The organism is Prevotella micans F0438, assembly GCF_000243035.1.
GTDB classification, from domain to species: domain Bacteria; phylum Bacteroidota; class Bacteroidia; order Bacteroidales; family Bacteroidaceae; genus Prevotella; species Prevotella micans.
This window is the reverse complement of record NZ_JH594523.1, coordinates 213,167-263,624: the sequence shown is the minus strand read 5'-3', so window position 1 is coordinate 263,624 and position 50,458 is coordinate 213,167. Positions and strand designations below refer to the sequence as shown.

Annotated in this window: 34 protein-coding genes; 18 read left to right on the top strand and 16 right to left on the bottom strand. The window is 46.3% G+C overall.

From position 1 onward, the window contains the following. Nucleotides 1-226 precede the first annotated feature (226 nt). The 3 genes from HMPREF9140_RS08900 (at nucleotide 227) to HMPREF9140_RS08890 (ending at nucleotide 3,459) form a co-directional block, all read left to right on the top strand. Nucleotides 227-433, top strand: a complete 207-nt coding sequence (locus HMPREF9140_RS08900) for a hypothetical protein (protein WP_006953410.1) — start codon at nucleotides 227-229, stop codon at nucleotides 431-433. A 26-nt stretch (nucleotides 434-459) separates the two neighbouring features. After that, nucleotides 460-2,115 carry a fimbrillin family protein gene (locus HMPREF9140_RS08895; protein ID WP_006953409.1) on the top strand — a complete coding sequence of 552 codons (1,656 nt, stop codon included), beginning with the start codon at nucleotides 460-462 and terminating at the stop codon, nucleotides 2,113-2,115. A 324-nt stretch (nucleotides 2,116-2,439) separates the two neighbouring features. Then, the gene (locus HMPREF9140_RS08890; RefSeq protein ID WP_040556498.1) at nucleotides 2,440-3,459 is read left to right on the top strand and encodes a DUF6261 family protein; all 1,020 of its coding nucleotides are present in this window, start codon (nucleotides 2,440-2,442) and stop codon (nucleotides 3,457-3,459) included. Between the two features lie 438 nt (nucleotides 3,460-3,897). On the opposite strand, the gene HMPREF9140_RS08885 is transcribed toward HMPREF9140_RS08890, so the two are convergent. From HMPREF9140_RS08885 to HMPREF9140_RS08875, 3 genes are all read right to left on the bottom strand, one after another. Then, nucleotides 3,898-6,528 (bottom strand): substrate-binding domain-containing protein, encoded by a 2,631-nt coding sequence (locus tag HMPREF9140_RS08885; RefSeq protein WP_006953407.1) that lies wholly within the window; start codon nucleotides 6,526-6,528, stop codon nucleotides 3,898-3,900. Nucleotides 6,529-6,670: 142 nt separating this feature from the next. Continuing rightward, nucleotides 6,671-8,719, bottom strand: coding sequence for a protein-disulfide reductase DsbD family protein (locus tag HMPREF9140_RS08880; protein WP_006953406.1), 2,049 nt, complete (start codon nucleotides 8,717-8,719; stop codon nucleotides 6,671-6,673). 111 nt (nucleotides 8,720-8,830) lie between these two features. Further along, entirely contained in the window at nucleotides 8,831-9,280 is a 450-nt protein-coding gene (locus HMPREF9140_RS08875) for a hypothetical protein (RefSeq protein WP_006953405.1), read from the bottom strand. A 148-nt stretch (nucleotides 9,281-9,428) separates the two neighbouring features. Here HMPREF9140_RS08875 and HMPREF9140_RS08870 point away from each other — a divergent pair, with 148 nt between their 5' ends. Further along, nucleotides 9,429-11,114, top strand: a complete 1,686-nt coding sequence (locus HMPREF9140_RS08870) for a glycogen/starch synthase (protein ID WP_018572049.1) — start codon at nucleotides 9,429-9,431, stop codon at nucleotides 11,112-11,114. A gap of 145 nt (nucleotides 11,115-11,259) precedes the next feature. Next, nucleotides 11,260-13,818, top strand: a complete 2,559-nt coding sequence (glgP, locus tag HMPREF9140_RS08865; protein ID WP_006953403.1) for an alpha-glucan family phosphorylase — start codon at nucleotides 11,260-11,262, stop codon at nucleotides 13,816-13,818. Between the two features lie 205 nt (nucleotides 13,819-14,023). On the opposite strand, the gene recA is transcribed toward glgP, so the two are convergent. From recA to HMPREF9140_RS08830, 7 genes are all read right to left on the bottom strand, one after another. After that, complete coding sequence (recA, locus tag HMPREF9140_RS08860) at nucleotides 14,024-15,040, bottom strand: recombinase RecA (protein ID WP_006953402.1); 1,017 nt, start codon at nucleotides 15,038-15,040, stop codon at nucleotides 14,024-14,026. A 47-nt stretch (nucleotides 15,041-15,087) separates the two neighbouring features. Continuing rightward, nucleotides 15,088-16,326: a saccharopine dehydrogenase family protein gene (locus tag HMPREF9140_RS08855; RefSeq protein ID WP_006953401.1), complete on the bottom strand. Its 1,239-nt coding sequence runs from the start codon at nucleotides 16,324-16,326 to the stop codon at nucleotides 15,088-15,090. 15 nt (nucleotides 16,327-16,341) lie between these two features. Then, complete coding sequence (locus tag HMPREF9140_RS08850) at nucleotides 16,342-16,953, bottom strand: DUF6621 family protein (RefSeq protein WP_006953400.1); 612 nt, start codon at nucleotides 16,951-16,953, stop codon at nucleotides 16,342-16,344. Nucleotides 16,954-18,443: 1,490 nt separating this feature from the next. Continuing rightward, a complete protein-coding gene (locus HMPREF9140_RS08845) occupies nucleotides 18,444-20,012 on the bottom strand; it encodes a peptide chain release factor 3 (RefSeq protein ID WP_006953399.1) in 1,569 nt (522 codons plus the stop codon). After that, nucleotides 20,009-20,884, bottom strand: a complete 876-nt coding sequence (gene rfbD / locus HMPREF9140_RS08840; RefSeq protein ID WP_006953398.1) for a dTDP-4-dehydrorhamnose reductase — start codon at nucleotides 20,882-20,884, stop codon at nucleotides 20,009-20,011. The genes HMPREF9140_RS08845 and rfbD overlap by 4 nt, the downstream gene beginning before the upstream one ends. A gap of 13 nt (nucleotides 20,885-20,897) precedes the next feature. Then, the gene (locus tag HMPREF9140_RS08835) at nucleotides 20,898-21,506 is read right to left on the bottom strand and encodes a DUF4924 family protein (protein WP_006953397.1); all 609 of its coding nucleotides are present in this window, start codon (nucleotides 21,504-21,506) and stop codon (nucleotides 20,898-20,900) included. Between the two features lie 10 nt (nucleotides 21,507-21,516). After that, nucleotides 21,517-22,191, bottom strand: coding sequence for a LysE family translocator (locus HMPREF9140_RS08830; RefSeq protein WP_025073410.1), 675 nt, complete (start codon nucleotides 22,189-22,191; stop codon nucleotides 21,517-21,519). A 166-nt stretch (nucleotides 22,192-22,357) separates the two neighbouring features. Between HMPREF9140_RS08830 and HMPREF9140_RS08825 the strand changes: the two genes are divergently transcribed. Continuing rightward, complete coding sequence (locus HMPREF9140_RS08825; protein WP_006953395.1) at nucleotides 22,358-23,335, top strand: ROK family protein; 978 nt, start codon at nucleotides 22,358-22,360, stop codon at nucleotides 23,333-23,335. A gap of 276 nt (nucleotides 23,336-23,611) precedes the next feature. Continuing rightward, entirely contained in the window at nucleotides 23,612-26,089 is a 2,478-nt protein-coding gene (locus HMPREF9140_RS08820; protein ID WP_018572053.1) for an outer membrane beta-barrel family protein, read from the top strand. 147 nt (nucleotides 26,090-26,236) lie between these two features. On the opposite strand, the gene HMPREF9140_RS08815 is transcribed toward HMPREF9140_RS08820, so the two are convergent. After that, nucleotides 26,237-27,007: a sugar phosphate nucleotidyltransferase gene (locus HMPREF9140_RS08815; RefSeq protein ID WP_006953393.1), complete on the bottom strand. Its 771-nt coding sequence runs from the start codon at nucleotides 27,005-27,007 to the stop codon at nucleotides 26,237-26,239. A gap of 1,052 nt (nucleotides 27,008-28,059) precedes the next feature. On the opposite strand from HMPREF9140_RS08815, the gene dgt reads away from it, so the two are divergent. The 6 genes from dgt (at nucleotide 28,060) to HMPREF9140_RS08785 (ending at nucleotide 39,796) form a co-directional block, all read left to right on the top strand. Next, the gene (gene dgt / locus HMPREF9140_RS08810) at nucleotides 28,060-29,385 is read left to right on the top strand and encodes a dGTP triphosphohydrolase (RefSeq protein WP_006953391.1); all 1,326 of its coding nucleotides are present in this window, start codon (nucleotides 28,060-28,062) and stop codon (nucleotides 29,383-29,385) included. 7 nt (nucleotides 29,386-29,392) lie between these two features. Next, entirely contained in the window at nucleotides 29,393-32,671 is a 3,279-nt protein-coding gene (locus tag HMPREF9140_RS08805) for a UvrD-helicase domain-containing protein (RefSeq protein ID WP_006953390.1), read from the top strand. Between the two features lie 68 nt (nucleotides 32,672-32,739). After that, nucleotides 32,740-35,670 (top strand): PD-(D/E)XK nuclease family protein, encoded by a 2,931-nt coding sequence (locus tag HMPREF9140_RS08800; protein ID WP_006953386.1) that lies wholly within the window; start codon nucleotides 32,740-32,742, stop codon nucleotides 35,668-35,670. A 558-nt stretch (nucleotides 35,671-36,228) separates the two neighbouring features. Continuing rightward, entirely contained in the window at nucleotides 36,229-36,831 is a 603-nt protein-coding gene (locus tag HMPREF9140_RS08795) for an HU family DNA-binding protein (RefSeq protein WP_006953385.1), read from the top strand. Between the two features lie 32 nt (nucleotides 36,832-36,863). Further along, on the top strand, nucleotides 36,864-38,546 hold the full coding sequence (locus HMPREF9140_RS08790; RefSeq protein WP_006953384.1) for an McrB family protein: 1,683 nt from the start codon (nucleotides 36,864-36,866) through the stop codon (nucleotides 38,544-38,546). Continuing rightward, nucleotides 38,543-39,796: a 5-methylcytosine restriction system specificity protein McrC gene (locus HMPREF9140_RS08785; protein ID WP_006953383.1), complete on the top strand. Its 1,254-nt coding sequence runs from the start codon at nucleotides 38,543-38,545 to the stop codon at nucleotides 39,794-39,796. Before HMPREF9140_RS08790 ends, HMPREF9140_RS08785 begins: the two co-directional genes overlap by 4 nt. Nucleotides 39,797-39,882: 86 nt before the next feature. On the opposite strand, the gene HMPREF9140_RS08780 is transcribed toward HMPREF9140_RS08785, so the two are convergent. After that, nucleotides 39,883-40,395 carry a DUF6646 family protein gene (locus HMPREF9140_RS08780; protein ID WP_006953382.1) on the bottom strand — a complete coding sequence of 171 codons (513 nt, stop codon included), beginning with the start codon at nucleotides 40,393-40,395 and terminating at the stop codon, nucleotides 39,883-39,885. 9 nt (nucleotides 40,396-40,404) lie between these two features. Then, complete coding sequence (locus HMPREF9140_RS08775) at nucleotides 40,405-41,037, bottom strand: hypothetical protein (RefSeq protein WP_306302092.1); 633 nt, start codon at nucleotides 41,035-41,037, stop codon at nucleotides 40,405-40,407. Between the two features lie 184 nt (nucleotides 41,038-41,221). On the opposite strand from HMPREF9140_RS08775, the gene HMPREF9140_RS08770 reads away from it, so the two are divergent. Genes HMPREF9140_RS08770 through HMPREF9140_RS08755 form a run of 4 tightly spaced genes read left to right on the top strand, consistent with a single transcriptional unit; the run spans nucleotide 41,222 to nucleotide 44,561 of the window. Next, the gene (locus HMPREF9140_RS08770; RefSeq protein ID WP_006953380.1) at nucleotides 41,222-41,674 is read left to right on the top strand and encodes a hypothetical protein; all 453 of its coding nucleotides are present in this window, start codon (nucleotides 41,222-41,224) and stop codon (nucleotides 41,672-41,674) included. 17 nt (nucleotides 41,675-41,691) lie between these two features. Next, nucleotides 41,692-42,216, top strand: coding sequence for a DUF4251 domain-containing protein (locus HMPREF9140_RS08765; protein WP_006953379.1), 525 nt, complete (start codon nucleotides 41,692-41,694; stop codon nucleotides 42,214-42,216). Nucleotides 42,217-42,234: 18 nt separating this feature from the next. Continuing rightward, a complete protein-coding gene (locus HMPREF9140_RS08760; RefSeq protein ID WP_006953378.1) occupies nucleotides 42,235-43,425 on the top strand; it encodes an FprA family A-type flavoprotein in 1,191 nt (396 codons plus the stop codon). A gap of 8 nt (nucleotides 43,426-43,433) precedes the next feature. Beyond that, nucleotides 43,434-44,561 (top strand): acyltransferase family protein, encoded by a 1,128-nt coding sequence (locus HMPREF9140_RS08755; RefSeq protein WP_006953377.1) that lies wholly within the window; start codon nucleotides 43,434-43,436, stop codon nucleotides 44,559-44,561. A gap of 103 nt (nucleotides 44,562-44,664) precedes the next feature. Here the strand turns inward: HMPREF9140_RS08755 and HMPREF9140_RS08750 are convergent, their stop codons facing one another. The 3 genes from HMPREF9140_RS08750 to hemW all read right to left on the bottom strand — a co-directional run bounded on the left by HMPREF9140_RS08750 (nucleotide 44,665) and on the right by hemW (nucleotide 47,724). Then, the gene (locus HMPREF9140_RS08750; protein ID WP_006953376.1) at nucleotides 44,665-45,534 is read right to left on the bottom strand and encodes a DUF6261 family protein; all 870 of its coding nucleotides are present in this window, start codon (nucleotides 45,532-45,534) and stop codon (nucleotides 44,665-44,667) included. A 709-nt stretch (nucleotides 45,535-46,243) separates the two neighbouring features. After that, nucleotides 46,244-46,567, bottom strand: coding sequence for a hypothetical protein (locus HMPREF9140_RS08745; RefSeq protein WP_006953375.1), 324 nt, complete (start codon nucleotides 46,565-46,567; stop codon nucleotides 46,244-46,246). Nucleotides 46,568-46,581: 14 nt separating this feature from the next. Then, complete coding sequence (gene hemW / locus HMPREF9140_RS08740; RefSeq protein ID WP_006953374.1) at nucleotides 46,582-47,724, bottom strand: radical SAM family heme chaperone HemW; 1,143 nt, start codon at nucleotides 47,722-47,724, stop codon at nucleotides 46,582-46,584. A 199-nt stretch (nucleotides 47,725-47,923) separates the two neighbouring features. On the opposite strand from hemW, the gene HMPREF9140_RS08735 reads away from it, so the two are divergent. Further along, nucleotides 47,924-50,086, top strand: coding sequence for an elongation factor G (locus HMPREF9140_RS08735; RefSeq protein WP_006953373.1), 2,163 nt, complete (start codon nucleotides 47,924-47,926; stop codon nucleotides 50,084-50,086). The last annotated feature ends 372 nt before the right edge of the window (nucleotides 50,087-50,458 follow it).

Genomic DNA, 50,458 nt, shown 5'->3' with positions numbered 1-50,458 from the left:
CACACACACACACACACACACACACACACACACACACACACACACACACACACACCTAGCCTCTAATTATATTTTTTTACGCGCGCGTAGAAGTTACGCAAATCCTTTAAACAATGAAACTCCGGCGAGTTTTATTGTTCCATTTGTCGTGCCCTTTTCCGAGCCGCGTAAGGAAGAAATAACGAAGAAATAATCAATGTTTTTCAAAGGATAAAAAGAAAGAATTATGGAAACAAAATCACTGACGATGGCTGAAACGCCACAAAGACAAAAGCTATATTACGTAGCTCCCCAATGCCGGATTATAAAAACAGAGTACGAGGGTTTTATTTGTACTACTGTGACCCCAAACGCAGCATCTTCTAACGAACCAGAAGAAGACACTGGATGGGAAATGGAGAACTGGGGACTCTCAGGAGAAATGGAAGTTTAAAATATAGATTGATAAAAACAAATTAAATGAAAAAGACAATATTCATCTTAATTGCAGGACTAACAATAGGTTTTTCATCTTGTGGTAATGAGCCTGTAGATAATCCCAAACATGATAATAAATCGGTAGGACTTAACTTTGATATCGTAGAGGAAGAGTTCGACAGTATTGACTGGAATAAAACCCGCACACTGTCTAAACCTGTTTCACATGAGTATGTTGATTTGGGAAATGGAATAGAAGGAGAGGTGCAGATTTTTGAGGCAGGCTCTCATCCCAAACCACGCACCCGTGCCATTGTAAACAAGCATTATTCTATACGTGCCTATCAAGGTGGTGTATTGAAGGGTTCAATGAAAGGAACTTTCAATGGCTCAACGTTTACTCCCGATGCCAGTTCGGCCACCAAAATGATTTTAGAGCCGGGCACGTACGACTTTGTTTGCTACAACGACAAGTTCCAAGAGGTAGGCAACAATTTGGAATTAAACGTCAATGACGCAAAAGACGCTTTCTTTGGGCAAACCTCTCAATCTATCTATGGTACACAGAGCAAAGTAGCTTTCCAGATGAGACATGCGTGCTCGCGTTTAAGCATCCAATTACAGACTTATGGGAAACTACTTCCCGGTGCAACAGCATCTATCTATCCAGTAAACTCTAATGGGCCAACAAAATTAGTTTATGTTGCATCAACTAATTCTTTTAGCCAAACTTCAGGTACAATATCTCCAAGTACCATTTCTTATTCAGGAGCAGAAATCACTGGTAGCAACATGCAAGGTTGGGCAACTCCCGATAAATACATATATTATACACCTGGAGTAGATATATCAAATCTGCGTATGAAATTCACGAGCGGAACCTTTGGAGATGGGCGTAATTTAAGCGATGCAAAACCAATAGGTTTTAAATCAGGAGATCCGTCATATGGTAATATAATGGGGCTCAATAAAAACTATCAAATGACAATTCTCTTATGGGCAAAATTGAAATATCTATTTAGCGACGGCACCAGCGGGTATCTCACAGACAATCCAACAAAGTCGCGTATCGGCTTAGTTATACGCGATAAAACAGCCTCGTCAAAAGGACTGGCAATGGCATTGCAAAACACTACCAAATACAATAATAACGAATATCCCGACCAGAACCCACCCGGAGGTAAATACAACTCTACAACATACTCGACTGTAGCTAGTTTAGTTAATGATATGGATGGCGAGAAATGGACATGGGAACCATCTGGTAATACGGATGGTATATTCAGAGCGAATGATCAAACTAATTTCAACATATATTATGAGGCAGCTCATTACAACCCTGGTGTCCCTGTAGCATCGAATATCAGGTGGTTTCTACCAAGTGCTGGGCAATGGATAGAAGCCTATACTGTAATGTCAAAACAATGTGGCTACCCCATAGACTGGAGTGGTATAACAAATTGGGGAACAAGGATAACTTTTTCAATGGCAATCCACCAATATTTCACAAGATATTTTCCTATAAACACTTATAATGCAATTGGACGAATGATATTTGGCAATTATGCAACAAGTACTCAATATGCTCCAGGCATTTATGCGACTTTAGAGATAGAGCCTTATGATAGAAATCGTCTTACTTTTAAGAGTTATTATTGGCCAGCTTATGCTGCAATTCGCCCATTTACTCACTTCTAAACATTATCGGATGTTGGAAAATAATGCAATACAAATCTTTCAACTGCTTGGAAGAGGAGAAAAAATCTCGGGCACGTCATTCAACTAGTTGGAAGAGCCCAAACAAATTGTGGCACATCATCCAACTAGTTGGAAGAGTCCAAATAAATTGTGGCACGTCATCCAACTAGTTGGAAGAGTCCAAATAAATTGTGACACGTCGTCCAACTAGTTGGAAGAGCAGAAAAATTCCCGGGCGCATCGTCCAACTAATTGGAAGACGTAAAACAAATAAAAGTCAGCTATTCAAAGCCATTCTATTACAAATTTCAAAACTCAAACAACATGAAAAAATTCATGAGAAGTCAGCTACGACACATTGAGCACCTGGAGTTCGCCAACACAATTTTACGACTATGCAAAGAGGCGAACGTTGAGAAGTTAACCGCGGTACTTAAACCGCTTAGCGATGCTATCGAGGCCGAAGATAAGGCACTAAACCAGTCGAAAGTTCTGTTCGGAACCGAAGACCTCGTGAAACTCGACGACGCGCGCGACAAGGCTTATCAGGCACTTCGGTTGTTGGTTAAGATGTATTTGCAGTCGGACGACGAAGAGACCCTTAAAGCCGCCAAACGCCTCCGCGAGGTTATGTCGCGCTATCCGCAAGCCGATATTCAGGGCTACGTTCAGGAAACGGGAATGATTAAAAATCTTATCGCCGACACCAAGGAGGGTGATATGCCCGCCATGCTCGCCCGACTGGGTGCCATGCCTGCCGTTACACGACTGGAAAATGCTAACAGAGCTTTCGACGAAGTTTACCACAATCGCGCTCAAGTTAGCAAGTCGCACGGTCAATTCGATGTTCGCGCTTTGCGAGGGGCCGTAGATAAGGCGCTCGACACGATTCTAACACGAATCATCGCGCTTGCCGACCTCGACCCTACACCGCCCATCGAAAAACTGGTGGAACAATACAACTTCCAGGCCGACAATTGGCAAGCTCATCTTGCGCAGCGCAAATCGTCTAACAAATCGTCCCACGAGCGCGACATGGATAAATACGCTGCTCAGCTCGAGCCGCTCTTCGCCGAACTGGAGCGAGAACGCGGCCTCTCGAGCGGTGCCCTCTCGTTCGCCCGCGAGTTCCGCGGAACAGGCCGTAAGCGCGCGTATCTACTGAACGTCGCCGGCAAGAGCCCCATCTGGGTCGTAATCTCTAAAGGCAAACTCGTCGTCGTTCCCGAGCCGAGCGGAAAATCAACCGGCACCGGCTCCGGTGGAAATAAGCCTGGCGGAGGAACCGGTGGCGGCTCCCCCAAACCCGGACGAGAAGAAGACCCCGGAGAAGATAAAGTATAAGGGGGAAAATAATTTCCCCTCCCTCCCCGAATCCGGGGAAGAAAGATAAATCGTTTATATAATCATTAAGACCTGCATCCGTCATGACGACGCGTGCAGGTCGCTCGTTTTTATAAGCCCCGAAATCTTTATATAAGCCCAACAAAATCCTCCTTTGATATGTTTGTTCTACCCAACAGATGCCAATTCGGGCGGAACGCCCGCACGTAGGGACAGACCCCGTGTCTGTCCGACACACCACCTGTCCATCCACCAAGACAGGATAAATATTCGTGCAGAACAGGGCAGAAAAAATCTCATGCGGTCGGCAGACCGAATTGGCATGGGTATCGGACAGACACGGGGTCTGTCCCTACATGCGGCCTATCGGCCGAGTTGGCATTTGTTGGGTTGATGGGGGCTGCTTATGTAGGAAGACTTCAGGGGAGTGTAGGGGGATTAGATTGATTGTCGTTTATTCGGAGTGTGCCCAAAATATTCGCGATAGCATTTTGTGAAATAGGATGGCGATGAAAATCCTACTTCATAGGCTATTTCAGCTATGTTCTTGTCTGTTGTTTGAAGATATCTTTCGGCGCGTTTCAGTCGGGCTTCGCGCAGTATGTCGGCAGGCGATGTGCCTGTCAGGGCTTTGATTTTTCGATAGAGTTGGGCTTTGCTCAGAGCCATTTCGTTACTGATGCGGTCGACATTGAGTTCGGGGTCGGAGAGTTTTGTTTGGATTATCTGGCGGAACTTGTCTACGAAAATGGTTTCGGCGCTTTTCGGTATCGATGGCATGGGAGAGTCGGCCGAGAAAGCTATCTTCATTAATCGGCGGTTGTCGATAAGGCTTTGCAGTCGGGATTTGAGTAATTCGGCTGTAAAAGGTTTTGTGATGTATGCGTCGGCTCCGCAGTTGTATCCTTCGGTACGTTGTTCGTCGAGCGAGCGGGCTGTTAGTAGTACAACGGGTATATGGCTGGTTATGATGTCTTGTTTTATTCTTCGGCAGAATTCCATTCCATCCATCACTGGCATCATTACGTCGCATAGAATTATGTCGGGCACATCGCGGAGTGCTTTATTGAGAGCTTCGCGTCCGTCGGCGGCTAGGGTTATGTTGTAGTTTGGGTCAAGGATTTCGGCTATGTAGGCACATATATCGGCGTTGTCGTCGACCACGAGCAGGTGTGGCTTTTCGTTGTTGGCTGTATTGGTGATTTTTCCGGTTATAACATTTGCGGGCATTTCGTAGGGTTGTGCCATGGTGTGCTCTGTTGACGATGTTTTTGCTTTGATATCTTGGACAGTAAGCGGGAGGGTTGCAGTGAATGCGGCTCCTTTTCCGGGGGTGCTTTCGAGAGTTACGGAGCCGCCTTGGATTTCGGCGAACGATTTGACGATGGCCAGGCCGATGCCTGTTCCGCCTTTGTTCGATGTTCGGGTTTGATAGAATCGTTTGAATATGTGTGGCTGTTCGTCGTATGGTATTCCTGGGCCGTTGTCGGCAACGGTTATTCTGACATTTTGATCTTGCTGCGTGGCCGAGAGCGTAATCTCTCCGCCTCGTGGAGTGTGTTTAATGGCATTGCTTAGGAGGTTGTAGGAAATTTGTTCAACCTTGTGCAGGTCGGCTAGCATTGGCAGTTGGTCGTGGACGTACAGTTGCAGTTTTATGTGTTTTTTCTCGGCCGAGGCAGCGAAGAGTTCGAGCCATCGGTGCATATGCTCGCCTAGGTTAAAGGAGGTTAGGGTTAGTTCCATCTTTCCGTTTTGGATTTTCCGGAAGTCGAGTATTTCGTTTACGAGTCTGATGAGTATTGCCACATTTCGGTTGACAATTTGCAGCATGTTTTGTTGTTTGCGGGTGAGGTTAGGGTCGGTCATTATGTGCTTCACGGGTTCGGCAATTAGAGTGAGCGGTGTGCGTAGTTCGTGGCTGATGTTCGTGAAGAATTGGAGCTTTGCGTTGACAGCCTCGCGTTCGAGGCGGCGTTTTGCTAGGGCGGTGCGATAGGTGTAGACGATTATTCCGATGAGGAGCAAGATTATTATGCTGAAAAGGAGGAGATACATTTTTTGGTGGTTGTACTGTGCGAGATATGAGTCTACCTTGCTGTGGAGAGATGATAATCGTGCTCGTTGTTTGGCCATTTCTTCGCCTTGCATTAGTAGTACGTCGGCGTTTTCTCGTGTTACAAGTGCGCCTTTGAGATAGTTGTCGCGTTTAAAGGGTCTGTTTTCGAGAATGTTCATTGCGAGCTGCATTACGAGGTCGCCGCGGGTAGGGTAAATATATGAGGCGGCTAGTCGACCGTCGCGCACATTTTCCAGTCCGCCTCCGGGTGTTGGTAGAGCATCGATTCCCACAAATTTGGTTTCCTTGAATCCGTGTTTGAGTGAGGCTTGCCGAGCTCCTAGTCCCATACGGTCGTTCTGCGCGAAAACGAAGTCTATTTTTTCTGTAACGGAGTCAAGAATATTGTCCATTTCGGTTTCGCCTTTTTGTTTGAGCCATCCGGCATGTCGACGGGCGATGAGTTTTATTTCAGGATGTCGGGAAATAGCTTTCATAAAACCTCGATGTCGTTCTATAGCTGGCGACGAACCTTCGAGCCCGCTTATTTCGACAATATTCCCTCGACCTTTTAGTTTGTTGACAATGAAGTTTCCCATTTCCCATCCGGCTTCGAAATTATCGGCGCCGATGAAAGCTGTGTATTTTCGAGAATCGGTTTTTCGGTCGAATAGAATTACAGGTATGCCTCGGTCGTATGCCTCATCTATGGCCGACGAGATGGTATGCAACTGGTTGGGCGAAACGATAAGGAGGTCGATTCCTTCACGAAGGAATCGACGTATCTGCCGGGCTTGCAATCGGTCGTCGTCGTTGGCCGATGCAAATCTGAGTTTGACATTGTCGTGCTGATAGGTTCCCATGATTAGTTCGTCGTTGAGTTTGTCACGCCAAATGTCTTCCGAACATTGCGACACGCCAATCACATATTGCTTCTGCTCCTTTTCACAAGCCATTAGGCCAAAGATGGCTCCAATGAATAGCAGCAGAATCGAAAACCTGATTTTCATATTGTTCAAATGTTATTTAGAAGAAGTTGTGCGGGGCAAAGTTAAGCAGATGAATAAGAAATAATGGGGAAAGAAAATCCCGATGCAACTCTATAGCTAGATTCGCATCGGGATTCTTGTTTGTGGACGGAAAGACGGGGGGTTATTTCTTGTAGTTCTCTAGTCCTTTATCGAGGAATTTGAGATAGCCTGGAATGTCTTCCTTGTAGGTGAAACTTCCGCTAAGAGGCTTTCCTTGATTGTCGACAGTGACATGGAAAGGCTGGGCAAGATAACCGAACTTCATTTGCTCTAGATAGCTCCATTTGTCGCCTACTGTGCGGAGGGTTCGTGTAGTTCCGTCGGAATTCTTCACTTCTATCGGGCTCTTGAGCGGCGTTTTGTCATCGACGTAGAGCGAGATTAGAACATAATCCTTTGTTAGCTTGCTGGCCACTTGAGGATCCGACCATACAGCTCCTTCCATCTTTCGGCAGTTCACACAGCCAAATCCGGTGAAGTCAATCATAACAGGTTTACCGGCTCGGGCTGCAGCTTGCATTCCTTCATCATAGTCGGTGTACTGTGCATGTACGCTGTTATCTTGGAGATTGAAATCCTGAGTGTACATCGGTGGGGCGAAAGCACTCACGGCTTTACATGGTGCACCCCACAGACCTGGAATCATGTAGATGGTGAAGGCTAGAACAACAAGTCCGAGCATTATTGACGGCACAGGCATGGCATGTTGCGTTGGGTCGTCGTGTGGGAATTTGAGTTTTCCTATGAGATATAATCCCAATAATCCAAAGATAACAATCCACAGTGCGAGGAATGTTTCGCGGTCGAGAATGTGCCATCCGTAGGCCAGGTCGGCAACCGATAAGAACTTCAATGCGAAGGCCAGTTCGATGAATCCGAGTACAACCTTAATCATATTCATCCATGAGCCCGACTTCGGTGCTTGTTTGAGCCATGTTGGGAAGAGTGCGAAGAGCGAGAACGGAAGGGCCAGGGCTAAGGCGAATCCGAACATTCCGACAGTTGGAGCAGCCCAGTCGCCACTTGTTGCTGCCTGCACGAGAAGCAATCCGATTACGGGAGCTGTGCACGAGAAGCTAACCAACGAAAGGGTGAACGCCATGAGGAATATTGATAGCAAACCTGTAGTTGATGATGCTTTATTGTCGATTGCATTTCCCCACGACGATGGCAGACGAAGTTCGAACCATCCGAAGAAGCTGAATGCGAACACCACTAACAATAGGAAGAAGAATATGTTGAAGGGTGCGTTTGTTGCCAAGTCGTTGAGCTTTTGTGGGCCGAAGATAGCGGTGATAAGGAAAGCCAGTGCCATGTAGATTATGACAATAGAGATTCCGTAGGTTATGGCATCTCTAACACCTTTCTTCTTATCGTCCTTGGCACGCTTCAGGAAGAAGCTCACGGTCATCGGAATGATAGGCCAAACGCATGGGGTAAGTAGGGCTAAGAGTCCGCCTACAATTCCCATAAGGAAAATATAAATCAACGATTTGCTTTCGCCTCCTTGATTTTTATTAAATGTCTCTAGTTCTTTAATTACCGGTTTCCACAATTCGCTGGCCGAAGCAACTGTTGTTTCTGAACCAGTGTTCTGTGTTGAGTCTGAAAGAGAAAGAGCTGTTGCTTGTTCCGATTTTGTAGAGTCAGCGTTTGTCAAGGCTGTCTCTTCTTTTGTGTCAGCTTCTTTTTCAGTTGTTTCGGGCGCATCAGCTGGTCCGTTACCTTTATAATTAAACTCTACTGTCGACGGTGGCATGCACATTTCTTCGTTGCAAGCTCCATACTCTAGGTAGCCTTTTATTTTATAGGTCTTGCCGGTGATTTTATACTTCTGAATAAAAGTTACGCTCTTTTCGAAATAGCGCAGTTTCATTCCGAAGATATTGTCTTGTACGTTGAGTTCTTTTCCGCGAGCCACCAGTTTGCCCATTGGTTCTGCCCCCTCTGCTTTCTCTGTATGCAGAGTGGCTGAAGTTGGCCCGTCGGCTGGCAAGCCTGTGGAATAGACATGCCATCCGTTGTCTATTTTCGCAGTGAAGACAACATCAACTTCTCCCGGATTAACTTGTTTTTGATGCACACTGAAATGCACCGGCATCTGCTGTCCTAAAGCACCCAAACAGGTCATTAGGAACAAAGCGAATAAGAGATTTCTTTGCTTTAACATGTTCTTCTTTGTATTCGTGAATATTGATTTTGTGCTTTCCTAGACTTACTCTCTCTCAGGCTTTGTAGAATAAGTATTTAAGCGATGCAAAGATAATTATTTTTCTATTTTCTATTTCTTCCTTGTGAAAATGAGTTTCTTTGGGAGCTTGAGCCATTTATTATCGACTACGATTTTGATAGTGCTTCCCGACATTTGCTCGAAGGTATAGGTAGAATCGGCATTCAGAGTTAGACGAGCTTTAAGGTCTTCGCTACCATAATCGTTTATGATGGTTAGTTGCGCGCTTCGTCCTTTCACGATCGCGTCGGAGATTATCCATTTCCTAGTATCGCGTACTGCTCCCAGGTAACCGGGTACAGGGCCGAATACTTCTTGCTTAGGAACGATGATGTTGTTGTTATAGAAATCGATGTCGAGCCACACCTGATATTCCTTATTATCTAGATGCACCTTGAAGATTGTAGAATCGATCGGTTGAGCAGGAGCCGTATTTCCTTTAATGGCAAATGCGGTGAGTGCAAAGACAACTGACAGAATAATGATTGAAATTTGTTTCATAGACAGTTTTTCTTGTTTTGTGCAAATTTACTGCTTTATGTCTATCATTATCTTCTCTTTTTTGAATTAGTGGAGCTAACATTTTGAAGTGTGCTATTTTATGCTACCTTTGCAGCACTTCATTAGTAGTTACTTTTTAGGTAGAAAGATGTTATTTCCGGATTATATTTTTGAGACAAGCTGGGAAGTGTGCAACAAAGTGGGAGGCATTTATACTGTTCTTTCCACTCGCGCAAAAACCTTACAGGAGAAGTTGAACGACCACATTATTTTTATTGGCCCGGATTGTCGAAATGAACAACAATATTCTTATTTCAAATCTGATGATAAGCTCTTTGCCGATTGGCGTCGGAAGGCAACCACCGAGGGGCTGACAATAAAGGTGGGACGATGGCTAGTGCCCGGTAACCCGATTGCAGTACTTGTTGATTTCAAGCAGTTCTTTCCGGAAAAGAATCACATCTATGGTAAGCTGTGGGAAGATTTCCAAGTCGATAGTCTGCATGCCTATGGCGATTATGACGACTCTGCCATGTTTGCCTACGGCGCGGCTAAGGTAGTAGAAAGCTTCTATCGGTTTTATCTCGACGATAGTAAGAAAGTTGTTTTTCATGCGAACGAATGGCAAACCGGCTTTGCAGCGCTCGTTCTTCGCGAGTTAGTTCCACAGATAGCTACCATATTCACCACACACGCTACATGTATTGGTCGAAGCATAGCCGGCAACAATAAGCCGCTCTATGAATATCTGTGGGCTTATAACGGCGATCAGATGGCACAGGAACTCAACATACAGAGCAAGCACTCCATCGAGAAACAAACCGTCCACAACGTAGATTGCTTCACAACCGTTAGCGACATCACTGCTACGGAATGTCGGGAACTACTCGACAAGCCCGCTGATGTAGTATTGCCCAACGGATTCGAAAACGATTTCGTTCCGCGTGGAGCCGACTTCCAGAAGAAACGCAGCGATGCCCGACGCCGACTACTCAACGTTGCCCGTGCCCTTACCGGAACGCAAATCGACAACGACGCCCTGATAGTTTCAACCAGTGGGCGATACGAGTTCCGCAACAAAGGCATAGACGTATTCATTGAGGCCATGAACGGACTAAACTTCGACCTCAATCTCAAAAAGCAGATTGTAGCCTTTGTAGAAGTACCCGGATGGTGGGGCGCACCTCGCAAAGACCTTGTAGATCGTCTTGAAAGCAGACAAAAATTCGACACCCCGCTCGACACCCCTATGCTCACCCATCATCTCAACAACATGGCCGACGACGCAGTTATGAACACCTTCCGTCGTCTTAATATAAGGAATGTGCCTTCCGACAAGGTTAAGCTCATCTTTCTGCCATGCTATCTCAACGGTAACGACGGCGTTCTCGAACTCGACTACTACGACGCTCTGCCTGGTCACGACCTCTGCATATACCCCTCGTACTACGAACCGTGGGGTTACACTCCGCTCGAAGCCATCGCATTCAAAGTGCCCTGTATAACAACCGACCTCGCAGGATTCGGTCTCTGGGCCAACGCCGCCAAGGGTAGATATGCCGAGCTTGAAGACGGAGTAAAGGTTATTCATCGAACAGACTATAACCACGCCGAAGTGGTAGACGAAATAAAGAGCACCGTAGCAGCCTTCTCGGCTTTCAGCAAAGACAAAGTAAATCTCTGCCGAAAAGCCGCTGCCAAGCTATCCGAACAAGCTTTGTGGAGCAAGTTCATCAGGCACTACGAAGCTGCCTACGACCTCGCTCTGCAGCACGCCATTAAGCGCGTCAGTGACAAGAATACGACCCGTGCCCCACAAGTATGCGACTTGTAGTCGACAAGAATACGACTTGTCATCATCAGGTATAGGACTAGAGGTCATCTGTCCTAGGACAACATCTCATCTATCCTAGGACTAGACAACCACCCGAGAACAAGATATTTTAAAATTGTAACAGGATAAATAAATTCAAAAGATTATGAAGATTAAATCGGATTATGCAAACGAACCTCGCTGGAAAGAGGTTAACGTGAAATCGAGCCTTCCGAAAGAAATGGAAAGCCTCGACAAACTGGCTCACAACATGTGGTGGTCTTGGAACTACCAAGCACGAAACATGTTCAAAAGCCTCGACGAAAAACTCTACGAAGAGGTGGGGCACAACCCTGTCCTGCTACTCGAACGCCTTAGCTACGAGCGCAAAGAAGCCATAGTAAAAGACAAAGAACTCATGAAGCGCGTGAAAGAAGTCTACAAGCTCTTCACCGAGTACATGAGCGTAAAGCCCGACACGAAACGCCCATCGGTGGCCTATTTCTCGATGGAATACGGAATAAACCAAGTATTGAAAATATATTCCGGCGGACTCGGTATGCTGGCCGGAGACTATCTCAAGGAAGCATCCGATTCCAATGTCGACCTATGCGCCGTGGGATTCCTCTACAGATTCGGCTACTTCACACAAAGCCTGTCGATGGACGGACAACAAATAGCCAAATACGACGCCCAGAATTTCAACTCATTGCCCATCGAACGAGTGCTCGATAAAGACGGAAACCAAGTAGTGGTCGATGTGCCATATAACGGCTATCAGGTTCACGCACTAGTCTGGGTGGCCAACGTAGGACGAATAAAACTCTATCTCCTCGATACCGATAACGACATGAACTCCGAGTTCGACCGACCCATAACCCACACCCTTTACGGAGGCGACTGGGAAAACCGAATCAAACAGGAAATTCTCCTCGGAATAGGCGGTATTCTAACCCTCAAAAAGCTCGGCATAAAGAAGGACATCTACCATTGCAACGAAGGTCACGCCGCCCTCTGCAACCTACAACGCCTCTGCGATTACATCGACCAAGGTCTAACCTTCAACCAAGCAATGGAACTGGTTCGTGCCTCGTCGCTCTACACCGTTCATACACCAGTGCCGGCCGGACACGACTATTTCGACGAAGAACTCTTCGGCAAATACATGGGAGCCTATCCCGAAAAACTCGGTATCTCATGGGATGAATTCATCGGCATGGGACGAACAAATCCAGACGACCACAGCGAACGATTCTGCATGAGCACCTTCGCCTGCAACACCAGTCAGGAAATTAACGGCGTATCCAAACTTCACGGATGGGTTAGTCAGAAAATGTTCGCACCGCTATGGAAGGGCTATTTCCCGGAAGAAAACAACGTAGGCTATGTAACCAACGGCGTTCACCTGCCCACATGGACAGCCACCGAATGGCGCAAAGTCTACGACGAATACTTCGACTCGAGTTTCATTTCCGACCAAAGCAACGAGAAAATATGGCACGCCATCTACAACGTTCCCGACGAAATTATCTGGAACACACGGATGGCCCTCAAAAAGAAACTCATCAAATACATCCGCGACAAATTCACCCAGCAATGGTTGCGTAATCAGGGCGACCCCGCAAAAGTAGTTTCCATACTCGAACGCATAAACCCCAACGCTCTCATGATTGGATTCTGTCGACGATTTGCAACCTACAAACGAGCACACCTACTCTTCACTGACCTCGAACGCCTCGAGCGAATCGTAAACGACCCCGAGCATCCTGTGCTCTTCTTCTTCTCCGGAAAAGCACATCCTGCCGACGGAGCTGGACAAGGACTCATCAAGCGAATATTCGAAATATCGCGCATGCCGCAATTCCTCGGTAAGATAATCTTCCTCGAAGACTACGACATGCAGCTTGCCAGGCGCCTCGTTTCGGGAGTAGATATATGGATGAACACACCAACTCGACCGCTCGAAGCTAGTGGAACATCGGGCGAAAAAGCTGAGATGAACGGCGTTGTAAATCTTTCCGTGCTCGACGGATGGTGGGTTGAAGGTTATCGTGAAGGAGCCGGGTGGGCTCTGCCACAAGAACGAACCTACGAGAATCAAACCTATCAGGACCAGCTCGACGCAGCAACCATCTACTCACTACTCGAAAACGAAATCGTGCCCCTTTATTTCAACAAGACCGAGAAGCGCGACTACTCGGCCGACTGGGTGGGCGTGGTTAAGAACTCAATCGCCAGCATCGCACCTCACTACACAATGAAGCGCCAGCTCGACGATTACTATTCAAAGTTCTACGAAAAAGAAGCCCAGCGCTCCAAGAAACTCCATGCCAACGATAATCGTTTGGCAAAGGAGATTGCCCTATGGAAAGAAACCGTAGCCGAGCGATGGGACAGCATTCACGTAGTAAGCAAGAACATCGATGAGTTGCAAGACGTTGTAACCGGTAGGAAAACCCACCTCACATACGTAATTGACGAGCAAGGCCTCAACGACGCCATCGGTCTTGAATTTGTAGTGCTCAACAGCGATCCTTCGGCCGAACAATCGGTTCATGAAGTGATTCCCTTCAAACTCGTCAAAGCCGAAGGCAACCTCTACACTTTCGAAGTAGCCTTCGAACCCGATGCTGCCGGCGCTTTCAAATGTGCCGTTCGTATGTTCCCAAAGAGCAAGCTCCTAGCTCATAGGCAAGACTTCGCTTATGTAAAGTGGCTCGACTAGCCCTCATCGGCCACTACATATCTCACCCCATTGCACCCATTTTATCTCATTCCCCACGAACCTCTCTCGGCTTTCCCATCCGAGAGAGGTTTTTCTTTTAGCCGATTTTAAGAGTTAGAAGTCAAAAATGAAACTCCCCCAAAGGTTGAGAAATAACCTTTGGGGGAGTTGATGAATAATTGAACTAGTGAAGAGGTGAGGATAATCACTGTTTCTCGATGATAGCCTGCTTGATGAGGCCTTCGAGTTCTTCGGCAAGTTCGGGATTGTCTTTGATGACTTTCTTGGCGCCGTCGCGACCTTGGGCTAGCTTGGTATCGTTGTAACTGAACCAGCTACCGCTTTTCTTTATGATTTCGAATTGAACGCCGAGGTCGAGAAGCTCGCCGGTCTTTGAGATTCCTTCGCCGAAGGTTATTTCAAATTCGGCTTTGCGGAACGGCGGAGCCATTTTGTTCTTGATTACCTTCACGCGGGTTAGGTTACCGAGGATTTTATCTCCGTCTTTGACACTACCAATCTTGCGTATGTCGAGCCTTATGGAGCTGTAGAACTTCAAGGCATTTCCACCGGTTGTGGTTTCAGGATTGGAGAAAGGCATACTGTTGATTTTGTCGCGTAGCTGGTTGATGAAGATAATGCAGGTGTTGGTTTTGGAGACGGTTGAGGTGAGTTTGCGCAGAGCTTGGCTCATGAGTCGAGCTTGGAGTCCGACGGTGGTCTCGCCCATATCGCCTTCGATTTCCTTTTTGGGTGTTAGGGCGGCCACAGAGTCGACTACGATTATGCCGACGGCCGATGAGCGGATGAGTTGTTCGGCTATTTCGAGGGCTTGCTCGCCATTGTCGGGTTGCGAAATCCAGAGGTTGTTTACGTCGACTCCAAGTTTTTCGGCATAGAATCTGTCGAATGCGTGTTCTGCGTCGATGAATGCGGCTACTCCACCGGCTTTTTGTTCTTCGGCTATGGCGTGGATGGCCAGGGTTGTTTTACCGGAACTTTCCGGACCGAAGATTTCGATGACTCTGCCCCTGGGGTAGCCTCCGATGCCTAGAGCTGTGTTTAGGGCTAGACTGCCGGTTGGAATCACTTCTATGTCTTCTATTTGTTCGTCGCCCATGCGCATGATGGCTCCTTTGCCGAAGTCTTTTTCGATTTTGGCCATTGCTGCCTGTAGGGCTTTCATTTTGTCGTTCTGTTCAGTGTCTTTTTCTTTTGCCATTGTGCGTTATTGTTTCTAGGTTGTTTGTTTCTTTTCCGGGGTTGGTTTTAGAGTTCGAGGTCTCCGCCGATTTCGTCGTGCCATGGCAGTCCTTGTTGGTTGAGTTCCTCGAGGAACGGATCTGGGTCGAAGTCTTCGACATTCCATACGCCGGGTTTGCGCCATAATCCTTTAAAGAACATCATTGCGCCCACCATTGCCGGCACGCCGGTTGTGTAGCTCACTCCTTGCATTCCTGTTTCGTTGTAGGCATCCTGGTGTTTGCAGTTGTTGTAGATGTAGTAGGTTTGTTCTCTTTCGTTTTTGATTCCGCTGATTCGGCATCCTATGGATGTTTCGCCGTCGTAGTTTTCACCGAGTTCTTGCGGATTGGGTAGGATTGCCTTGAGGAATTGCAGCGGAACGATTTTCACTTTGGCTGTCTTACCGGAACCGTCGGCCAGTTTGGCTTCATAGTCTATTTCATCTATCCTGCTCATACCGAGGTTTTGGATGCAGTCGAGATAGGTGAGATATTGCTGTCCGAATGTCATCCAGAATCGTGCTCGCTTTATGCTGGGATAGTTTTTCACGAGCGATTCGAGTTCTTCGTGGTGCATGAGATATGAGTCGCGCGGCCCGATATTTGGGTATGTAATGTCGCGGTGAATGGCGAGCGGTTCGGTTTCAATCCATCGTCCGTCTTCATAGTAGAGGCCTTTTTGTGTTATTTCGCGGATATTTATTTCGGGGTTGAAGTTGGTTGCGAATGCTTTGTGATGATTGCCGGCATTGCAGTCTACGATGTCGAGATAGTGTATCTCGTCGAAATGGTGTTTTGCGGCATAGGCTGTGAATGCTTGCGACACTCCGGGGTCGAATCCGCATCCGAGGATGGCGGTTAGACCGGCTTGTTCGAACCTTTCTTTGTAGGCCCACTGCCAGCTGTATTCGAAGTGGGCTTCGTCTTTGGGCTCATAGTTTGCCGTGTCGAGATAGTTGCATCCACAAGCCAGGCAGGCTTCCATCACGGTTAGGTCTTGATAGGGTAAGGCCAGATTTATCACTAGTTCCGGACGGTATTTATTGAATAATTCTTTGAGTTGTTCAACGTCGTCGGCATCCACTTGGGCTGTTTTGATGTTTGCTTTGTAGCCTTTGTTGTGAATTGCTTTCACAAGCTCGTCGCATTTTTCTTTTCGTCGGCTTGCGATGATTAGTTCGTTGAATACGTCTTGATTCTGCACAATTTTAAAGGCGGCAACGGTGGCTACTCCTCCTGCGCCTATCATTAAAACTCTGTTCATTTTATTCTTTGTTTTTTATTGTTTTTCGAGTTCGCTGGCTTTTATGCCCATGGCGTCCATGAGCGAATAGCCTAGTACTTGTTGTTTGAAGTTTCCGCCTTCGAAGGGTTGCATGCCGAAGAGTGTTATTTCTTTTTCGGCTCCGGCTGGTCGGAGGGCGTTCCGAATCATACCTAGAGTGTGATGGTCGTCGGTGTCGGGCAGCATCATCATTCGTCGCACCTCGTTGTGTGGAAGGATGATTGTGATGAGGTCGAGCATAACATCGTTTTTCTGTGCCACGTCATTGCCGGTGGCTATGGTATTGATGATGAATTCGCCGAGTACATCGTCGTTGAATGCCTGACCGTTAAATTCGGTTTCATAATCGGATGGTACGAAGTTTTCCAGCTTCTTACTGTTTTCGTCGTGTAAGATAATTACCTGTGTTTCGTGTTTTCCCGGTCGTAGGTTCCCGTCTAGTGACACGTCTACTATCCATTGGCTGAAATCGGCAGACGGAATTTTTCGATTAAGCATTCTTTCAAAATTCACAATGAGGTTGAACGCTACTCTGTCTACATAATCTCCGTCGATTATTATCACGTTCTCACTCCACTTAAAGTTCTGGGGTTGTTGAATATTCATAGGCGCAAAGATACTCTAATCGACCTGAAACTCAAAGGAAAACATTTGGGTTTTGATGTGTCCAACTTCCTGATTTATTGTAATTTTTGCCTTCTTGTTGGAAGTTGAAATCACGACCGCAAGCAACGATGATTTTGGAATGTATTTGAATTCTGCGACGGGAACCTAAAAATGGTTTTGGTGGCTTTTAAACCTTACGACAAGTCTGTAAACCTTAGTTTGGTTGCCCGTGAGCCATGCAACAAGGAGAGTAAACCTTAGTTTGATAACCGATGAACTTTGCGAAAGGAGAATAAACGTAGGTTTGATTGCCCGTGAGCCATGCGACGAGGAGAGTAAACCTTAGTTTGATAGCTGATGAACTTTACAACTGGGAGACAAATTCCTTCTTGCTCTGAATTGCATGTTTTTTTTAAATAGTAATATACTGACATGTATATTACTTGTAGTATTTAAAAATAGGATTTATTTGTATTGTAAATCTAATAGTCCATGGAAGACTATAACTAGTATATTTGCTTATTCCATAGTCTATGGAAAATTATCGTTGGTATATTTTATTGTTTCCATAGATTATGGAAAACTATCGTTAGTATATCATGTTCTTTCCATAATCTATGGAAAGAACATGATAATATAGATGATAAAATCCATAGACAATGGAAAATACAAATTAGTATATTATGTACTTTCCATAGACTATGGAAAGTATAATGTAGTATGAATAATAAATTCCATAGGGTATGGAAAACACATGTTAATATATAGGATATATTCAATATGCTATGAAAAGAATATTTTAGTAAGTCATTATTAGAAAAAACTCTGCAACTCGGAGCAAGAAGGAATTTGTCTCCCAGTTGTAAAGTTCATCAGCTATCAAACTAAGGTTTACTCTCCTCGTTGCATGGCTCACTGGCAATCAAACCTACGTTTATTCTCCTTTCGCAAAGTTCATCGACTATCAAACTAAGGTTTACTCTCCTTGTTGCATATCTCACGGGCAATCAAACTAACGTTTACAGACTTGTTGTAAGGTTTAAAAGCTATCAAGACATGCATTTGGAATCGAATTCACATTAGAAATACGTGAGTTCGGTTTAAGATGTCTGCTTAAGTCTCCGAAGGAGCCAATGGGTAATAAACAACGGATGCCAATTCGGGCGTTAGCCCGCATGTAGGGACAGACCCCGTGTCTGTCCGCCTCTCTCTGCCAATTCGGTCTACCGACCGCATAACATATTTCGTCCTGTCATCTGGTGCGGACAGACACGGGGTCTGTCCCTACATGCGGGCTAACGCCCGAGTGGGGGCTCTATTAAACCGAACTCGCGTAAAAATGTTCTCATTCTATATTTGGCGGACCTCGTCACGGTGTGGATATTAACTTAGGGATGAGGTATGACAAACCCCAAAGGTTGAGGGATAACCTTTGGGGTTCGTTTGGAGGGTGAACTGTTTGGAAATGGATGGAAACTCGAGTGGAGATGCTAAAATTCGCTTGTGAAATGGAATTTAACGTGCTCGAAATCCTGTTGAGCCATGGTTAGCATATAGCTTGAATCGGCGAGGAATACATCGCGGCCTTCGGTGTCTTTGGCCATGTATTGATATTTCCGTTTCTTGAAGTTCTCGAGTTCTACCTCGTTGTCGGCTTCAATCCAGCAGGCTTTGTGAAGGTGTACGGGTTCCCAGCGGCACTTGGCATTGTATTCGTGCTCGAGGCGATATTGGATTACTTCGAATTGCAGCTGTCCCACGGTTCCGACAATCTTGCGGTTGTTGAACTGATTGATGAAAAGCTGGGCTACGCCCTCGTTCATGAGTTGCTCGAGACCTTTGGTGAACTGTTTGGATTTCATGGGGTCGTCGTTCTCGATATATTTAAAAAGTTCGGGCGAGAAACTGGGTAGACCTTTAAAGTGGAGGATTTCGCCTTCGGTTAGGGTATCGCCTATTTTGAATTGCCCTCCGCTATCGGGCAATCCCACGATGTCGCCCGGAAATGCTGAGTCGACAGTGCTTTTTCGTTGTGCCATAAATTGTGTGGGCGACGAGAATCGCATGGTTTTCTTGTTTCGTACGTGGAGATATGGCTGGTTGCGCTCGAATTTTCCGGAGCATACTTTGCAGAAGGCTATGCAGCTCCGGTGGTTGGGGTCGATGTTGGCGGTTATCTTGAAGATGAATCCGGTAAAGGAGGAGTCTTCGGGTGCTACGATTCGCTCTTCAGCCTGGGTGGGTTTCGGACTGGGGGCTATTTTGACGAAACAGTTGAGTAGCTCTTGCACGCCGAAATTGTTGAGTGCCGAACCGAAGAATACGGGGGCTGTTTGGGCGGCTCTATATTCTTCTATATTGAATTCGGGATAAACGCCGTCGATGAGTTCGATGTCGTTGCGGAGTTGTTGAGCGAAATCGGTTCCGACTTGGTTGTCGAGCTCTTCGGAGGATATTTCTACTTCGATGGTTTCGGTGACGCGTTGTTTGTTTGGGGTGAAGAGGTTGAGGTTTTGCTCGTAGATGTTGTAGACGCCTTTGAAGCGCAGGCCTTGTCCGATGGGCCAGGAGAGGGGCAGGGTTTTGATTTTGAGTTCTTCTTCGAGCTGGTCGAGGAGGTCGAATGGATCTCGGCCTTCGCGGTCCATTTTGTTTATGAAAATTATTACGGGTGTGTTGCGCATCCTACACACTTCCATGAGCTTGCGTGTTTGTGTTTCGACGCCTTTTGCGGAGTCGACTACAATGATTGCGGAGTCGACAGCTGTGAGTGTACGATAGGTGTCTTCGGCAAAGTCTTGGTGACCGGGCGTATCGAGGATGTTGACTTTGTAGCCTTCATAATCGAACTCCATCACTGAAGTGGATACCGATATTCCGCGCTGTTTTTCGATGTCCATCCAGTCGGACGTCGCAGTTTTCTTAATCTTATTGCTTTTCACTGCTCCGGCCACCTGAATTTGTCCGCCGAAGAGGAGGAACTTTTCGGTGAGCGTTGTTTTTCCGGCGTCGGGATGTGAGATGATGGCGAAAGTTCGCCGACGTTCTATTTCGTTCATGGTTTCAGGTTTCTGAGGCATTTTTCTAGACTCTCTTCCCAGTGTGGAATGTGTATGCCGAAGGTGTTTTTGATTTTTGTTTTGTCTAGTACCGAATAGGCCGGGCGTTTTACTGGCGATGGGAATTCGTCGCTGTGGCATGGCTGAATGTCGCAGCTGTTGTTTCCGGCTAGTCGGGCAATTTTCACGGCGAAGTCATACCAGCTGCAAACTCCCTCGTTCGAGAAATGATATATTCCATCGTGTCCGGAAAATTTCCTGTTCTCGATAATATTGAATATTGCGTCGGCGAGGTCTTTGGCATAGGTTGGCGTTCCGCATTGGTCGAACACTACCTTGAGTTGCGGCTTGGTGGAAGTGAGTTGTAACATCGTTTTGACGAAGTTGTTGCCGAACTCACTGTAAAGCCAGGCTGTGCGTATGATGATGTGACTTGCACCGGTTGCGATGATGCGTTGTTCGCCTTGAAGCTTGGTGAAACCGTAGACTCCAGTAGGAGTCCCCTGCTGATTTTCATTGCAAGGAGTGTTGTAAGGGTCGGCGCCGAACACATAGTCGGTACTGATGTGAAAGAGGATTCCACCCACTTTTTTCATTGCTCTTGCGAGATTTTCGGGGGCAGCAGCGTTGAGGGTTTCTACTATCTGGCCGGCTGTTTCGGCCTTGTCTACGTTTGTCCACGCAGCACAGTTCACAACACATTCTATGTTGTTTTGCCGTACCATGTTTTCGATTTCGGTTGGGTTAGTGATGTCGAGCTTCGCATAGTCGCCACACACATCGGTAAACACATAGTTGTCTTTACTTTCTTTCGCTACCAATTGTATTTCGTTACCCAATTGTCCATTGGCGCCCGTTACTAGAATATTCATTTTGATACCTTCTTTAGTTGTCTTCAAATTGCAGACCTTCTGTTTTATCCTTTTGATAATAGTCTGCCAGCATTCCCACTAGTGTGGTTATTTCTTTCATGGCTGAATTAGTTTCCTGACTGATTTCTTTTTTCTGCAGTCGAAGCATCATCACGCCGTAAAGGAAGTCGAAACATGTTTCAATTTCGCTCTCTTTTAGGTGAGCGGCAACATCTTTCAAACGTTCATTGTTTGTTCGTGCCATATCGTCGGCAACCTGCTTGGTTTTACCGCGCAGTTCAACGATGAAAGGCAGCACACGATAGTATTCGGCCGAATAGAAAGGGAATTTCGACGACGCCAGCAACTGGTTGTGCAACTCGGTGAGTTCTTGAATAATGATTTTGTTGATTTGCAGATGTCCTTGTTGGCGACACCCTTCCTCGTTCATCATCCTTACTAAATCACCGAACCAATCTTCTTCGTCGGCTTTGCGTTCGTCGTCATATCCGAATCGGTCTATATATTCTTCCCGTATTCTTGTGAGCGAACATCCGTAAGCCCTAATAATATCTTCTATCTGCCACATGTAGAGCAGATATTCGGCCACGCTTTTTTGCCTCAACTCTTTAGCAATAAACATAATGTTCCGTTCAATAATAAGACGGCAAATGATACAGGTTGAATACTGTACCGATGAGCATAATTAGAGAAAAAAGAATCACAACGGCACCAATAACCTTGTTGATGATGAGAATGCCGTTGACATCGAACTTCTCGCGAATCTTGTCAATAAGCCACGTCAGTCCATACCACCAAAGCAGTGCACCAATCGGAATACAAGCAAACCCGATTATCATTTCCGGAACGCGTGAAGGCTGAACAAAAGCAAACTGCGCGAAAGTAGCCATCATCAGAAAAATAATCAGTGGGTTAGATATGGTGACAAAGAAAGCCGTGACCCCGTTGTGAAGAAGTGTTCCCTTGATGTTACCGCTCTTGTGCATCTTTTTCATCGGATTAGATAAGAAGCAATATATTCCGAAAAGCATCAAGAGAACACTGCCCGATATTTGAAGAATGAACCGATAGGCAGGATTCTGTAGAGGTTCCATTACAAAGCTCATTCCTAAACCTACAATCAAGGCGTATAGAAAATCGCTTATGGCAGCCCCGACGCCAGTGATAAAGCCATACCATCGACCCTTATTCAAAGTGCGCTGAACACAGAGAATCCCCACTGGCCCCATCGGCGCTGAGGCAATGATGCCTATCAGTAAGCCTTTAAAAATAAAATCAAGAATATCTAATTGAATGGGAAGTTGCATGTCCATAATTGATTGCAAAAGTGCGAAAAGATTACCGTATGCACAAATTCGAGATTACGAACCACTCCGCTCTGGCGGCTTTATTACAGAAGCCCATATACGTTTAATTGTGAACATCTACTTAACTTTGCGCGTATAATTTTTCATCATAAAAACTTATTATTTTATGGACGTTCAAGAACTGAAGCCCTTCGTTATAGGTTTAGACTTGGGAGGGACTAATTCCGTTTTCGGAATAGTGGATCAACGTGGACAGGTGTTGGCAACCAACACTATTAAGACACAGACTTACACAACGGTTGAAGACTTTGTCTCAGCAGGCGTCGAAGCGCTCAAACCCATTGTGGCCAAAGTGGGAGGAATAGGCCAAATAAAAGCAATGGGAATCGGAGCACCCAACGGCAACTTCTATAAGGGAACTATCGAATTCGCACCTAATCTGTCGTGGGGACACGAAGGTACCGTGCCATTGGCAGCAATGTTTGAGAAACATCTCAAAATTCCTGTAGGATTAACCAACGATGCCAACGCAGCCGCAATCGGTGAGATGCAATACGGCGTGGCCAGAGGAATGAAAAACTTTATCATGATAACCCTCGGAACAGGAGTGGGATCTGGAATCGTGATAAACGGACAAGTAGTCTACGGTTGTGACGGATTCGCCGGTGAGCTCGGTCACAGTATATTCTTCCGTGGAGGAGAAGGTCGACTTTGTGGATGCGGTCGTAAAGGTTGCATTGAAACCTATTGCTCTGCAACTGGAGTGGCACGTACAGCTCGCGAGTTCCTCAAAAATTCGGATGAGGTATCGTTGTTGCGCGAAATAAAAGTAGAAGACATCACATCGCTCGACGTTTCGATTGCCGCCGGACAAGGTGACAAGCTTGCCAAAAGAGTGTTCGATTTTACGGGTGATATTCTCGGTCAGGCATGTGCTGACTTTGCCGCATTCTCTTCTCCCGAAGCATTCGTATTCTTCGGCGGACTCACAAAGGCCGGCGACCTGTTGATGAAACCTCTAAAGAAATCCTACGACGCACATGTTCTCAGAATATTTAAAGACAAAGCTAAATTCCTTGTTAGCTCGCTCGACGACGCATCAGCCGCCGTTCTAGGTGCATCGGCTATCGGCTGGGAACTCTAAGTCCAGAATAGATTGTTTGCATAATTCTGTTGGTAGAGGGAGGCAAAACTATAATTCCTTGTAAAAGGATATAGTCGCCCCCTCTACTTTTTTATTTAGGGATGGATGGCATGTTGCGCTCCTGAATTTGTCCATTCGGGAATACCTTAAAAACAAACAACATCCCTCTCGCAGCGAAAAACAAACTATTAAAAGCAATGAACAAGTTGCCAAATTCTATTAACACAAATGTGACAGGCAACCTTTCTAAGTATCTTTGCACGAACTTAATTCAAAATGAAAATGAATTCCAGATTATTTTTTCTCTTAGTATTCGCTTCGATAACGACTGCAATTTCTGCTCAAACAACAATCACCGGAGAGGTGCTCGATTCGTTAACGAAAAAAGGCGAACCTTACGCAACAATCAGAGTTTACAAGAACAAGAACAGTGAAAAACCAATCGCTATGTGGGTTACTGACACCGACGGGCGATTTTCTCAAACGGTCACAGCGCAAGGCAATTTCTTCATATCGTTCAACTCCATGGGTCGACGTGAAATCGTACGCCGAATTTCGCTCGGCGCAGACAAGGACAAGGTCGACTTGGGAACGCTACTATTTCAAGATGACACGAAGCAAATGGAAGGGGTCACCGTTGTGGCCCAGAAGCCGCTCGTGAAGATGGAAACCGATAAGATGACCTACGATGTACAGAACGACGTCGACTCGAAAACCAATACCGTGCTCGACATGCTGCGAAAAGTACCCATGGTGACAGTTGACGGACAGGATAACATAACCGTGAACGGGCAGAGTTCGTTCAAAGTTTATGTTGATGGGAAGCCCAATATAATGTTCTCGGCTAATCCATCGCAGATATTCAAATCGATGCCTGCCTCGTCGGTTAAATCAATAGAAGTGGTGACCAATCCCGGTGCTCGGTTCGACGCCGAAGGAACCGGTGGAGTGTTGAACATTATGATGAATCATGTAAACGGACAAAAAACCTTCACCAACGGATACAATGGAAACATCAACGCAACCGTGGGTAACAAAGGCTCGCGCGGAGCAGCTTTCGTGAGCGGGCAGCAAGGTAAGTTTACCTACAGCGTAAACCTGATGTATGGCCGTGGAAAAAGCAAAGACACCGAGATTTTCATGAAAAGAACAGCGCCCGACGGAAGCACGATGGATTACTATCAAACGGCCAGTGGCCGAGAATCGTTCACCATGGGCAATGTGAGCCTTGGCTTCGAAATTGACTCTATGAGTAATCTCGGAGCATCGTTCGGCGTGACACGATATGGACTTAGGCACAACGGTTACCCAACAACGAAATACATCGGCGGAATCTATGGCGCCGGATTCCAATACAGCAACTTCACATCCACTGAAACCGACAATAACTCATATAACGGAAGCATAGACTATCAACGATTCTTCAACGCCGATCGAACCAGTTCTCTTGTCCTGAGTTATCTCTTCACAACAATGCCCAACAGCGAAAAAAGCGAGCGATATTACTCCAACTTGCCACCAGGAATACCATTCCCGGTGAGCGACCTCTACTCTGAAGCCAATACGCGCGGAACCGAACACACGGCGCAGGCTGATTTCACAACGCCCATCGGAAAAGGACAAGTCTTAAACACCGGAGCGAAGTATATTCTCCGACTCAACACATCCGACTCCAAATACTACAACGTCCTGGCCGGCGTACAAACCTACGACCCGACAAAGAGCGTGAACTACAAAAACAACCAAAATATACTCGCCGGTTACGCAGAATACACCGCCACAATCGGCAAATTCGGAACCAAGGCCGGCTTACGCTACGAACATACCTGGGAAGATGTGAAGTTCATTCTCGGTTCGGGCTCCGACTTCAAGAAGAACTACGGAAGCCTGGTACCATCGGCCAGCATAACATATAATCTTGCCGCAACGGTGAACATGGGAATAAACTACGGAATGCGCATTACCCGACCCGGAATAAGTTACATGAATCCCTACGTCGACCACTCGGATCCAACCTACATAAAATACGGTAATCCTAACGTCGAGGTTGAAAAGAGTCACAACGTGAGTTTCGTGTTCAACTTCTTCACTCCGAAACTCATGATTAATCTAACGCTGGGAGAGAACTTTGCCGACAACCAAATTTCGGAGTATTCGTTCATGCAATCGGGCACGCTCAACACAACTTACGGCAACATCGTTAGAAGCCGATGGACAAACTTCCACACCTTCGTCAACTACGCCATTACGCCCAAAACCCGACTGATGCTCAACGGCGGATTCGACTACGGCGATATTCGCTCCAATCAGCTTGCTGCACACAACCACGGATGGCAGGCCGATGTCTTCGCAGGTATTCAACAAACTCTTCCGTGGGATATTAAGCTAAGCTGCTTCGCCGGCGGAATGACCAAGAAATACACCCTCCAGGGCTATAGCGGAGGGTATGATTTCATCAGTGCAACCATCGATAAATCATTTTTCAAAGACAAGTTCAGCATAGGTTTGCAATTTATGACTCCTTTCGACGGAAAGATAAAAATAGACCAATACAGTCGCGGTGCCGACTTTGAACAAAGCGTGGACATCATCATCCCGATGCGCTATATCGGCCTGTCGTTCACGTGGAATTTCGGTAACACTAAGAAGCAATTCCAAACACACGAAAGCAAGATTTCCAACGACTTCCAGGAACACAAAAGTACCAATCAGCAAATGGGTGGCGTTGGCACCGGAACCGGCATAGGAATGTAATATTGCCCCTCCTATCAGTCCATTTATTGGTTTCAAAATCAAATATCTGCATGCGTTCTTATCATAGCATGCAGATATTTTTTGTTGATATATAAACGTACAATGTGAGTTCGACTTAAGAACTCAGATTAAGCCGAAATTAAGTTACTACAGCTCTTCGTCAACGAATTGTTCAGCTTGGCGGAGAGTGTCGAGCTTGCCGACGTCGAGAATTTTTAGGTCAGGTTTTTCATAGCCGAGGATATTCAGGCGGTCGGCATAGCGTAGATAGAAAATCATTATCGGGAAAACATTCTCGCGTTCGGCTCGTAGACAATTGAATAACTCCGGTCCCACAACGTGTATTCCGGAGAAAGCCAGAAGATAGTGGTTGTGTTGAAGATAACCGACCTTATCGGGAGCTTCGAATTTAAGTTGTCGAAGGGTAGGATAGGGCGATTTAATCTCGGAAGTTTCGATATTCGTCCAGCCTACGAGTCGCATGTTTGTGTTGAAAATTAGATATCGTTTCGTTTTCCTTCGGCTAACGAGCATACGAACATCTGCCCCGGTGCTGTAGTTATAGAAGTTTTGCAAGTCTACGTTGCTGAGAATATCCACGTTATGAATAAGCACCGGTCGAGTGACGTCCAGGAGTGCGGCGGCCGACTTGATTCCGCCCCCTGTGTCGAGCAGTCGTGAGGTTTCATCGGATATTCTGATGTCAATTCCGAAGTCATGTCGTGCGAGATAATCCTTGATTTGCTCCGAAAAGTGATGAACGTTCACCACGATTCGTTCACATCCGGCAGCTTTGAGAGATTCTATTGTCCGTGCCAAGAGAGTTTTACCTTTAACTTCGACCAGTGCTTTCGGTATGGAATCGGTTAGTGGTTTGAGTCGGGTGCCTTTTCCGGCGGCGAATATCATTGCTTGCATGTTTTGTTTGTCTACTGATGCGTGCAAAAGTAGCTCTTTTGTCTCCCAGAAATTTATCCTAATCAATAGAATCTATCAGTCCAACTCATGGCCTTTCCGCCTGAATTGCCATCCGCATCGGGCAGTTGTGCATGGTTTACGCATTGTTATTTGGGAGATGCAAGGTAGTTGTGCATGCGTTTGCATTGTGATTTGGGAGGTGTAAGGCAGTTGCATATGTTTTTACGCTGTGATTTGAGATGCGCCAGGCATTAGCGCATGCGGTTGCATTGTGATTTGGGAGATGCAAGGCAGTTGTGCATGTATTTGCACTACGATTTGGGATGCGTAAGAGGTAGAAAGTTCTTTAAATATATTCTTGAAAGATATACCCTTGATTTATAAAACTTTATAGAAATTCTTGAAATAGATAATTATAGAGGAAAGTTATTTCCAGAATTTCTTTAAAGAATATTGATTACATTTGAATTGTTTCCAGACTTTCCAGAAAAACATCATCTATGAGATTAGTTGTTTCAGAAATTTCTTGAAATGAATCTTTATTAAGAATAAACATTTAAAGAATATATTTAATATAATATCTAATGCAATTATGTATTTCCGGAATCTATATAAGATACTTTTTTATAAGGATATTCTTTTGCGGAAATTATTTTAATAACTAATTTGTGATATTATTCTTTAAAGGAAGTTCTATAAGGTGGTATTTTATAAAGTTATCTTTTTGTAGAATTGAATGAAAGAGTTAGCCGGCATTTTGCCGTCCTAAAACGCAGGACGACGCTGGGCGGAAAGAAGCTCGCCGTCCAAAATCATAGTGCGTAAGATGATGGAAAGTAGTTCACAGTCTGAAGTCGTAGTGCTACATGAGATGGAATGTAGTTTGTCGTCCGAAAATACAGAACGACATAAGGCAGAAGGTGGTTCGTAATCCAATTGCCTGGCTTGGAATGAGCATAGAGGCAATTAATTGTGCACATCTACTTACTTTTGCGAGTGCATTGTTCAATGCCCACATCTTTTCCCCACGCTTATAATATAAAATAATGAATATGGATTGGATTAAACTCATTTCCAGTAAGAGGCTCGGACAGGAACATCGATACTATGCGCGACGCGATGAACGCTCGGAATTCAAGCGCGATAGCGACAGGCTCATTTATTCAGCGCCTTTTCGTCGGTTGCAGAACAAAACGCAGGTTTTCCCGCTCCCGGGCAGTGTGTTTGTGCACAACCGACTCACACATTCGCTCGAGGTAGCATCGCTCGGTAAGTCGCTCGGCGATGATGTGGCCCACCGGCTTATAAAGGTTCATCCCGAACTAGCCGGAACACTATTCGAGGAGATAGGAACGATTGTACAAACAGCTTGTTACGCCCACGATATGGGTAATCCACCGTTCGGGCACAGCGGCGAAAAAGCCATACGGAGTTTCTTTACCGAAGATTCGGGCGAGAGAGTTCGCCGGCATGTGAGCGAAAGAATGTGGGCCGATCTCACCCACTTCGAAGGTAATGCCAATGCCTTCCGCCTGCTCACGCATAGGTTCCTGGGCCGAAGAGAGGGCGGTTTCGTGATGACCTATTCCTCTCTGGCCAGTGTTGTGAAATATCCCTTCCCGTCGACCGCTCCCGGCAAGCATGGCAAGTTCGGCTTCTTCGCTACGGAGGAAGAAACCTACAGGCAGATTGCCGACGAACTGGGAATCGTTTGCAAGGGACAAAATGTTTATGCGCGACATCCGCTGGTTTATCTCGTTGAGGCGGCCGATGATATTTGCTATGAAATTATGGATATCGAAGACGCGCATAAACTGAAACTCCTTTCGTTCGAGGAGACTGCCGACCTCTTGCTGGGCTTCTTCGACGAGGAAACACGCTGCTCAATACGCCAGAGGATTGTTGAGGAGGGAGTGACCGACGAGAACGAACAGGTGGTTTATTTCCGCGCCTGTGCCGTGGGAAAACTCGAAGCCGATTGCGTGGATGCGTTCGTGGAGCATGAGCGCGAAATTCTTGACGGAACTTTCGAGGGCTCGCTTATCGACCATATTCCCGAACCCGGACGCGGGAACTACAGGCATTGCGCTAGTGTGTCGCTCGAAAAGATTTACAGTAGCCGAACCGTGCTTGACGTGGAGCTCTCGGGCTATAAGATTATGGAAACACTTATGGACGCACTTATCGGTGCAGCTCTGGAGCCGGATAAATTCCACAGTAGGCAGCTCATTCGTCGCTTCTCGAGTCAATACGACATACAAAGTCCCGACATCGAAACACGCATCATGGCCGTGATTGATTACATCAGCGGTATGACCGATATCTACGCCCTCGACATCTACCAAAAAATCAACGGCATCAGCTTGCCCGTCGTTTAAAAGCATCATGAACAAAGCACTCACAGTCTATAAGGCGTCGGCCGGGTCGGGAAAAACATTCACACTTGCGGTGGAATATATCTCACTGCTCATCAAAAATCCCGAAGATTATCAGCACATCCTTGCCGTAACCTTCACCAACAAGGCCACCCAGGAGATGAAAACGCGCATCCTATCGCAACTTTATGGAATCGCAAATGGTCTTGAGTCGTCGGAGAGTTATTTACGCGAAGTGCAAGGTCGAACCGGACTTATGGAGCAAGTCATACGCTCGAATGCCCGACTAGCTCTTTCACTGCTAATCCATCGCTATAGCGACTTCCGTATCCAAACCATCGATGCATTCTTCCAATTTGTGCTGCGCAACATGGCTCGCGAACTGAATCTCACGGCCAATTTGCGGGTCGACCTAAACGATAGTCAGGTTGAACACAAAGCTGTCGACCAGCTCATCGATGGACTCGAACAGGGACAGGATATTCTGCGCTGGATTCGCGATTACATCGACCGAAACATCGAAGACGACCTTGGCTGGAACGTCATCGGGAAAATCAAGGATTTTGGGCAGAATATATTTAAGGATTTCTATAAAGAGCACGAACGCCAGCTCGACGCTCTTTTTGCCGACGATTCGTTTTTCGACAACTACACCAAGGAGCTGCGCGGAATGCAATCCACACTCAAGAAGAAGCTCAACGACTCGGCCAGCGCGATTATCGACGAAATAAAGCACGCAGGGGTCGACGAACCAGGGCTCTTCAGACGATTCCTATACGGATACCTCGTGAAGCAAAGCAAAGCCGAACCTCTTCCGGACAGCACGCCCGGTTATGTGCAAACCTGCATCGAGCAGCCCGATAAATGGACTTCGGGCAAATGTCCCGCCACCGAAAAAGCCACCATCACCGCCCTGGCTTCCGAAAAACTCTCCGCAATGCTTGCCAACCTCGATGAGTACAGGCAATCGGCCGCTTGCAACTATCAATCGGCTAAACTGGTGCTAGCCCATTTGTCGCAGCTACGCCTGTTACATGCCATAGCCGATACAATGAACCGAATCAACCGCGAATCCAACCGATTCATGCTTAGCAACACACAATCTCTGCTTCGCAATATCATCGGGACATCCGACACACCTTTCATTTTCGAGAAAATCGGAACCCGACTTAAGCACATCATGATTGACGAGTTTCAGGACACCAGTCTTGCGCAATGGAGCAACTTCAGAACTCTACTCGAAAACTGTATGGCGCAAACCGGCTCGCGAAATCTCATTGTGGGCGACGTTAAGCAAAGCATCTATCGATGGAGACAAGGCGACTGGCAGCTGCTAGGGAACATCGATCGGAAAATCAGCCCCGAATATCTAGATATACGCCCACTCGATAAAAACTTCCGCTCCGAAGAAAACATCGTGCTTTTCAATAATGCATTCTTTAGTCGGGCAATAAGCGCAACCGAAACGATGTTACGAAACGAAGGCTCCAAGCAGGCCGATGAGCTTGCCCAAGCTTATTCAGACCTCGTGCAACAGCCCGTAAGAAAAGGTCGGAAGGGAAGCGTCCGAATAACCCTCCTGCCCGAAAACCCAGCAACATATCGCGAACAAATCCTGTCACAGCTCGTTGAAACCGTGGAAGAACTCCTCAGCAAAGGCCACCAACAAAACGACATCGCAATTCTCGTACGCTCAAAAAGCGTTATCCAAGACATTGTCGAAACCTTTCTACAGCAACTCGGCGGCAAGGCAAACATCGTTTCCGACGAGGCTTTCCGACTCGACGCATCCCTTGCCGTGACCGTCATCATATCCGCCCTAACCCTACTCGTTAACCCCGACGACAATTTAACCCGCGCCAAACTAGTAAAGCTATATCGCCAGCAAGTGCTTGCCGAACCCGTAACCGACAACGAACTGCTCCTGACCGATAACAACCAGCGAACACAGCTCGACAAATTGCTCCCAGAGAAATTCACCCACGAACAAGCCAAGCTCATAGGACTACCGGTTATAGACCTCATCGACCGGCTCATCGCAATCTTCAACCTCGACCGACTGGAAGGTCAGAGCGCCTACATATGCACATTCTACGACACACTGGCTGAATACCTCCGCGACAACCCCGCCGACATAAACGAGTTCCTCGACAAATGGGATGAAACACTCTACAGCAAAACAATCCAAAGCGACGAAATCGAAGGCATACGCCTCATAACGATCCATGCCAGCAAAGGTCTCGAATACCCCAACGTCATAATACCATTCTGCGACTGGAAACTCGAACCATCAGATACTATATGGTGCCCAGCCCACCAAAAGCCACACCCATTCAACGCACTGCCAATAGTACCAGTCGACTTCTCAGCTAAAAAGATGCAAGGCACAGTCTTCGAATCCGACTATCAGGAAGAACACTTCCAAAAAACACTCGACAACCTCAACTTGCTCTATGTAGCCTTCACCCGAACCACCCAAAACCTCATCATATCCGGAAAAAGAGCACCCAAAGTCACAACCACCCACCAGAACCGTTCACGAATCATCGAACAAATACTACCCGACCTCGCCCAACAACTTCCCGAAGCCACGCTCATTGCCCCCGAATCCCCCCAAGAACCAATCGAATTCCAATTCGGCCAGCTCACCCACGCCCCTGCCCCCATCATCCCCACAACCTCCGCCCCTCAAAACCCATTTACAGCCCCAATCAAAACCCAGCTCATCCACATCCAGACCTTTCCACAAGCAGCAACATTCAGGCAAAGCAACCGAAGCCGACAATTTGTTGAAGCCAACCCAGATGCCCCAGAAAACCAATATATAAAAGTGGGAAACGTACTCCACCAAATCTTCGCCGACATACGAACCGAAGCCGACATCACCCCCCACCTAAACCAACTCCAGCAAGAAGGCATCATCTACAACGACGACATCACCCCCGCGCAGCTCACCACCCGAATCAGCAAATCCCTGCAAAACCCAGTCGTCAAAAACTGGTTCTCACCCAAGTGGCAACTCTTCAACGAATGCACAATTCTCCAATACGACCCCACACTCGGGCGCGCCGTTCAGCACCGACCAGACAGAGTCATGACCGACGGCAAACAACACATCATAGTCGACTTCAAATTCGGCGCCCCACACCCCAGTCACGCCCTTCAAGTGCGCCGTTACATGAACCTGCTAGCCGAGATGGGAAATACCAAAATCAAAGGCTACCTCTGGTATGTGATACGCGATGAAATCCAAGAGATATCGCTCCCATCAGACGAAACCTCGGAGTGATTGCAATCAATCCGTCAGCCGAACGAAATAGTGGACAAAATCCCCAAACATCAAAAAACAAACCCAACATGAACACATTCCTCGAACAAGTAGCACGAAACATCATCAGCAAATACGGTACAAACCTAGCCCGAATAGCAATAATATTTCCAAACAAACGCGCCGCCCTCTTCCTGAACGAAACCCTCGCCCAGATAGCCCAAAAACCCATCTGGAGCCCAGCCAGCATAACAATATCCAACCTATTCCAGCGATACTCAAAACTAACCCTCGCCGACCCAATCGAAACCATAGCACTACTGCATAAAATCTATAACCAAATAACAGAACGAAACGAAACCCTCGACGAATTCTACGGATGGGGACTCGTCATGCTAGCCGACTTCGACGACATCGACAAAAACCTCGCATCACCAAAACAAGTATTCAAAAACATAAGCGACCTCCGCGAACTCGATAACATCGACTATCTCACAACAGAACAAAAACAAGAACTAAGCAAATTCTTCGCAACCTTCACCGACAACCCCTCCATCATCCGCGAACGATTCCTAAACCAATGGAGCAAACTGCCCCAAATCTACAGCGCCTTCCAAAACGAAATGCGCACACGAGGCCTGGCCTACGAAGGAATGCTATACCGAGAAGCAATCCAAAACACCGAACTCTGCACCGAATACGAAAAATACCTCTTCGTAGGATTCAATGTACTGCAAAAAGTAGAACAACAACTCTTCGACAACCTACAAAAACAAGAAAAAGCCGAATTCTTCTGGGACTACGACGAATACTACCTCAACCCCAACAACGAATCAGGTACCTACATCCGCCGATGGCTCTCACGCTACCCAAACGCCCTAGCCTCCGACCCAAACCTCCCAACCAACTTCTACAAAACCCTAGCCCAACCCAAAAACATCCAATTCATATCCGCACCAACCGAAAACCTACAAGCACGCTACACCACACAATGGCTACGTGACGGAAAAAAACTCGCCCACGGACGTGAAACCGCAATCGTACTCTGCAACGAAACCCTCCTCCCAACCATAATACACTGCATTCCACCCGAAGTCGAAAACCTAAACATCACAACAGGCTATCCACTCAGCCAAACACCCATCATGTCGCTCATCACCCAGCTCATCGCCCTACAAACCGAAGGCTACTCAGAACGCCAAAAAGCCTTCCGAACAACCCGAGCTAACAGCGTTCTGCGCCACCCCTATGCACGACTCATAGGCCCAGAAATCGAAACCCTCAAAAACCAAATCAGCCAAAACCATCTTTACTACATCACACCACAACCAAACACCATCCTCCAACCACAGCCACACACACCCGACAAACCATCCCCCCTCCTAGCATATCTCGCACGAATAACCGCCACCATAGCCCGAAACGGAGCCGAAATGAAAGACCCACTATTCGACGAATCGCTCTTCCGAATGTACACCCTCCTAACACGAATCGAAAAACTCATAACCAACCAAACCCTACAGGCCGACCTGCCGATTCTTCGACGACTCATCAACCAGCTCGCCGCAAACACAACCATACCCTTCCACGGCGAACCCATCCAAGGCATACAAATAATGGGAATGCTCGAAACACGAAACATCGACTTCCGACACATCCTCATACTCTCATGCAACGAAGGAAACATGCCAAAAACAACCAGCGACACCTCATTCATACCACACGCAATCCGAAAAGCACACAACCTAACCACAATCGACCACAAAGTAGCCATCTACGGATACTATTTCCACCGAATGATTCAGCGCGCCGAAACCATAACCATACTATACAACAACTCAACCCAAGGAACACGAGAATCCGAAATGAGCCGATTCATGCAACAACTCCTTGTAGAACTCCCCACACCAATCCAGCGAAGCGCCCTAAAAGCAGGCCAAAAACCCATATCACTCACCGCCCCCACAATCGAAAAAGACACACGCGTCATTGAAAAGCTCGCCCAACTCAACCGAATATCCCCAACCGCCATCAGCAACTTCCTGCGCTGTCAGCTACGCTTCTACTACCGATACATAGCCCAAATAAAAGAACCCGACGCACCCGCCGACGATATCGACAACCGCATCTTCGGGAACATCTTCCACCAAGCCGCCCAGCTCATGTACGAAACCCTCCTCCCCCGACAAATCATAACCCCCGACAACATCCGACAACTACTGAGCAACCCCCAATCAATCGACAACATCATCGACCAGGCCTTCGCCACCCAACTCTTCCGCCAACCACCCGGACAAACCACCCGCCCAAAACTCAACGGACTCCAGCTCATCAACCGCGAGGTAATCAAAGCCTATCTCCTTCGCCTCCTCCGAACCGACCTCCGCGTAGCTCCCCTTCGCGTCATAGCCCACGAAGCTCCAGTCAGCACACCCATCACCCTAACACTCGAACCCGACAGCCAGACCAACAGCTCCCCAACCCGAACCATCGAACTCTACGGACGAATCGACCGCCTCGACGAAATAAACATCGGTACACCCGAACAAATCCTGCGTGTAGTCGACTATAAGACCGGCAACAACCCCGCACAGCCACTTAAAACTGTCGACGAAATCTTCGCCCCCGAAAACATCCACACTAAAAAGTCAGACTACACCCTCCAATCCATCCTCTACAGTCTCCTCCTCACCTCTCAAACCTCTGTAGACAACTCTCCTATCCCCCAAGCCACCCATCCGTCCCCTCCTCTGAATCCCGATATTCATTCACTCAATCCCGAATCTCGTCCCGTGGCCCCCGCCCTCCTATTTATCCAACGCGCCGGCTCGCCCGACTACGACCCCATCCTAAACTTCGCCGGTTCCCCCCTACTAAATTCTCTCGAACTCTCCGAGGAATTTAACGCCAACCTAACCGCCACTCTCCAGAACATCTTCAATCCCTCACTCCCCTTCGCCCCCACTCCTCGCCTTACCGACTGCAAGCACTGTCCGTACCGCACCCTTTGCGGCCGCTAACATCCCCCTTCGCCCCATCCAATTAACACAGAACGACGCTAATAACCAACTCACACTTAACCCTATTTCTACATTAAATTAACGCGAGTTCAGTGTAAACCGAACTCTGGCTCAACACTCGAGAGCCAATGCCAACTCGGTTATCCCCGACAGACCTGGAAAAGATTATTCCAATCGTCCGGACTAACAAATACGCAGCCAGTCTCTACACATACTCAATCGGTATCCGTATGCCCGCGCCTTTTAAACCTAATACACGTTAATCAACTCCCGTATCCCTCTTTGATTACTCATAGACTCTCCTTATATTTGTAACCGAGAAATCGAATTATCATCACGATGAAATAAAATTATCATCACGATGACACATTCGTTTCATCATGATAAAAAAATCGTTTCATCATGATGATAATTCAGTTTTCTTGGTATGCCTATGATACAACTCCCTATGTAAAGAAGACGAAAGTAGTATATAAATAAAGCAGAAACCGTAATCCCACCCCCGCACATCCGCACATAAAGCAAGCTCGGACGGGATTCACTTAAAAATCAAACACAATGGCAGTACCCTACAAATTACTCCGAACAACAGGCTCCCTGGCTAACAAAAGCACCCTAAAAGTGGTGCTCGATGAATACGGTACCGTTGGAATAGCCACCCTGGCCAAACTCATCGATAAGGCAACAACAATGACTAAGGCCGACCTTGTGGGAGCTCTCGAAGCACTTAAAACAGAGATGGTTAATCAACTCATGGATGGCAATCGCGTTCATCTGCCCGGACTTGGTTATTTCTCGCTCTCCGTAAAGGGCGAACTCTACGAAGACCCGCGCAGTCATAAGTTCAGGCTTCGCAACGCATACGTCAGAACGGTTAATTTCCGCCCAGACAAACAACTGCTCAAGGAGCTGAGCTACGCCAGGTTCGAGAATAGAACTTACAGTTCCGAAACTTGTACCATGCCCACAGATGAGGAAATTGCCGCCGCCCTTGCCCATCTTTTTGCTGAGTCGCCCCTTATTCTCGTGGGCGATTTGCAATCGGCCCTTCATATCTCTCGTCCGATGGCCTATCGCCTGTCCCGTCGCCTCGAATCCGATGGCAAGCTCCGTAATGTCGGCTCCCGCTATCGCAAGATGTTCGTAAAGGGCGAGAGGTGATTAGCAGCAAGCAATATAAGATATATAGCATTATGGATATTCATAGGGATAAGTATTGGCATATACAGATGTATAAACCTTATGGAGATAAGGAAAAAGCAAGAATAGATTCCAAGAAGATGTTAAAGAGGGAGGAGCCTATTATTGGAGTCGGTGAATGGGACAACTATCAATGCAAAAACTTTAAGTATAAGATTAAGAATGGTGATATAGTGCTTGTTCGAAAAGGGCATGAAGCTATTGCTTTATGCCAGATTATTAGTGATAGCTTTACTAATAAGGAGCTAACCGATGAGTTTCTTCATAAAAATTTCAGACGGGTCAAAATATTGGCGTGGGCAAAGGATTATAAGGAACCTCCTCCTCCTCGCCTCTTCAGTCAAGGAACTTTTTCCTCATGCAGTAATAGGACAAAACGATATAAATACATTAATAATTGGTTAAAACATATAGACAATATGGGATTTACAAACAAATGTGCACGCCTATTAGAGCGCAAGCGCAATATAATTATTCAAGGTGCGCCGGGAACCGGTAAAACTTATAATACGGCCAGTATAGCCCTGAAGGTTTTGGGCGTAACTGATATAGATTTAACAGACCACGAGACCGTGATAAAGCGATATAAAGAACTGACGGGTAAGCGCATCTTCTTTACTACGTTTCATCAGTCTTTAGATTATGAAGACTTTGTTGAGGGGTTAAAGCCGCGTGTGCGAACAAATGAGCAAGGGGAAAGCGTCGGCGTAACCTACGAGCCGAAAGACGGAATCTTTAAGCAGGCCTGCCAAGCTGTAACGGAGGACGAAAGTAAAGATATAACCGAATGTATTAACGATTACTTACACCATAAGATTAACGGATTCGAGAACAAGAGAGTGATTCCTACAATTACAGGAAAATCTTCGTTTTATGCTTGGTGGGAGGAGGGTAATACTACCATTAAATGCAGAAGTACACATTCAACAATCACACATGACGAAACACATAGTCCATCACCTCTTAATATAGAAAAAGTAAAACTTCAAGCTATAGGAGAAGGAATGGAAAACAATTGGCCTGCATACGCCAAGGCTTTCATTGAAGCTGTAAAAGAGGAATACAAAATACATGGCAACAACAAGGTTGTGCTCATCATTGACGAAATAAACCGAGGCAATGTTGCCAAGATCTTCGGCGAATTGATAACGCTGTTAGAAATTGATAAGAGGGAAGGAAGCGAGCATCCTATTCAGGTTACTTTGCCTTATTCCAAGGAGCTGTTCAGTGTGCCAAAAAATTTATATATCATCGGCACGATGAACACCACCGACCGCAGTACGGGCACGATTGACTATGCATTGCGCCGGCGTTTCGCTTTTGTTACATTAAAATCTGACAGGTCGGTTATAGAGAAACATTATACCGAGCCTACACTAAAGAATCAAGCGCTCGCATTATTCAATAACATTGAAGAATTCATCCGGAAAAAGCAGTGTGGAGACTTAGGTATAGATGATTTGATGGTTGGTCATAGTTACTTTATGTCCGCTTCAGAAGAGGAGCTAAAAGACAAGATGGACTATGAAGTATTGCCACTTATTGCAGAATATATCAACGATGGTATCTTAAACGTGAGCAGCAAAGAGAAAGAAACCGCGTTTAGGGCCTGGCGCAATTTGCAGCCTGCTACGATTGAAGAAGTCAACGAAGAAGAGGAGCAAGAGGGAGAATGAGTGTGATACTGCTTCAAGAACATGGACAATTGCCTGTCAGTAAGAAGGAGGACAAATATGACAGGTTGGAGCTTGTTGAATGGTGTAAGCGCACGGACAATTTGCCTGAAGCCTATTATGCTTCATACAAAATTGGAGCAGAATGGATCGATGAGCAAGAAAGTTTGATTGTAACGACAAAGCATAAGATGGAGCAGATCGACTTCGTGAGGATGTTTATGACCTGCTTTACTTCTGACTTATCCTTAGCGTCATTCTCTACTATCTACGAGATATACATTGACAAGCCGAGCATAAAGGCGCCTGCGCTTCAAAGTGTCGTAAGTCCGCTACTTGTGCTACACTTTCTTGGCGTTGTAAGCAGAATTAGGGAATTGAAGAAAGGATACGTCAGTCGAAGTGAGAACCTGAAGAAGGTTAGAGGACGCATTAGCATCTTGAAGAATGAGCGACAGAACATTGCTATTAGGCGCTACGATAGGGTTTTCTGCGAGTATGACGAATATTCGGCCGACATCCCGGAAAACAGACTGATAAAGAAAGCACTCTTATTCTCTCAGCGCTTGCTTCAAGGCTTAAACGAACGGTCCGCAGCTGTAGCAAAGTTGCGATTGAATAAAAGTCTTGCACTGTTTAGTGAGGTCAGCGACAAGGTTGAAATTAAACAAGTGAAGCGACTACGCGCTCACAAGTTGTTCACAAATTACAATGAGGCAATTCGACTGGCAAAACTAATCCTTCGACTCTTTGATTATAACATTAGCAAGGTAGGTAACGATGAGGGAAAAGTCGTTCCATTTTGGCTTGATATGTCGCTACTCTATGAGCATTATGTATATGGGCTGCTTCACGAAGCCTATCGCGAGAAGATTACTTATCAATTTAAAGGTAAGACGGGATTTCCTGATTTCTTGTATAAGTCTAAAGAATACAAGGCCATCTTAGATACAAAATATATTCCGAAGTATGAAAATAAGCCCTTAGATAAAGATGTCATTTGGCAGCTGAGCGGCTATAGTCGTGATTTGTATATTCTGAAGCACTTTGGTTATAAGAATATAACTAAAGAAACAACCCTATCACCCGTACCTTGTATCATTATATATCCTAAAGAAGGGGCGCTCGATAAGTTGGCATGTAATCCATTCTTGGACAAATCACTTGGCACATTATGCGGTAAGGCTATAGATGGCCTCTTGCTATTCTATAAAATATGCGTTCCGTTACCAGTGCTCTCTGATAATCTATAAGGCGCAAGCAAAAGCCATTATGGCTTTTGCTTGCGCTGTTTGCGCTCAAAGCATAGGCTTTCGGATGCGGTCTGGGGGAGACACTCTTACCAACCGATGGTCAACCCGACAGAGAGAGCCGGCTCGCCTTTGTAGTAGATTCTTGAGCCGCTTAACGTAAAGGTGGAAATGGGCGAATAATGCGCAGCAGCATAAATACCGAAGTTTTCGCTGAAATGATAGCGTGCGCCGCAACCAATGCCGATGGTTTTAAGACCTGCTAAAACGCCAGTATAAACGTCGAACCGAGAGGGCAGTCTGAAAACTTCCGACCAGTGGAAATTGCAGTGGAATGATGCGTCGTAGGCGTCAAGGAACTTCCCTTCTTCGTCGGGCTTATCGCCGGTGAAAAGAACGTTGGCTTGTATGCCCCACGAGAGATAATCGTTGAAACCTTCTTCATAGCCGAGCTCTACGCCCGATAGCTTGCCGATGTGCGAGTAGCCTACATATACTCTATGGTCGTCGGCGCCATCGAATGCTTGCGCCCGCATCTTCTGCGATACTAAGAGGGCAACTGCGATAATGAAAAGCAGCCGAATGGAAAATACTTTCTTCATGATGATGAGTTATTTAATTGTGTATTTCGTGATTGAGAATACTTTGCGCCGTTCGCCCGTCTCTTTGTTCTTAACTATTTGCGTGCCGTACACAATGAAGTTATCGTCGTACCAGTGAAGTGAGTTCGAATTTCTCACCTTCTTCACAGTTTCATCGGCATCGTCGGTTTCCAACCGTTCGGTTTTACGGTCCTTCAAGACGCTACCGTCGGTATTTCTGAAGAGTTTAGACACTAGCCATTTCCCGTCGGTGAAAATCAACTTCACATCCTTTCCCATCATCGTGCATGATATAAACCGCTTAACGTACATCGGTCGGTTGCCGGGTTCCATCTTGAAGCAATTGTCCCAGATGAGCTCCCCCTGCTCGTTGAACTTGGCCAGAACGGCGTGCGTATAGGCATATCCGTTAAAGACAGTGGTTACCATGTTGCCTACGCGAGTAGTGGTATAGGTGGGATAGAAAGCTTCGCCGAGATAGAAGTAGTCGGTGCCATCGGTCATGACGTGATGCGAGGCCATGAGATACTTCAGTGAATACTCTTTGCCTGCTTTAGACATTGAGATGGTAATAAGTCGTTCGGGAATATCCTTTGTTAGATTGTTCTCGCTCAACTGGTTGCCTTGCATATCGAAGCGCACGAGATATATATCCTTTACGGATGGTATTATATTAAAGTTCGAACTGAAAGTTATTTCAAAGGCAGACCCAGAAAATTAAACAGCATTTAATCACTTATACTTAACGTGCAACAGCTTATTCAGTGTTCTATAGGGAAATATCTACCTTTGCAAGCAAAGCAAACAAACAGGATTAATTTCTATTATGGCTCAGAAACGAAGAAAAACCAAATTCACTCATACTCTTTTTTTCAAGGTTCTTTGCGGGGCAGCAATGATTGTCGTCATGGGATTGATATACTATTTCGCAATAGCCGAAGATAAACCTGCACCAACACAGGAGGTGCTCGAAGAAGAACTGCAGCGTAAGGCCGATTTGGATACGCTCGACATAATCGGTAATTATTTATGGCCAAACATGCGCCCGTCGAAAGAAGATTTGCTCACCACCGAAGAGAAAACTAAAGACGAAACCGATTCAAGAACCGGCAATGAAGCAACCTACAGTAAGAAGAATCCTGAAAGTGAAGGAGCATCGAAAGCCGCTCCTGTGCCTGAGCCTGCAACCGTACCAACGCAGCCGCAGGACATTCAGGTGAAATCGGCCGCCCCATCCATAGAAAAGGTGACAACCCCACATATCGAACAAATTGAATAATAAAGGAGGTATCAATAATGAAAAGATTATTTGTTTGGCTATTATGCGCCGCCGCATTGGCGGGATGTGCCGAAAAGTATTACGACTCGATGGGTAATCCGATTTCCAAGGCTCAAATGGAGCAATTCCGTACGGCTGCCGTGCGAGGCCACTTGGAAGCGAGGAGATATAAAGTTTTCGTAGATAGAATGTATCCCTTGCGCGGTCCATCGGTGATGTTGCGTGAAGACTGGGGAATGGAAGTTAGTCGCGATTCTGTTGGGCTGTTTCTGCCATATTTCGGGCGAGTATATCAGGTGCCTTATGGTCGCGGACAGGGGTTGAATCTTGTTGCGCCGCTCACATCTTATCGCGAAGAACCAATAAAGAATGGAGTTAGAATTATGATGTCAACCCGTTCCGACCAGGAGAGCTACCAGCTCGTTATGGAAGTGTTCGATAACGCAATTATAAACCTCTCGGTTATACCCAGCGGAAAGGATGTAATACGCTTCACTGGCATGATGGAATTGCATGACGTGTTTAGTATGCAGAAAAATTGAACTTTATAAAACGTATATATGATTGAAATAACAGACAAAGTCTACTACGTAGGCGTTAACGACCGCAATAAAGCGCTCTTCGAAGGCCTGTGGCCGCTACCGAACGGTGTGAGCTATAATTCTTATCTTATCGACGACGACAAGGTATGCCTAATAGACGCAGTGGAAGTCGACTTCTTCGTGCAGTTCATTGAGAATGTCCACGAGGTTCTGGGCGATAGGAAAATAGACTATCTCGTGATTAACCACATGGAGCCCGACCATTCGGGCGGTTTGGCTCTGCTTCGGAAATATTATCCTGATATTCAGGTCATCGGAAACAAGAAAACCTTCGATATGATGTCAGGATTCTACGGCATACGCGAAAATACTCTCGAAATAAAGAACGGCGATACGCTCGACCTCGGGCACCACACACTGCGCTTTTTCCTCACGCCGATGGTACACTGGCCCGAAACAATGATGACTCTTTGCGAAGGGCAGAAGTCGATACTCTTTTCGGGCGATGGATTCGGTAGCTTCGGCGCTCTCAACGGTGGACTTATCGACAGTGAAATAAACACCGATTGGTGCTGGGACGAAATGATGCGCTACTACTCGAACATTGTTGGCAAATACGGTATTCCGGTGCAAAACGCGCTCAAGAAACTTGCCGGAATTCACATTGACTACATCTGTTCTACCCACGGACCGGTGTGGCACCAACATGTTGAGAAAGTCGTTGAGATGTACGACCGCATGTCGAAATATGAGACTTCGTCCGGCCTCGTTATCTGCTACGGAACCATGTATGGCAATACCGAACGTATGGCCGAACATATTGCTCGCGCTGCGTCGCTTGCTGGAGTGAAAGACATCGTGATATACAATGTTTCCAAAACTCACCACAGCTACATTATTCGCGATGTGTTCAAGTTCCGTGGACTCATTGTCGGCGCTCCAACATATAATACCGGGCTTTATCATGAGATGGACGTGCTCCTATCCGAGATAGCTAACCACGATGTGAAGAATCATCTAATCGGATGGTTCGGCTCCTATGCCTGGGCTAGTAAGGCCGTCAATGCAATCGGCGAATGGAACGAAAAGCGGCTACACTTCGAACAGGTGGGCGAACCTGTTGAGATGAAACAGGCTCTAACACCCGAGGTTAAAGCGGAATGTGAACGCCTTGGTCGTGAAATGGCGCTCAAACTGCTCCAGGCCTAAGAAGGCTTATGATTATACAAATGAACACTGCCAGCGTGCAGTCGCAGGTGATTAGTTTTCTGCGATTCCCTTTGGTAGTGTTCGTTCTTTTTATCCATTCGGATTTCCGAGGAATTAGTTCCGCGTGGAATCCGGCCTTGCTCGACACTCCATTCCTTCATTTGGCCAGTATATCGTTGTCGTTAGGAAATATAATAGACTTCCTGTCGGGTTCGCTTGCTCCACTTGCGAATCCGTTTTTCTTTTTCATCAGCGGACTCTTGTTCTTCAAAGGTTCGGACTTTTCGAAGAAAGATTATTTTGATAAGTTGCGTAGCCGTACTCGCTCGCTCCTCGTGCCCTACGTTATGTGGAACGCAATATTCCTTGTGGCCCTTTTCGTAGCCGAACAACTGCAGTCGGGATGGACTTCCGCCATCGGCAAACCTATCGCTCAATTCGGGATAACTGATTTCCTGCTTTCTTTCTGGGACATTAGTCTTATCTGCAACCAAGGTGGAATAGCTGCACCTTTGGATATAACAATGTGGTTCGTGCGCGACCTGATAATTCTAGTCATTCTTTCGCCCGTAATTTTCTGGAGTCTGCGGTGGTTATCGTCATTCAAAAAGCCGATAGCTATCATTGTTCTTTGTGCCTTGCTTTTAGCGGCCGACCATATTCCCTCCGTCCCCGGACTCAATCCGCAGGCTTTCGCTTTCTTTGGCTTCGGAGCTTATTTCGGAATCAACAAAACCGACTTCACCGCCCTGTTCCGTCCCTTCTTACTGGGTGGATTGTTGTTTGCGATATTCTTCAAACAGTTCGGTATGTACAATCTTATGTATGCCGCGCTCATCGTGCTATCGATATCTCTCGTAACACGCACGATTCAAAGTGGACGTTACAAGCAGCTACCTTCCATCCTCACCGATGCCTGTTTTTTTGTGTTTGCTTATCATACATTGGCTCTTGGGATTATTATTTCGCTTTTCAAGTCGGGTATTCTCAATCCGTCCGGCAACGTTCAAATGGCGATTTGCTATTTTTTCACTCCCGCAGTTCTCTTTCTTGTGGGCGCACTGTTCCACTGTATTCTGAACCGTTTTTTCTCATCGCTCCTCTCGTTGCTTACAGGCGGACGAAGTAGTAGTTGAAAAAACAATTCTTACTAAATCGAACAAATATAAAACGGCGAGCCCTGCGCGCTCCGAGATGGATGCGTGCAGGGCTTTTGATTGATTTATAAACGAGTTTCTTTTATACTTGGTCTTCGCCGGGGTCTTCTTCGCGACCGGGTTTGGGAGTTTTACCGTCGTCGGGTTTCTTCGGGTCGGATGGTTTCTTGGGGTCATTGGGTTTTTTGGGGTCGGATGGCTTTTTGTCATCACCGGGTTTCTTTTTATCGTCGCCGGGTTTTTCGTTGTCTTTCTTCTTTTTATGAATAACGGCATCCTCCTTGTAATGCTTTATTTCGGCATTCATAAGGTCGATGAATTGCGCGTAGGGCGCATCGCCTTCTACAACTGCAAGAGCATTGATTTTTAGAACAAGTGCGCGATAGGCCTCATCGCTTTGGTTGCGAGCGCGTTTAAGGTCGCCAACAATTACGGCAATACTGCCTTTAAGACGGTCTTCGGTTACGCCAATGAGTTTGTTGTTAACCGTTTTTAGTTCGACCACGGTTGTAGTTAATCCCAGTTTGGCTATTTCGGCTTGGCATTTGTTTTCAAAATCGCCAATCAAATTGAGCAACATACCCGTTTCGCGGTCGAGCTGCATGCTGGTTTTAATGTTATGAGCTTTCATGATTCGTTTCACCTCTTTAGCCGCATTCACGGTTTCCTCGTTGGGGAAGAGCATAAAAGCGTTTAAGGCTTTTTCGATGCCGCGATAGATTTTGTCGCGTTGGCGGTCGGCGTTCTTGATTTCGTCAGAAAGAGGGCTTTTCTGCGATGTGGCCAGAATTCTGTCTTCTTCTTTCAAGGCCATTTCGAGGGCGTGCAATTCGTTAACAACTTTGTCTTTCACCCCCGCGTTGGCCGTAGCACGTTTATGCGCGTTGGTTAAGAACAGAAAATGAGCTCCGTTGGCTAGTCTTTCAAGACTGATTTTTTGAATCTGCTTCATATCTGAAATGATTTTTAAAAATTAATATCTGCCTACTGCTGTCGGCGTTTAGGTATATTCATTATTTTAATGGAAATACAGTGTGGAGAGATAGTTTCTTTGTTGTTTCTCCGTGGTGGACTGTGTTTCTTGTTGCAAATTTATCGGAAAGTTCTCGAAAGTACAGTTCTTCTGGCTGATTTCATTTTGAAAATCGCTAGAAACAGTGTTTCCAGTCTGATTCGGTTTTGAAAGTCGTTAGAAACAGTGTTTCCAGCCTGATTCAGTTTTGAAAATCGCTAGAAACGCTGTTTCTAGTCTGATTCAGTTTTGAAAATTGCTAGAAACAGTGTTTCCAGTCTGATTCAGTTTTGAAAATTGCTAGAAACAGTGTTTCCAGTCTGATTCGGTTTTGAAAATTGCTAGAAACAGTGTTTCCAGTCTGATTCGGTTTTGAAAGTCGCTAGAAACAGTGTTTCTAGGTTGATTCGGTTTTGAAAGTCGTTAGAAACAGTGTTTCTAGCAATCCTCGTGTCAGAAACTGATTATTTTTCAAATGTTCTATTGACATTCTATTTAGTACCGTACAAAGGGACGAATGTTCGCATCATTATATTTTGCACTTGTACTCCATGTGCCCCGGATATACTAGGTTGAATATCACCGGACGGAAAGTTTAAGAGTTACTTAATCAGATTATTCGGGCAAACATTATTGTAAAAAGAACGTTCTAATGGAGGCTTTGGCGATAGCGTTCCTTTGCTTCTTGTTCGGCTTGTTGTAGAGTTTTCTTGCCTATGAGTTGACTTCGCAGGAGACGATAGCCTAGCCAAATGAGAATCATTCCTGCGAGAGCTAGCAGATATTGAAGAACAATGCTTTCGGAAATGGAGGGCATGAACTGTTCACAGATAATGAAGCCGCCGATGAAGATGATATAATCGGCCCACGTCCATGCCGTGTAGCTTTTCAATATTCGTTGATAGTCGCTATCGTTTGCAAGGATTTTGTCCCGGTTGGTTTCCCAGATTTTTTCAAATTCGTTGTTGTCCATAATTCTATGTTTTGTTAAACAGCCATAAGGTCGGCCATTATAGAGTCGCTTATGTAGATGCCTTCGCGGGTTAGCGTTAGGCTATTATTACCGAGTGCGAGCCGGCGGCTATGTATATGCGGTTCGGCGCACGTTAGCAGATAATCCCGGTTGGCCGGCGAGAGTTTTGTTAGGTCGATACCTTCACTGGTTCGGAGAGCAGTTGTTATGAGGTCGTTATATTGTAGCTTGGCATCGAGTTCTTCACGCCCTTCGATAGGCAGGCGGTTGTTTTCGAGTGCGGAGATGTATTGATTGATGTCGGCTACATTCCACTGTCTCGAATTCGTGTCGAAAGAATGGGCTGCTGTGCCGATACCTATGTAGGGCACTCCGCTCCAATATGAACTGTTATGACGTGAGCGACGGTGGGGTTGTGCGAAATTGCTTATTTCGTAGTGTTCGTAGCCGGCTGCGGTGAGGTTGTCGATTAGCAGATTATACATTCTGCGATAGAGCTCATCGTCAATTTCGCTCGTCTCACCTCTTTCGAGCATACGATAAAGCGGCGTATCTTCTTCGAACATCAAGCTGTAGGCCGATATATGTTCCACTTCGAGCGAAAGTGCAGTGTCGACATCGTCTCTCCATTCTTCTAGCGTTTCAGAAGGGAATCCAAACATAAGGTCGAGCGATATATTGTCGATTCCTGCAACTGTGCGCAGTAGATTGATTGCTCGTCGAACGTCGGCAGATGTATGTCGTCGGCGAAGGAATTGCAATCGCTGGTCTGAAAAGGTTTGTGCGCCCATGGAGATTCGGTTCACGGGCAAAGCCTTGAGACTGTTAGCGAACCCGATGGTTATATCGTCAGGGTTGCATTCCATTGTTATTTCCATGTCGTCAAATCGGCAACCGTACACCTCATATATATTATAGAAGATTCGCTCCAGTTGCGAGGGCAACAGTTGCGATGGAGTTCCTCCGCCAAGATATATCGTGCTAAGCGACTCGTTAGCCAGATAGTTTCGGCGTAGGTTTAGTTCAGTGCAAAGTGCAGAAATATATCGCTCCTGGATATTTATTCCAATGTGGCCTTTTGGATGAACCGTGGAATAGAATCCGCAATAGATACAGCGACTTGCACAGAAAGGAATGTGGAGATATAATCCAGACATGAAAACAATAAAGAATGGGAAAAGATAGGACGCAAAATTACTAATTTGTTCTAAAAAATAACTTCGAGCTTTTGATAGTGAGCAACTCTCTCGACTGAAATATCTATCTTAGGCCTCCGTAAGAAATCAGGCCTTTGAGGCCTGTTTTTTTGCAACCAAAAGCATCCATATTTAATATTCACTTAAATCTATCTTGGATATGAAGGTTTATCAAACAAACGAAATCAAGAACATTGCACTGCTTGGCAGTGCGGGTAGCGGCAAGACCACTCTTGCCGAAAGTATGTTGTTCGGAGCCGGCATCATTAAACGCCGCGGAACAGTTGAAGCAAAGAACACAGTAAGTGATTACTTTCCGGTGGAGCAGGAATATGGTTACTCCGTGTTCCCAACTGTTTTCCACGTCGAATGGAACAACAAGAAACTCAACATCATCGACTGTCCGGGAAGCGATGACTTTGTAGGTGGTGCAATCACTGCGCTCAATGTCACCGACCAGGCTGTTATCCTAATTAATGGCCAGTATGGGCCTGAAGTGGGTACGCAAAACTGTTTCCGTTACACCGAGAAACTCGACAAGCCAGTTATATTCCTGGTTAATCAGCTGGACTCCGACAAATGCGACTTCGATAACGTGATGAATAATATGCGCGACATCTACGGTTCGAAGTGCATCGAAATTCAGTACCCCATCAGTACAGGTCCTGGATTCAACAGCATTATAGATGTTCTTCTGATGAAGAAATACAGCTGGAAAGAAGAAGGCGGAACTCCGATAATCGAGGATATTCCGGCCGAGGAAATGGACAAAGCTCAGGAACTTCACAGAGCCCTTGTTGAAGCAGCTGCTGAAAACGACGAAGGATTGATGGAGAAATTCTTCGAAGCCGAGTCACTAACTGAGGACGAACTCCGAGAAGGCATCCGTAAAGGACTTATCACGCGTTCAATCTTCCCAGTGTTCTGCGTTTGTGCCGGAAAAGACATGGGTGTGCGTCGACTCATGGAATTTTTAGGTAATGTGGTGCCATTCGTAAGCGAAATGCCAAAGCTTCATAACACACGAGGCGAGGAAGTAACACCAGACAGTAACGGACCGCAATCAATCTATTTTTTCAAAACCGGACTCGAACCACACATCGGCGAAGTGAGTTACTTCAAGGTGATGAGCGGAAGTATTAAGCCTGGCGACGACCTGACCAATGCCGACCGCGGATCGAAAGAACGAATTGGACAAATTTATGCTTGCGCTGGAGCCAACCGTATTCCCGTTGACCAACTCAACGCTGGCGACCTGGGATGCACCGTGAAGCTCAAAGATGTGAAAACCGGTAATACACTAAATGGAAAAGGAACCGAAGAACGATTCGATTTCATTAAATATCCTAACTCGAAATATTCTCGCGCCATTGAGGCTGCAAACTCTCAGGACACCGAAAAACTTATGGCTGCCCTGCTACGTATGCGACAGGAAGACCCGACATGGGTTATCGAACAAAGCAAGGAGCTACGTCAAGTTATTGTTCACGGACAAGGTGAATTCCATCTCCGAACTCTCAAATGGCGCCTAGAAAACAATGAGAAGCTACAAGTAGTGTTCAAAGAACCCAAGATACCCTATCGCGAAACTATAACCAAACAGGCCAAAGCCGAATATCGCCATAAGAAGCAGAGCGGAGGAGCCGGACAGTTTGGCGAGGTTCATCTAATTGTTGAGCCTTATGCCGAAGGGATGCCCGACCCGACATCCTACAAGCTGGGCGGACAGGAATTTAAAATGAATATCAAGAGCCGTGAGGAAAAAGACCTTCCATGGGGAGGTAAGCTCGTGTTCCTCAACTCGGTTGTAGGCGGTGCCATCGACGCTCGTTTCATGCCTGCAATACTCAAAGGAGTTATGGACTGTATGGAACGCGGCCCGCTCACCGGCAGCTATGCCCGTGATGTAAGAGTGATTGTTTACGATGGAAAGATGCATCCTGTAGATTCCAACGAACTATCCTTCACCCTCGCTGCTCGTCACGCATTCTCGGATGCTTTCAAACAGGCTGGCCCAAAGATTCTCGAGCCCATTTACGACCTTGAGGTATTCGTTCCGGGCGATTATATGGGCGACGTGATGAGTGATTTACAAGGACGTCGTGCCATGATTATGGGAATGGATAGTGAAGCAGGATATCAGAAACTCCAGGCCAAGATTCCACTCAAGGAGTTGGCTAACTACAGTATTTCACTTAGCTCGCTCACTGGAGGCCGAGCCAGTTTTACAACCAAATTTGCCAGTTACGAACTCGTTCCGAACGAACTGCAACAGGAGCTCATTGCAAAACATGAGGCTGAGGCAAACGATGACGACGAATAAGCATACACCCATTTGTTATTAAGTAATAAAGTTTGTTTTGCCGGCAACTAGCTTCATGCCAGTTGTCGGCTTTTTTAGTGTATCTCTTATAACCTTAATCTTACTTTAATTAAGCGGCAGGGGATAGAATGCTTATACGGTTCTTTTTGCAATATATTTGCTCAAACAAATTGATTAATATACCTTTGCCACCGTGAAACAGTTAGCAACATATTCCATCGCCCCCGCGACGCAGAGAAATTTCGATTTCTCTGTGATTTTTTCGTCCAATAATTTGGTGGGTTCGGAAAAAGTGCTAACACACACACACACACACACACACACACACACACACACACACACACACACACACACACACACACACACACACAC

Bases quoted from the DNA above. Each gene is read 5' to 3' on its own strand.
- HMPREF9140_RS08900 (WP_006953410.1), top strand. From the start codon at position 227: ATGGAAACAAAATCACTGACGATGGCTGAAACGCCACAAAGACAAAAG.
- HMPREF9140_RS08895 (WP_006953409.1), top strand. From the start codon at position 460: ATGAAAAAGACAATATTCATCTTAATTGCAGGACTAACAATAGGTTTT.
- HMPREF9140_RS08890 (WP_040556498.1), top strand. From the start codon at position 2,440: ATGAAAAAATTCATGAGAAGTCAGCTACGACACATTGAGCACCTGGAG.
- HMPREF9140_RS08885 (WP_006953407.1), bottom strand. From the start codon at position 6,528: ATGAAAATCAGGTTTTCGATTCTGCTGCTATTCATTGGAGCCATCTTT.
- HMPREF9140_RS08880 (WP_006953406.1), bottom strand. From the start codon at position 8,719: ATGTTAAAGCAAAGAAATCTCTTATTCGCTTTGTTCCTAATGACCTGT.
- HMPREF9140_RS08875 (WP_006953405.1), bottom strand. From the start codon at position 9,280: ATGAAACAAATTTCAATCATTATTCTGTCAGTTGTCTTTGCACTCACC.
- HMPREF9140_RS08870 (WP_018572049.1), top strand. From the start codon at position 9,429: ATGTTATTTCCGGATTATATTTTTGAGACAAGCTGGGAAGTGTGCAAC.
- glgP (WP_006953403.1), top strand. From the start codon at position 11,260: ATGAAGATTAAATCGGATTATGCAAACGAACCTCGCTGGAAAGAGGTT.
- recA (WP_006953402.1), bottom strand. From the start codon at position 15,040: ATGGCAAAAGAAAAAGACACTGAACAGAACGACAAAATGAAAGCCCTA.
- HMPREF9140_RS08855 (WP_006953401.1), bottom strand. From the start codon at position 16,326: ATGAACAGAGTTTTAATGATAGGCGCAGGAGGAGTAGCCACCGTTGCC.
- HMPREF9140_RS08850 (WP_006953400.1), bottom strand. From the start codon at position 16,953: ATGAATATTCAACAACCCCAGAACTTTAAGTGGAGTGAGAACGTGATA.
- HMPREF9140_RS08845 (WP_006953399.1), bottom strand. From the start codon at position 20,012: ATGAACGAAATAGAACGTCGGCGAACTTTCGCCATCATCTCACATCCC.
- rfbD (WP_006953398.1), bottom strand. From the start codon at position 20,884: ATGAATATTCTAGTAACGGGCGCCAATGGACAATTGGGTAACGAAATA.
- HMPREF9140_RS08835 (WP_006953397.1), bottom strand. From the start codon at position 21,506: ATGTTTATTGCTAAAGAGTTGAGGCAAAAAAGCGTGGCCGAATATCTG.
- HMPREF9140_RS08830 (WP_025073410.1), bottom strand. From the start codon at position 22,191: ATGCAACTTCCCATTCAATTAGATATTCTTGATTTTATTTTTAAAGGC.
- HMPREF9140_RS08825 (WP_006953395.1), top strand. From the start codon at position 22,358: ATGGACGTTCAAGAACTGAAGCCCTTCGTTATAGGTTTAGACTTGGGA.
- HMPREF9140_RS08820 (WP_018572053.1), top strand. From the start codon at position 23,612: ATGAAAATGAATTCCAGATTATTTTTTCTCTTAGTATTCGCTTCGATA.
- HMPREF9140_RS08815 (WP_006953393.1), bottom strand. From the start codon at position 27,007: ATGCAAGCAATGATATTCGCCGCCGGAAAAGGCACCCGACTCAAACCA.
- dgt (WP_006953391.1), top strand. From the start codon at position 28,060: ATGGATTGGATTAAACTCATTTCCAGTAAGAGGCTCGGACAGGAACAT.
- HMPREF9140_RS08805 (WP_006953390.1), top strand. From the start codon at position 29,393: ATGAACAAAGCACTCACAGTCTATAAGGCGTCGGCCGGGTCGGGAAAA.
- HMPREF9140_RS08800 (WP_006953386.1), top strand. From the start codon at position 32,740: ATGAACACATTCCTCGAACAAGTAGCACGAAACATCATCAGCAAATAC.
- HMPREF9140_RS08795 (WP_006953385.1), top strand. From the start codon at position 36,229: ATGGCAGTACCCTACAAATTACTCCGAACAACAGGCTCCCTGGCTAAC.
- HMPREF9140_RS08790 (WP_006953384.1), top strand. From the start codon at position 36,864: ATGGATATTCATAGGGATAAGTATTGGCATATACAGATGTATAAACCT.
- HMPREF9140_RS08785 (WP_006953383.1), top strand. From the start codon at position 38,543: ATGAGTGTGATACTGCTTCAAGAACATGGACAATTGCCTGTCAGTAAG.
- HMPREF9140_RS08780 (WP_006953382.1), bottom strand. From the start codon at position 40,395: ATGAAGAAAGTATTTTCCATTCGGCTGCTTTTCATTATCGCAGTTGCC.
- HMPREF9140_RS08770 (WP_006953380.1), top strand. From the start codon at position 41,222: ATGGCTCAGAAACGAAGAAAAACCAAATTCACTCATACTCTTTTTTTC.
- HMPREF9140_RS08765 (WP_006953379.1), top strand. From the start codon at position 41,692: ATGAAAAGATTATTTGTTTGGCTATTATGCGCCGCCGCATTGGCGGGA.
- HMPREF9140_RS08760 (WP_006953378.1), top strand. From the start codon at position 42,235: ATGATTGAAATAACAGACAAAGTCTACTACGTAGGCGTTAACGACCGC.
- HMPREF9140_RS08755 (WP_006953377.1), top strand. From the start codon at position 43,434: ATGATTATACAAATGAACACTGCCAGCGTGCAGTCGCAGGTGATTAGT.
- HMPREF9140_RS08750 (WP_006953376.1), bottom strand. From the start codon at position 45,534: ATGAAGCAGATTCAAAAAATCAGTCTTGAAAGACTAGCCAACGGAGCT.
- HMPREF9140_RS08745 (WP_006953375.1), bottom strand. From the start codon at position 46,567: ATGGACAACAACGAATTTGAAAAAATCTGGGAAACCAACCGGGACAAA.
- hemW (WP_006953374.1), bottom strand. From the start codon at position 47,724: ATGTCTGGATTATATCTCCACATTCCTTTCTGTGCAAGTCGCTGTATC.
- HMPREF9140_RS08735 (WP_006953373.1), top strand. From the start codon at position 47,924: ATGAAGGTTTATCAAACAAACGAAATCAAGAACATTGCACTGCTTGGC.